Origin of the sequence: Clostridioides sp. ZZV15-6383, from assembly GCF_020657735.1 — a bacterium.
In the GTDB taxonomy this organism is placed as follows: domain Bacteria; phylum Bacillota; class Clostridia; order Peptostreptococcales; family Peptostreptococcaceae; genus Clostridioides; species Clostridioides difficile_D.
In genome coordinates, this window is record NZ_JAGWCV010000020.1 from 1 (window position 1) to 55748 (window position 55748).

At 28.5% G+C, this 55748-nt stretch carries 50 protein-coding genes, 1 pseudogene and 1 riboswitch; of the genes and pseudogenes, 14 read left to right on the top strand and 37 right to left on the bottom strand.

The window, feature by feature from the left end; genetic code table 11:
- From KGF42_RS09215 to KGF42_RS09250, 8 genes are all read right to left on the bottom strand, one after another.
- A partial coding sequence (locus tag KGF42_RS09215) for a cell wall-binding repeat-containing protein (RefSeq protein ID WP_227826176.1) occupies nt 1–2818 on the bottom strand: 2818 nt, incomplete at its 3' end.
- Between the two features lie 429 nt (nt 2819–3247).
- On the bottom strand, nt 3248–4642 hold the full coding sequence (locus KGF42_RS09220) for a sensor histidine kinase (protein ID WP_227826177.1): 1395 nt from the start codon (nt 4640–4642) through the stop codon (nt 3248–3250).
- Nucleotides 4635–5282, bottom strand: coding sequence for a response regulator transcription factor (locus tag KGF42_RS09225; protein WP_227820806.1), 648 nt, complete (start codon nt 5280–5282; stop codon nt 4635–4637). Before KGF42_RS09225 ends, KGF42_RS09220 begins: the two co-directional genes overlap by 8 nt.
- A gap of 417 nt (nt 5283–5699) precedes the next feature.
- Nucleotides 5700–6539, bottom strand: coding sequence for a PTS system mannose/fructose/sorbose family transporter subunit IID (locus KGF42_RS09230; RefSeq protein ID WP_227820805.1), 840 nt, complete (start codon nt 6537–6539; stop codon nt 5700–5702).
- A 23-nt stretch (nt 6540–6562) separates the two neighbouring features.
- A complete protein-coding gene (locus KGF42_RS09235) occupies nt 6563–7321 on the bottom strand; it encodes a PTS mannose/fructose/sorbose/N-acetylgalactosamine transporter subunit IIC (protein ID WP_054272448.1) in 759 nt (252 codons plus the stop codon).
- Nucleotides 7322–7364: 43 nt separating this feature from the next.
- Complete coding sequence (locus KGF42_RS09240) at nt 7365–7838, bottom strand: PTS sugar transporter subunit IIB (RefSeq protein WP_227820804.1); 474 nt, start codon at nt 7836–7838, stop codon at nt 7365–7367.
- A 28-nt stretch (nt 7839–7866) separates the two neighbouring features.
- Nucleotides 7867–8283 carry a PTS sugar transporter subunit IIA gene (locus KGF42_RS09245; RefSeq protein WP_054272446.1) on the bottom strand — a complete coding sequence of 139 codons (417 nt, stop codon included), beginning with the start codon at nt 8281–8283 and terminating at the stop codon, nt 7867–7869.
- A gap of 50 nt (nt 8284–8333) precedes the next feature.
- Complete coding sequence (locus KGF42_RS09250) at nt 8334–9386, bottom strand: galactitol-1-phosphate 5-dehydrogenase (RefSeq protein WP_227820803.1); 1053 nt, start codon at nt 9384–9386, stop codon at nt 8334–8336.
- 391 nt (nt 9387–9777) lie between these two features.
- On the opposite strand from KGF42_RS09250, the gene KGF42_RS09255 reads away from it, so the two are divergent.
- On the top strand, nt 9778–10458 hold the full coding sequence (locus tag KGF42_RS09255) for a phosphoribosylaminoimidazolesuccinocarboxamide synthase (protein WP_227826178.1): 681 nt from the start codon (nt 9778–9780) through the stop codon (nt 10456–10458).
- Between the two features lie 132 nt (nt 10459–10590).
- On the opposite strand, the gene sugE is transcribed toward KGF42_RS09255, so the two are convergent.
- On the bottom strand, nt 10591–10911 hold the full coding sequence (sugE, locus tag KGF42_RS09260) for a quaternary ammonium compound efflux SMR transporter SugE (protein ID WP_054272443.1): 321 nt from the start codon (nt 10909–10911) through the stop codon (nt 10591–10593).
- Nucleotides 10912–10980: 69 nt separating this feature from the next.
- A riboswitch (guanidine-I (ykkC/yxkD leader) is annotated at nt 10981–11087 on the bottom strand.
- Between the two features lie 203 nt (nt 11088–11290).
- On the opposite strand from sugE, the gene KGF42_RS09265 reads away from it, so the two are divergent.
- Nucleotides 11291–12118 (top strand): carbon-nitrogen hydrolase family protein, encoded by an 828-nt coding sequence (locus tag KGF42_RS09265; RefSeq protein ID WP_227826179.1) that lies wholly within the window; start codon nt 11291–11293, stop codon nt 12116–12118.
- A 52-nt stretch (nt 12119–12170) separates the two neighbouring features.
- Here KGF42_RS09265 and KGF42_RS09270 read toward each other — a convergent pair whose 3' ends face one another.
- Nucleotides 12171–12530, bottom strand: coding sequence for an EFR1 family ferrodoxin (locus KGF42_RS09270; protein ID WP_227820800.1), 360 nt, complete (start codon nt 12528–12530; stop codon nt 12171–12173).
- On the opposite strand from KGF42_RS09270, the pseudogene KGF42_RS09275 reads away from it, so the two are divergent.
- The 3 genes and pseudogenes from KGF42_RS09275 to KGF42_RS09285 all read left to right on the top strand — a co-directional run.
- A pseudogene (locus tag KGF42_RS09275) lies at nt 12436–12732 on the top strand (response regulator transcription factor); the annotation flags it as partial. The gene KGF42_RS09270 and the pseudogene KGF42_RS09275 sit on opposite strands and share 95 nt — an antisense overlap.
- Before the next feature lie 103 nt (nt 12733–12835).
- Nucleotides 12836–13504, top strand: coding sequence for a sensor histidine kinase (locus tag KGF42_RS09280; RefSeq protein ID WP_227820799.1), 669 nt, complete (start codon nt 12836–12838; stop codon nt 13502–13504).
- A 161-nt stretch (nt 13505–13665) separates the two neighbouring features.
- Nucleotides 13666–14292: a uracil-DNA glycosylase family protein gene (locus KGF42_RS09285; protein ID WP_227820798.1), complete on the top strand. Its 627-nt coding sequence runs from the start codon at nt 13666–13668 to the stop codon at nt 14290–14292.
- 253 nt (nt 14293–14545) lie between these two features.
- On the opposite strand, the gene KGF42_RS09290 is transcribed toward KGF42_RS09285, so the two are convergent.
- Complete coding sequence (locus KGF42_RS09290; RefSeq protein ID WP_227820797.1) at nt 14546–15325, bottom strand: EFR1 family ferrodoxin; 780 nt, start codon at nt 15323–15325, stop codon at nt 14546–14548.
- A gap of 59 nt (nt 15326–15384) precedes the next feature.
- Nucleotides 15385–15810, bottom strand: coding sequence for a MarR family transcriptional regulator (locus tag KGF42_RS09295; RefSeq protein WP_079739905.1), 426 nt, complete (start codon nt 15808–15810; stop codon nt 15385–15387).
- 229 nt (nt 15811–16039) lie between these two features.
- On the opposite strand from KGF42_RS09295, the gene KGF42_RS09300 reads away from it, so the two are divergent.
- From KGF42_RS09300 to KGF42_RS09320, 5 genes are all read left to right on the top strand, one after another.
- A complete protein-coding gene (locus KGF42_RS09300) occupies nt 16040–16426 on the top strand; it encodes a BlaI/MecI/CopY family transcriptional regulator (RefSeq protein ID WP_227826180.1) in 387 nt (128 codons plus the stop codon).
- A 2-nt stretch (nt 16427–16428) separates the two neighbouring features.
- A complete protein-coding gene (locus tag KGF42_RS09305; RefSeq protein WP_227826181.1) occupies nt 16429–18228 on the top strand; it encodes a BlaR1 family beta-lactam sensor/signal transducer in 1800 nt (599 codons plus the stop codon).
- Nucleotides 18229–18712: 484 nt separating this feature from the next.
- Complete coding sequence (locus KGF42_RS09310) at nt 18713–18976, top strand: hypothetical protein (protein WP_227826197.1); 264 nt, start codon at nt 18713–18715, stop codon at nt 18974–18976.
- On the top strand, nt 18969–19274 hold the full coding sequence (locus tag KGF42_RS09315; protein ID WP_227826182.1) for a CatA-like O-acetyltransferase: 306 nt from the start codon (nt 18969–18971) through the stop codon (nt 19272–19274). Before KGF42_RS09310 ends, KGF42_RS09315 begins: the two co-directional genes overlap by 8 nt.
- Before the next feature lie 7 nt (nt 19275–19281).
- A complete protein-coding gene (locus KGF42_RS09320; protein WP_227826183.1) occupies nt 19282–19440 on the top strand; it encodes a CatA-like O-acetyltransferase in 159 nt (52 codons plus the stop codon).
- A 183-nt stretch (nt 19441–19623) separates the two neighbouring features.
- Here KGF42_RS09320 and KGF42_RS09325 read toward each other — a convergent pair whose 3' ends face one another.
- The 7 genes from KGF42_RS09325 to KGF42_RS09355 form a co-directional block, all read right to left on the bottom strand.
- Nucleotides 19624–21057 carry a glycoside hydrolase family 32 protein gene (locus KGF42_RS09325; RefSeq protein WP_227820794.1) on the bottom strand — a complete coding sequence of 478 codons (1434 nt, stop codon included), beginning with the start codon at nt 21055–21057 and terminating at the stop codon, nt 19624–19626.
- Between the two features lie 13 nt (nt 21058–21070).
- On the bottom strand, nt 21071–22936 hold the full coding sequence (locus KGF42_RS09330; protein WP_227826184.1) for a PTS beta-glucoside transporter subunit IIBCA: 1866 nt from the start codon (nt 22934–22936) through the stop codon (nt 21071–21073).
- A gap of 4 nt (nt 22937–22940) precedes the next feature.
- On the bottom strand, nt 22941–24605 hold the full coding sequence (locus tag KGF42_RS09335; protein ID WP_227826185.1) for an alpha-glucosidase: 1665 nt from the start codon (nt 24603–24605) through the stop codon (nt 22941–22943).
- 13 nt (nt 24606–24618) lie between these two features.
- Entirely contained in the window at nt 24619–25440 is an 822-nt protein-coding gene (locus KGF42_RS09340; protein WP_227820791.1) for a Cof-type HAD-IIB family hydrolase, read from the bottom strand.
- Nucleotides 25441–25538: 98 nt separating this feature from the next.
- On the bottom strand, nt 25539–26303 hold the full coding sequence (locus tag KGF42_RS09345; protein ID WP_227820790.1) for a MurR/RpiR family transcriptional regulator: 765 nt from the start codon (nt 26301–26303) through the stop codon (nt 25539–25541).
- Nucleotides 26300–27049, bottom strand: coding sequence for a MurR/RpiR family transcriptional regulator (locus tag KGF42_RS09350; protein WP_227820789.1), 750 nt, complete (start codon nt 27047–27049; stop codon nt 26300–26302). Before KGF42_RS09350 ends, KGF42_RS09345 begins: the two co-directional genes overlap by 4 nt.
- 595 nt (nt 27050–27644) lie before the next feature.
- On the bottom strand, nt 27645–28208 hold the full coding sequence (locus tag KGF42_RS09355; protein ID WP_227826186.1) for an ABC transporter permease: 564 nt from the start codon (nt 28206–28208) through the stop codon (nt 27645–27647).
- Nucleotides 28209–28378: 170 nt separating this feature from the next.
- On the opposite strand from KGF42_RS09355, the gene KGF42_RS09360 reads away from it, so the two are divergent.
- The 3 genes from KGF42_RS09360 to KGF42_RS09370 all read left to right on the top strand — a co-directional run bounded on the left by KGF42_RS09360 (nt 28379) and on the right by KGF42_RS09370 (nt 30993).
- The gene (locus KGF42_RS09360) at nt 28379–29017 is read left to right on the top strand and encodes a TetR/AcrR family transcriptional regulator (RefSeq protein WP_227826187.1); all 639 of its coding nucleotides are present in this window, start codon (nt 28379–28381) and stop codon (nt 29015–29017) included.
- Between the two features lie 132 nt (nt 29018–29149).
- Nucleotides 29150–29812 (top strand): response regulator transcription factor, encoded by a 663-nt coding sequence (locus KGF42_RS09365; protein ID WP_054272412.1) that lies wholly within the window; start codon nt 29150–29152, stop codon nt 29810–29812.
- A complete protein-coding gene (locus KGF42_RS09370) occupies nt 29812–30993 on the top strand; it encodes a sensor histidine kinase (protein ID WP_227826188.1) in 1182 nt (393 codons plus the stop codon). Before KGF42_RS09365 ends, KGF42_RS09370 begins: the two co-directional genes overlap by 1 nt.
- Nucleotides 30994–31184: 191 nt before the next feature.
- On the opposite strand, the gene KGF42_RS09375 is transcribed toward KGF42_RS09370, so the two are convergent.
- The 4 genes from KGF42_RS09375 to KGF42_RS09390 all read right to left on the bottom strand — a co-directional run bounded on the left by KGF42_RS09375 (nt 31185) and on the right by KGF42_RS09390 (nt 36107).
- Nucleotides 31185–33845: an ABC transporter permease gene (locus tag KGF42_RS09375; RefSeq protein WP_227826189.1), complete on the bottom strand. Its 2661-nt coding sequence runs from the start codon at nt 33843–33845 to the stop codon at nt 31185–31187.
- The gene (locus KGF42_RS09380) at nt 33842–34525 is read right to left on the bottom strand and encodes an ABC transporter ATP-binding protein (protein ID WP_227820784.1); all 684 of its coding nucleotides are present in this window, start codon (nt 34523–34525) and stop codon (nt 33842–33844) included. The genes KGF42_RS09375 and KGF42_RS09380 overlap by 4 nt, the downstream gene beginning before the upstream one ends.
- Before the next feature lie 347 nt (nt 34526–34872).
- Entirely contained in the window at nt 34873–35808 is a 936-nt protein-coding gene (gene blaCDD, locus KGF42_RS09385) for a CDD family class D beta-lactamase (protein ID WP_227826190.1), read from the bottom strand.
- A gap of 143 nt (nt 35809–35951) precedes the next feature.
- Nucleotides 35952–36107 carry a hypothetical protein gene (locus KGF42_RS09390; protein ID WP_227820782.1) on the bottom strand — a complete coding sequence of 52 codons (156 nt, stop codon included), beginning with the start codon at nt 36105–36107 and terminating at the stop codon, nt 35952–35954.
- A 188-nt stretch (nt 36108–36295) separates the two neighbouring features.
- Here KGF42_RS09390 and KGF42_RS09395 point away from each other — a divergent pair, with 188 nt between their 5' ends.
- A complete protein-coding gene (locus KGF42_RS09395; protein ID WP_413927004.1) occupies nt 36296–36901 on the top strand; it encodes a hypothetical protein in 606 nt (201 codons plus the stop codon).
- Between the two features lie 192 nt (nt 36902–37093).
- On the opposite strand, the gene KGF42_RS09400 is transcribed toward KGF42_RS09395, so the two are convergent.
- The 14 genes from KGF42_RS09400 to KGF42_RS09465 all read right to left on the bottom strand — a co-directional run bounded on the left by KGF42_RS09400 (nt 37094) and on the right by KGF42_RS09465 (nt 54622).
- A complete protein-coding gene (locus tag KGF42_RS09400) occupies nt 37094–39208 on the bottom strand; it encodes a 3'-5' exonuclease (RefSeq protein WP_227823127.1) in 2115 nt (704 codons plus the stop codon).
- Between the two features lie 246 nt (nt 39209–39454).
- On the bottom strand, nt 39455–40315 hold the full coding sequence (locus KGF42_RS09405) for a helix-turn-helix domain-containing protein (protein WP_227823128.1): 861 nt from the start codon (nt 40313–40315) through the stop codon (nt 39455–39457).
- 346 nt (nt 40316–40661) lie between these two features.
- Entirely contained in the window at nt 40662–40901 is a 240-nt protein-coding gene (locus KGF42_RS09410; RefSeq protein ID WP_413927005.1) for a hypothetical protein, read from the bottom strand.
- A 316-nt stretch (nt 40902–41217) separates the two neighbouring features.
- Nucleotides 41218–41682, bottom strand: a complete 465-nt coding sequence (locus KGF42_RS09415; RefSeq protein ID WP_227826191.1) for a GyrI-like domain-containing protein — start codon at nt 41680–41682, stop codon at nt 41218–41220.
- Between the two features lie 303 nt (nt 41683–41985).
- Complete coding sequence (gene nhaC / locus KGF42_RS09420) at nt 41986–43407, bottom strand: Na+/H+ antiporter NhaC (protein ID WP_227826192.1); 1422 nt, start codon at nt 43405–43407, stop codon at nt 41986–41988.
- 29 nt (nt 43408–43436) lie between these two features.
- Nucleotides 43437–44501 (bottom strand): ornithine racemase Orr, encoded by a 1065-nt coding sequence (gene orr, locus KGF42_RS09425; RefSeq protein ID WP_227826193.1) that lies wholly within the window; start codon nt 44499–44501, stop codon nt 43437–43439.
- Nucleotides 44486–45895: a GlmL-related ornithine degradation protein gene (locus tag KGF42_RS09430; protein WP_227823131.1), complete on the bottom strand. Its 1410-nt coding sequence runs from the start codon at nt 45893–45895 to the stop codon at nt 44486–44488. The genes orr and KGF42_RS09430 overlap by 16 nt, the downstream gene beginning before the upstream one ends.
- Nucleotides 45895–48099 (bottom strand): D-ornithine 4,5-aminomutase subunit OraE, encoded by a 2205-nt coding sequence (oraE, locus tag KGF42_RS09435; RefSeq protein ID WP_227826194.1) that lies wholly within the window; start codon nt 48097–48099, stop codon nt 45895–45897. Before oraE ends, KGF42_RS09430 begins: the two co-directional genes overlap by 1 nt.
- Nucleotides 48093–48467 (bottom strand): ornithine aminomutase subunit alpha, encoded by a 375-nt coding sequence (locus tag KGF42_RS09440; protein ID WP_227823133.1) that lies wholly within the window; start codon nt 48465–48467, stop codon nt 48093–48095. Before KGF42_RS09440 ends, oraE begins: the two co-directional genes overlap by 7 nt.
- A 77-nt stretch (nt 48468–48544) precedes the next feature.
- Complete coding sequence (ortB, locus tag KGF42_RS09445; protein WP_227826195.1) at nt 48545–49975, bottom strand: 2-amino-4-oxopentanoate thiolase subunit OrtB; 1431 nt, start codon at nt 49973–49975, stop codon at nt 48545–48547.
- The gene (gene ortA, locus KGF42_RS09450) at nt 49968–50276 is read right to left on the bottom strand and encodes a 2-amino-4-oxopentanoate thiolase subunit OrtA (RefSeq protein WP_227823135.1); all 309 of its coding nucleotides are present in this window, start codon (nt 50274–50276) and stop codon (nt 49968–49970) included. The genes ortB and ortA overlap by 8 nt, the downstream gene beginning before the upstream one ends.
- An 80-nt stretch (nt 50277–50356) precedes the next feature.
- Nucleotides 50357–51424, bottom strand: a complete 1068-nt coding sequence (ord, locus tag KGF42_RS09455) for a 2,4-diaminopentanoate dehydrogenase (RefSeq protein WP_054272396.1) — start codon at nt 51422–51424, stop codon at nt 50357–50359.
- 265 nt (nt 51425–51689) lie between these two features.
- Nucleotides 51690–53090 (bottom strand): sigma 54-interacting transcriptional regulator, encoded by a 1401-nt coding sequence (locus KGF42_RS09460; RefSeq protein ID WP_285891575.1) that lies wholly within the window; start codon nt 53088–53090, stop codon nt 51690–51692.
- 347 nt (nt 53091–53437) lie between these two features.
- Nucleotides 53438–54622, bottom strand: a complete 1185-nt coding sequence (locus KGF42_RS09465) for a S41 family peptidase (protein ID WP_227826196.1) — start codon at nt 54620–54622, stop codon at nt 53438–53440.
- Nucleotides 54623–55748: the final 1126 nt, after the last annotated feature.

Genomic DNA, 55748 nt, shown 5'->3' on the forward strand with positions numbered 1-55748 from the left:
CGTTCACTACTGGTGCTATATATTCTTCTACCTTATATGTCTTTCCATTTACTAAACCTGTTATTGATGTTCCTGTTAGTGCTGCTTTCTCTCCCTCTTCTCCTAGTGTTCCATCAGCTTTAGTATATTTTTCAACTCCATCCATCGTTACTTTATATATCTTTCCTGATGTCAATCCTGTTATTTCTTTATCTCCTGCTGTTGCTCCTGATACTGAACCTTCTCCTATTATTACTTCGTTCACTACTGGTGCTATATATTCTTCTACCTTATATGTCTTTCCATTTACTAAACCTGTTATTGATGTTCCTGTTAGTGCTGCTTTCTCTCCCTCTTCTCCTAGTGTTCCATCAGCTTTAGTATACTTTTCAACTCCATCCATTGTTACTTTATATATCTTTCCTGATGTCAATCCTGTTATTTCTTTATCTCCTGCTGTTGCTCCTGATACTGAACCTTCCCCTATTATTACTTCGTTTACTACTGGTGCTATATATTCTTCTACCTTATATGTCTTTCCATTTACTAAACCTGTTATTGATGTTCCTGTTAATGCTGCTTTCTCTCCTTCTTCTCCTAGTGTTCCATCAGCTTTAGTATACTTTTCAACTCCATCCATTGTTACTTTATATATCTTTCCTGATATCAATCCTGTTATTTCTTTATCTCCTGCTGTTGCTCCTGATACTGAACCTTCCCCTATTATTACTTTTGTTGATTTTGCTGGTACTACTACATCTATTTCTCCTGTATCCGCTGTTTTACCACTTGATTCTTGTGTTACTGTAAATACTAATGTTACTTTTGTTTCTGCATCTGGTGGCACTATTGTTCCATCTTTCTTTATAACTCCTTCATCACTTGATGTTTTTATCACTATTTTATATCCATTTGATACTGTTGGCATAGTTAGTTTAGTAGCATCTTTTTCTGGTGTAGGAACACTTGTTATTTTTGCCACTTCATTATCTAATGCTGTTTGTAATTCTTCATCTGTTGATTTAGCTGGTACTGTTACAGATATTTCTTTTGTATCTGCTGTTTTTCCACTTGATGTATGTGTTACTGTAAATACTAGTTTTACTGTTGTTGCTGTATTTGGAGATACTATTGTTCCATCTTTTTTTATAACACTCTCATTACTTGATGATTTTATTGCTATAGTATATCCACTTGATACTGATGGCATAGTTAATTTAGTTGCATCTTTTGCTGGTGTAGTCACGCTTGTTATTTTTGCTGCTTCATTATTTACTGATGTTTGATTAGAAGAACTTCCTCCTGAAGATGAACCTCCTCCATGTGAAGAACTTCCTCCTGAAGAGTTAGAACTTGGACTATTTCCACTTATTGTTGGAGAATTATCTCCCTTAACACTACTTATTGTACCTTTGTTATCTATAGTAGTTCCTTTAGAATTATTTGTAACTGTAGTTATCTTACCACCATTATTCACTTTTACTTGACTTGCTCCAGATGCTACTGTTAAACTACCAATCTCACCTTTAGAATTATTCTCTATCTTAGCTCCATTTTTATCATTAACTTTTAAGTTAGTTATTTTTCCATAGTTAACAAAAGTTCCATCTTTTACATCATCTATAACTACATCATCCACTTTTGCATAGTTATTTACATCCCCATTAGGCATATTGATAGTTACAGTCTTTGTATATGTACCATTTAAGTTTACTGTTACTGCTTTATCAGTTTGTATTGTAAATGCTTCTTTAACCTCACTAGTTGGCTTAAAGTTTATAACATCATTAGCAGTAGCTTTATCTACAGCTGATTTTAACTCAGAAATTGTTTTAGCTTCAACTGTTCTTACTTCTTGTAATGACTTTATTTCATTAAATGCTGTCTCATTACCATTTCCACCAACTTTAGTTATCTTATCAAAACTCTTAGAATTAACTAGAGATTTTTGTGAAGCTGATAGATTTTTTCCAACTAAAACTACTGGTGATTGATTTTTTGCACCTAATACACCTACTGCTAATGCATCTATAAGTTGGTCTTGTTTATTCATACCATCTTTAGTTACATAAGCATTTTTTAAATCTGTTTTCTTATAGAATTCTTTTACTACTTTTGCATTTGTATCATTTCTATCTGTTCCACCCAATCTTGTACTATTTGGTAGTTTATTTTTAACAGCTTCAGAAACTGAACTATCTCCACCCACTACATAAGATTGAGTTATTCCAGCCTCTTTTATAAATTTGTCTGCAACTGCTGTTCCATTTTTAGAATCAGCAAGTATTACTGGCATGTTGTTTTGTGCAGCTGGTGCTCCTACACTTACTGCATATGCAAGCCCTTTTTCACCATTAACTACAGCTATTTTCTTAACATCACTTATAACACCTAATTTCTTTGCTAATTCTAAGGATGTTTGGTATCTTTCAGCTCCAGAGATTCTTTCAAAAGATATTTTTAAATCTTTTATTTCTTTTTCTATATTTGTACTTAATACAGAAGTTCCACCTATTAAGTATACTTTTTTAGCTTTTAATCTTTGTATTTCTGCTTTCGTCTTATCATTTAATTTATCTTTAGCTGTTAAAAGTATTGGAGCATTTTTTGCCTTTGCAAATGGTGTTGCAGATAGAGCATCTGCTATAGATGAGTCGTTTACTATTACTACCTCATCAGCATTTTTCCATCCATCTTGACTTATTTTAACAGCAGTTTCATATCTTTCTTGTCCTGTTAAATTTGTTGCTACAGTTTGTGCACTAGCTATGCCTGCTGTTGAGCTTCCAGCTATCATTGTCACTGTAAGTATTGCAGCAATCTTCTTTGGTATTTTCATTGTATTTTCTTCCCCCTTGTCCATTTGATATTACTTAATTTTTTAACTTTGTTCCCGTTCTAATTCTAATGGATACTTAATATCTAATTTTAAAGAGTTTTTTTAACTATAATGATTTCATAATTAATTTATAATTATTTTATTATTTTTTTATATTGTAGTCGTTATAAAGGAATAAGGAAATTTTCTTATTAATTGAAAAATTTGTAAATTTAGATTTTAAAGTAAGTTTGATTTTTATGTTAATGAATTGTAGTAAAAAAGAAGGTTTTTTATAAAAAAAGTAGCCTTTAGAATAAAGTGCTACTCTTTTTATAAATAAATTTTATTATTTATACTTGTAATTATATATTAAATAACCAATTTTATCCATATGAAAACAAATAATTGAGATATTTTTTTAATTATTCTTTATATTTACATTTTAATTCAAATTACTTTTATAAAGATAATATAAAACTCTATCATTCCATCACAAATTTCAACCCTGTATTTAAAATTATTTTCTTCAAGTATAGCTCTAACTATAGTAAGACCAAGACCAGTACCAGAAAGCTCTTTACTTCTCGACTTCTCTAAAACATAAAAAGGCTTCCATATATTCTCTATATCATCCTCCATATCATAATCTATACCGTTTTTTATTGATAATATAATTCTCTCATTCTCTTCAAAAAGATTAATCTCTATTTCATTATTACTAGTATACTTAATTGCATTACTAATCAAATTATTAAATACCATGTCTATACTATCTTCATCAGAATTTATTATAAGTTCTTTATCATCTATACTACACTTAACACTTATACCACTTCTATCTATCAACAACTCATAGTTTTTTAAGCTTTTATACAACCTTTCCTTTAAATCCACTTTACATAGATTTCTCTCCCTCTTCTCATACTTCGCCCAATATAAAAGGGCATTTATTGTATTGGTCATATTTTCTGCCTGCTCAATTATCGTATCTGTATAAGTCCCATCATCTAAACCATCTTTCATACCTATAGCATATGCTTTTATAAGTGCTATTGGAGTTTTCATTTCATGAGATGCATCTGATATAAAAGATTTTAGATTCTCATTTCTCTTATTCAATTCATTATGTGCTTTTTCAAGCTTTACACTCATTATATTTATGCTATAAGCTAACTCCTCTATTTCATCATTCGTTTTTATATCTTCAGTCCTAAAATTTAATTCAGAGATATCTTTAGATAAAAGCTTTAACTTTTCCATAGGTCTTATGATTCTATTTGACAATATAAATATAAGTATAGTCATTATGACTACTGAAAAGACTCCCATAATTATATTAAACCTATTTACGATACCAATAGTTTCTTCAGAATGTTCTATAGGTATAGATATAGCAAACAAGTAATTATCTTTCTTCATAAACTTTACAAGTAAACTATATTTCGTTTTACCTTGATTGTATATTTTATTTATACTTTTATTGTCAATATTTTTTAAGCTATTTTCTTCAATCCAAAACTTATTTAAACTTAGGCCTTTCTTCCAAAATTCACTTAATAAATCTTGATTTATTTTATCTATATTACCTTTATCTTTGTAATTTTTATCTAATTCTACATATACAATAGCTGTATTGTTTTTTTCCTCAGTTAAACCAATATCTGTTTTTAATTTATTTATATCTTTATGTTTAATTTCATCTGCAATATTATTCAATACATTTCTTTTCTCATGCAAATAATATCTATGAATAAACATACTATTTATAGTTATAGACATTACATAAACAACTACAACTACTATCGATATACTTATGGACAATTTTTTATTCAGTTTAGTCATTAAAAACCTCCAGACTATACCCTAATCCTCTATAAGTTTTTATTATATCCTCACCTATTTTTACCCTTAACCTTCTTATATGAGTATCTACTGTTCTAAAATCGCCCTCATAATCCAATCCCCATACTAAATCTAAAAGTTTTTCCCTAGACAAAACAATCCCTTTATTATCGATTAGACAACGCATTAATTCTAATTCTTTTTTAGTCAATAACAGCTCATTATCACCTTTAAAAACCTTATTTGACTCAAAATCTATTTTTAAATCTTTGATATTAATTGTGTCTTTATAATTTACTAGTTTTTTAGCCCTTATTATTAAAACTCTAGGGTCAAATGGTTTTTTTATATATTCATCTGCTCCTATACTAAGGGCTTCTATTTCATCTTCACTTTGACTTTTTGCTGTCAACATAAGTACCTTTGTATTACTACTTTCCTTTATTTCTTTGCATACTTCTATTCCATCAATTACTGGCATCATCCAATCCAATACTGCTAAATCTATTTTATTTTCATAAAAAATATCTAAAGCTTCTTCCCCATTTTTTGCAGTAAATACATTGAAGTTTTCCTTTTTAAAATATGCACAAAGTATCTTAAGCATACTAACCTCATCATCAGCAATTAATATGTTCATCTATTCACATCCCTAAAATTCTTATTATATTTCATATTATATCCATTGCTTCAATTATATAAAAGATATGTTACAGGAAGTTTACAACTATTCATAATATATTGGTTACATATTATAACATTTTGGTTATACATTATAATATTTTGATTACATGAATTTATATATTTTTGAAACTACTTAAGACTTTATATACAAATGAAAAAGTACCTCATCCTGATTAAAAATCCTTCTGAGATACTTTTTAAAAGACTATATACTCTATATAGCTTATACAATATTAAATTTTAATTTATTATAATTTTAATTCACCCTAAATATATCCTAATTACGAGACTTTTTACTATACATTTTACTACACGCTACAAATACAATCATTCAATTTAGAATCCTAATTTGCACAACAACATATATATTTATTTAAAATAATCCCAAAATACCTGTAATAGCCCCAACAACTATTAATATAAACATTATTTTTATTGGAGAAATACCTTTTTTTAAAGCAAAGAGTACTAATAAAGTAAGTACCAAAGGAATTAATCCTGGAAATATCTTATCAAGTAAATCCGTTTGAAGACTAAATTTAAAATCCCCACTAGTATAACTTATTGGTGTAGATAAATTGATAAATCTACCTACCAGTCCTCCCATAACTAAAGTCCCTAGTATAGAAGCCCCTTCTATAACCTTATTTACTATTCCACCTTGAAGTATACTCTCAACAGCTTTTTTCCCATATTTATATCCATTTGTCCACATTCCAAAAGAAATTGAAGTCATTATTATATATTGAGCTATTACAAATAATATAGGTCCTGCGATTGACGCTCCTCCTTCAGTTAAACCAATACAAACAGCTAATACTATAGGTGTTATAACCCCTTGAGTTAATGTATCACCAATTCCTGCTAGTGGACCCATCAAGCCTGTTTTGATAGCATTCATTCCATCCCCACTTATCTTATCCGCTCCATTAGCTTTTTCTTCTTCCATTGCTATTGTTATTCCATGTATAACACATCCACATATAGGCTCTGTATTAAAAAAGGCTAGATGAGTCTCCACTTCTTGCTTTAATTCTTCCTTATCTGGATATAATTTTTTAAGTACTGGTAACATTGAATGCGAAAAAGCTGTTGATTGTAATCTTTCATAATTGTAGTTAGATTGTGCAAAGAAAAACCATCTCAGCCATGATTTTATTACATCTTTCTTGCTTAACGTTTTCTTAATCACTTCATTTTTTATATCTGACATAATAAATTCCCCCTCACATGTATTTAAGATGTAGCACTATCTTTTCCATATTTGATTGAAGTAATTGTAAGAGCAAGTATTACTCCAATAACAGATATTACTATTATATCTACTTTAAAATAAACAGCCATTAATATTCCTAATATGAAAAAAGGCATAGTGAATTTGTTTCCAATCAACTTTAAATTCATAGCAATTCCAAGTGCTGGCAACATAGCCCCAATTACATTAAATACATGTAATACATTCTCATTCATTACTTCCAACATACCATCTATCGCATTTGGACCAAAATAAACAACTAATAATGCTGGTATAAAACTCATTGCAAATAACAGTATCTGTGGTGGTACTATATTTATAAATGCTACCCTATCAACATTCCCTTTTTGAACTTCTCTATCAGCCCAATGTGCAAAAAAAGAATTTACTGTCATCTTCCCAATCCAAAGTACAGTTGCAACAGTGCCTAATGGAACAGCTATTGCCATTGCAGTACTTACATCTAGTTTAGAGGCTATAGCTAAAGCAGTACCTACATATCCTGCAAAAGCTGGGTCTCCCATCTGAGCTCCTCCTGCTGATATAAAACCTAAATATATCATATTTATACCTGCTCCTATAATTGCTCCTTGAACAGGGTCTCCTAATATAATTCCCGTTACAAATCCAGCTAATAAAGGTCTATTCCATGTAAAAAATCCAACATAAGTCAACCATGGACTCCAAGAAAGATAATAAAAAATTGCTATTAATACTGCTTGAATTAGTGAAATTTGCATGTTCTTCCTCCTTATTTAATTTTAAAGATTTACAAGATAGTCTTTATAATAACGTTCCTACATCAATTTTCTTTGCATCTGGCACTATTTGTATAAAGCATTTAACACCTTTTGATATTAATTCTTTAAATATTTCTTTTTCTTCATCTGACACAGATATGTTTTTATAAAAACTTTTTCTACCAAGCCCAGCTCCCATACCCCCAACATTCAATTCCTTTAAATCTACACCATTATTTACTAGACCTAAAACAGTTTTAGGATATTTGACCAATACTATTAAATTTTCATCCCCATTATGTGATTTTAGTACTTCAGCACCTGATTCTACATCATGTACCTCAACCTTAACAGTTGATGGTGCTGCCATTTGTAAAACTTGAACTATAAATGGGTCCTTTACAACTAAATCATCTACTATTACTATCCTTTTTGCTGATGTAATCTTACACCAAGCAGTAATAACTTGACCATGTATTAATCTATCATCAATTCTTGTTAATGCTATATTGCTCATAATAATTCCTCCAGATTTTTAATTTATTTTATATATTTAAAGCTGTTTTCACATCTTTAATCCCTGACATTCCCACTTGTGTACATAAATTCTTTAAGTCTTTTAACTTCATAGTATCTCTGTTTAAAAATAACTCTAAAAGCATAGGTAAATTTACACCTGTTAAACATTCTAACTCACATTCCTTAGCAAACTTATTTATTACAACAGCAGATGTATTAAATGGAGTTCCACCATAAAAATCAAGCAAGATTAAAACACCTTCACCTTTATATTTTTCAATTCCTTCTTCTAATCTTCTACTAAACTCATCTATGCTGTCGCCATGGTTTAATCCTAAAGTTTCTACATTTTCCTGTTTGCCTACTATTAATTCAGCACTTTCTAACATCGCTTTAGCCATATTTCCATGTGCAGCTATAATTATTCCTGCCATATGAATCATACCTTTCTTAACTAAACTTTTTTGTATAGATTATTATTTGGTACTCTAATCTAATTAGCTATATTAATCATTATCTTACCAAAGAAAATATCCCTTTTGTATACCTTTTCAAAATAAGCTGGTACTTCTTCTAAATTTATTCTATGTGTTACTAATTTTTCAACATTCATATCACCCTTCTGCATATGATACAATCCAGTACTCCATTCTTTTCCTGGAAATGGAAAGGAATTTCCAAACCAAGTGCCCTTTACAGTTAGCTCATTTCTTACTATCTTTTCAAATTGTTCTCTAGTCAAAGCTACATCTCCATATGGTATACCTGCATACAATACTGTCCCTCCCTTTTTAGCTAGCAACAATACCTGACCACATGTCATTGGAGTACCAGCCGATTCAATAACAATATCTGCACCAGCTCCATCAGTTAAACTTTTTATTTCTTCTACAAGATTCTTTTCCTTTGCATTTATACAAATATCTGCCCCCAACTCTTTTGCCAAGTCTAGCTTTTCATCAAATACATCAACAGCTATTATTTTTGTAGAACCAAATATCTTTGCCCATTGTATTGAAAATAATCCTATTGGACCTGTACCAAGTACTACAACAGTATCTCCAACTTTAGCTTGTGACCTAAAAAGACCATGCCCTGCTATACACACTGGTTCCAGAGCAGCTGCTGTTTCATAGCTTATTTCATCTGGTATTTTTATTAAATTTCTCTCTTTTACCTTTGTATATTCTGCAAAACAACCTCCAAGTTCTTTATTTCCTATTATCGCTACATTATTACATCTTGAATAGAATCCTTTTTTACATTCATCACATTCAAAACATGGCATAGCTGGACAAACAGCAACTCTATCTCCTATTTTAAAACACTTTACTCCTGTACCAACCTGTGCTACTTCTCCAGAGAATTCATGCCCTAGAATTTCTCCAATCATATGTGGACCCGTCTTTGAATATTTTGATATATCAGAACCACATATTCCAGCTACCTTTACTTTAATTATTACATCATCTTTTTCTAATATTTTTGGTACATCCACATCCTCTACTCTTGTATCTCTTATACCATAGAATCTAACTGACTTCATTATTAACCACCCCTAATTTTTATTTGAATATATTTATCTTTTATATGTCAGATATATAAAGCAACTTTCATGCCAATATATGTAAGTACTGTCTTCATGCGTATTATAAAATTATCATTAAATGTGTGTTAAAGTGTGTCAAGACTTTTTTATATAAAAACTTATGTGTGTCAATATAAATGACACTCACATTCTATACTAGTTTTTTTATTATAACTTTTATAAAATGTACCTTTTTTGTTATTTTTACAAAATCGTTCGGAAATTTCCCTTCTATTTGTGATATAATATTAAATATAAGGTATCAATATAAATTTTCATGCGAATATCAGAACTTTTTTGACACTAATGCCTTATTCAATATAATAATTTAACTTTTTGGAGGTTGTTTATGAAAAAAGTGTATCAAGGAAAGACTAAAGATGTTTTTGAATTAGATAATGGAAATTACTTACTTAAATTTAAAGACGACGTAACTGGCAAAGATGGTGTATTTGACCCAGGCGAAAATAGTGTAGGTCTAAGTATAGATGGAATTGGTAGAGCTAATTTAGAGACATCTGTTAAGTTCTTTGAAATTCTAAACAATGCTGGAATTAAAACTCATTATGTAAGTGCTAATTTAGAAGAAGCAACTATGGAAGTTCTACCAGCAAAAGTTTTTGGTAATGGCTTAGAAGTTATTTGTCGTTATAGAGCTGTTGGTAGTTTCTTACGTCGTTATGGTTCATGTGTTGAAGAAGGAGCTAAACTAAATTGTTATGTAGAAGCAACTTTAAAAGATGATGACCGTTGTGACCCACTTATAACATCTGAAGGTTTAGAAGCTTTAAATATTATGACTCAAGCTCAATTTGATTCAATGAAGAGCATGACTCAAAAAATTTCTAACATAGTTCGTGACACTATAGCTGAAAAAGGTCTTGAGCTTTATGATATCAAATTTGAATTTGGATTCTACAATAATGAAGTAATCTTAATAGATGAAATAGCATCTGGAAATATGCGTGTTTATAAAGACGGTGTAATAGTTGACCCTATGGATTTAACTGCTATTTTATTAGCTAAATAATATATACATAGGGTCTTTAAAATACAATAAACTTATAAATAAGATAAGCTATGAAGTAAAGACTTTTTAAATGTTGATTATTTAAAACATTTTCTCGCCTTTAATTTCATAGCTTATTTAAATTAATACATTCTAATTAGTAGATAGTAACTTTAATCCTACAATCCCCACCACAATAAAGCCTATACACGTAATTCTAGCCATACTGATAGGCTCATTTAAGATAGCCATTCCTACAATAGCTGTACCAACTGTGCCAATTCCAGTCCATATTGCATACGAAGTTCCAAGTGGAAGATGTTTAAGTGCTAATGATAAAAAATAAAAACTTACAATCATTCCAACAATAGTAAGTATACTTGGAGTCAATTTAGAAAATCCATGTGAGTTTTTTAGTTGAAAAGCCCAAAATACTTCAAATAAACCTGCAATAAATAAAAATAACCATTTCATAAAATAATCCCTCTTTTCAAATATATTTCTTTTTTTACCAATAAAATAACCTGAGAAATATTATAAAATATCTCCCAGGTTTTTATCCTTCCGTGTTCACAACAAAAACTATGTTGTGGGTTTTATCTTGGACCAGACCAATCATTAATAATTGCGGAACCCTATAAAACTCTATTAATTATTCTATTTTATATATAATACTATCAATATATATAAAGAAAGTCAATATATGGATACATTCCATAGTCATAAGAATATTTATTTACTTTTTTAATATGTTTATCAGACTCTCTTCATACCTATTTAGGGAAATCTAACAATATCTAATTTTTATTTAATATGTTATAATAACATAAAAATATTGAAAGGAGTAATTTCTATGAATTCCTATAAAATTGCAGTTTGTCAGATGATGACTACAGAAAATAAAACTGAAAATATTAATCATGCTGTAGATATGGTAACAGAAGCTGCCACCAATGGAGCTAAAATTGTAGTTTTGCCAGAAATGTTTAACTGCCCATATGAAAATCAATATTTTCCTAAATTTGCTGAAGAATATCCAGGTGAAACAACAATAGTATTGAGTAAGTTAGCTGAGAAACATGGAATTTATCTAGTTTCTGGTAGTATTCCTGAGTTAGAAGATGGAAAAATCTATAATACTTGCTATGTATTTGATAAAAATGGAACTCTAATTGGAAAACACCGTAAAATGCACTTATTTGACATTGAAGTTACAGGAAAGGTTAGCTTTAAAGAATCAGATACTCTTACAGCTGGAAATGATGTCACTGTAATAGATACTGAATATGGAAAAGTTGGTATAGCTATTTGTTATGATATTCGTTTCCCTGAATTATCACGTTTAATGGCTCTTAAAGGCGCTGAAATCGTTATCTTACCTGCTGCATTTAATATGACTACTGGTCCTGCTCATTGGGAGTTATCTATAAGAATGCGTGCTTTAGATAATCAGATATTCTATGTTGGTGCTGCACCTGCTAGAAATACGGATGCTTCCTACATAGCTTTTGGCAATTCAAGAATCTCAGACCCTTGGGGAAAAATCATTGCTCAAGCTGATGAAAAAGAATGTATTATTTATGCTGATATTGATAGAGATTTGATTCCTGACATAAGACAACAGTTACCACTTCTTAAACACAGAAGAACAGATTTATATGAACTTAACACTTTGAAATAAAACATAACAAAACCCCATAAATTAAGTATTTAAGACATTTATGGGGTTTTTATTAAATACCCTTACTTTTTTTACTTATCATGTCTTCTAACTTTACATTGGGATTATGGTATCTCTTTCTATTTTTAGTCACATCTTTCCATTGAATTGCTTGTTTAGGACACCAATGCACACATGCCAGACAATGTTCGCAATTATGTAAAAATCTTGGTCTACCTTCTTCAATATTGATATTATCTACAGGACATACTTTTGAACAAATACCACATTCTATAAAGATATCATCAATAGAGAAGTGACTATCTTGGTTTGGGTAAAATGGAAAAAATGCATTAAAAAAAATATCTAAAAACCCAGATATTATTTTACTTGATATAAATATGCCGGAAATAGATGGAATTGAAGTTTGCAATAGAATTAGAGATTATGTATCATGCCCTATTCTATTTCTTACAGCTAGAATTGAAAATGCTGACAAGATAAATGGTTTTCGTGCTGGTGCTGATGATTACATTTTAAAACCTTTTGATTTAGACGAACTTGGAGCTAGAGTATCTGCCCATTTAAGACGCGAACAAAGAAAGTCAAATCAAACTAAAAACACCTATAGAAATACTCAATAAAGGTGCAACGGAAATATCCAACAACAATTTAGACTTTTGTTTAGAATATAAGAATAATGATGAATTAGGTAATCTATGTAATGCTTTTGAAAAAATGAGGTTTGAACTAAATAAAAACAACATAAAGATATGGACTATGATTAACGATAGAAAACAGCTTAATGCTGCTTTTTCTCATGATTTGAGAAATCCTCTAACAGTTCTAAAAGGTTACTCAAATTATTTGACAAAATACATACCAACAGGCAAACTCAGTGATGAAAAGATTTTATCAACCACACAACTTATGTCTGAACATATTGACAGAATTGAATACTATGTAGAAAATATGAGTAATGCTCAACGATTAGAAGATTTAGTTGTTTCAAAATCTATATCAAATATAAACAAGTTTATAGAAAACTTAGATAAAAATATATCTATCATTGCTAAACAAGAAGGAAAATCTTTTACACTTAAAAGCCAAATAAATAATATGAATCTACTATTTGATAAAAATATCATTCTTAGAGTCGTTGAAAATATAATATCGAATGCTTTTAGATATGCGAAACATAATGTATCCATACTTATATATCTTGAACAAGAACTCCTTACCTTTGTAATTGAAGATAATGGTATAGGATTTAGTAAAGAATCTCTAAAATCAGCTTTAAGACCCTTTTTTAATGAAATAATTCTTGGCAATTTAGGGCAAAAAGAAGATTTCTCTTATGAGTACTTTATGTTCATAAAGACGATTATGAATAGGCAGAAGCTTTAATAAATTCTAAATTGAAATAGATTATTAATAAAACATGACATTCTGTTGTCATGTTTTATATGTTATTATACTTTCAAATATATTATTATATTTTCAAAATTGTATGCTTTAGAATTACTTTTTTATAGTATTTAAATCTTAAAACTAAGGAGATTCGTTATATGAAAATAAATATAAAATCAACATTAAATGAATTTATTAAACAGAATAATATTTTTGATGACAACAAAATAATATCATATATTCCTAATATAACAATAGATACAGACAAAATAAAGACTATAATGATTAATGAAGTTGTACCAACTAACCCTAACGACGATTTTTATAGTGTAGATAAAGATGCTGACTATTTAAAAACTACTCTTCCATTATTCAACAATGCAGGTATAGAAGTATCTAATATAAATGATATCCTAGATATGGGTATCTATATAACTAACGCAGTAAAACTTCCTAAATTAGAATATACAATAACTCGCGACACAATTAAATTACATATGCCTATTTTAGAAGAAGAAATTAAATTATTTAGAAACCTAGAAGTAGTAATGTTAATGGGAGATGTTGCAAAGAAATCTTTTAATATGATTACTAAAAAGCACACAAAAAAGAATGCTATCCCTTCTATATCAACATATAAACTTCGTAACAGTGAACTTTATTATGATAATTTAAGAGTGTTTCCTTCATATATTATGACTGGCGGAAACATATTGATTGAAAAATCAAAATTTGAAATGGCATCAGAGGATATAAAAAAAATGATTGAGATTATAAATGGTTGAGATTACAAAATGATAAATATTAATTTAAACAAATAATAAGTGCCTCAAAACTTCTATTTATGAGGCACTTTTATTTTTATATTAATGTAACTATATATTATTAACATAACTATATATTTATATTGTTATTTTTAATATCTACTTCATTTAGTATAGGTAACATTACGGGTCTTTATAATATTACTTTATATTTCTTTTTTTAACTCCAAAGTTTTTATTTAATAAAACAATTATTAATATAATTTAAATATATCTATTTATCTAAAAATATATCTTTCACAGTAACATCTGGATGATGATACTTCTTTCTATCTGTTAGGAATGATTTTTTTACATTAATAGCCTCTTTTGGACACCAGTGAAAACAAGCTAGGCATCTTTCACACTCACTACCCCACTTTGGCTTTTTATCAACTATACTTATATTCTCTACAGGACAAACCCTTTTGCATGTCCCACATCCATTACATTTATTTTCTGCAAAAAATTTAGTAGTTGCAATTTGCATATTCTTGCCTACTAAGCGAAGTACAACACTTTCTATATGTGACTTTAAATTGTTTTTTCCCTCTATATTTCCAACCTCCAAGTTATTGATACATTTTGCAATCTCATCTACTCTATTAGTTTGATTTCTCAATCTTTCTTCTTCAACATCTGGAGGTGTTATCAAAGCATTTCCAGGCATATTAATTAAAAAACCAGCAGATAACTTTTTACCCTTTTTCTTAAGTAATTTATCTATAGTAAATAAACTATGTCCAGCCACCCCATTACAAGTGGCAATAGCATATATATTAGTCTTACTATTAAAATTTAATTTTTCTATAAAAGATTTTACTATATCAGGAGCATTAGCAAAATAAACGGGAAAAACAATTATCAATATATCTTCATTTATATCTATATTGTTTTCTTTTCTATGTATAGCTAAAGGTATAACTTCTTTACTTCCATTTAACATTTCTTTTAAAATCTTTGAAACTACTAGCGAATTCCCTGTTCCAGAAAAATAATAAATCTTAGAATTCATTCTTATCCCTCTTTCTGCATCATCAATAGTTAAAAAATCTCTTAAAATAGGATTTATATTTACTTTCCAATTCTATCTAAAATCTCAGTAAACAAAGGCAATTCTTCATCAGAGATAGATTTAAATGTCTCTGTTGCATATATACTTGCAATTTCATTTAATGGTTCTTCTAATTCTCTCCCTAAATCTGTTAAAAATATTTGAAACTTACGTCTATCTTTAACATCAACTTTACGCACAATCAATCCTTTATTTTTCATAACATCTAAGATTCTTGTCGTGTTAGATTTATCCTTACATGATTTTTCACATAAATCTATCTGAGAAATTCCATCTTGTTCCCATAGAAATCTTAATAACGCATAATGATCAGTTGTTATATCATATCCATTTTGTTTAAACATCTTTTTTAAGTCATCTTTTACTTTCAATGAAGTACTTACTAACTTAATTGTAGCTTCATATAGTTTCTCAAAATCTTTCATTTTACCTCCATTTTAGTTATTATATCAATAATCAGTATATCAACTATATTTCCTACTGTCAATATAAACCATATATTTGGTTTAAAGTATATACAACTTAATTAAAAATTCTATTTAACTAGATAAGATTATTTGAATAAGTACAAATGAACTATTTTTAAGAATTGACAAACTAAATTAATGATAATATACTTTATATATTACAAATGTAAGTATAAGGAGGTATAGTATGAAAAAACTACCACAAATTTCGGAAGCAGAATATCAAGTTATGAAGATTATTTGGCAATATGCTCCTATTAGCACTACTGAAGTAATTGAAAAACTAGCAAAAACAAGCACATGGAGTCCTAAAACAATTCAAACAATGTTGTTGAGATTAGTTAAAAAGGGAGCTTTAACGTATGAAAAAAATAGTAGGGTATTCGTTTATACTCCACTTGTTAAAGAGGAAGAATATGTAGCTACAGAAAGCCGTTCTTTTTTAAATCGTTTTTATAATGGTACTCTTAATTCTATGGTACTAAACTTTTTAGAAAATAATAAACTATCTGAAGATGATATTGAGGAGTTGAGAGAAATCTTAAATAAAAGGACGACTAAGAAGGATAAGTAAATATGTATGCCCCATTTTTTATCCGATTTTTACTCAGTACATTGACCTTATCATTATTAATTGTTGTAATTTTACTTACAAAAAAAGTATTTAAAAAACATATTTCTGCAAAATATCAATACAATATTGGATTTATATTGCTTATAATGTTAATAATTCCATTTATCCCCCTTAAATATATTAATCTTGGAAATGTATTTAACTATCTGTATGGTTTTAATCAAATTGGAAACAGTAATGCTAATACTTCTATAATAAAAAATAACTCAAATTCTATAATCAATAACTCAAATGCATTAAATGATTTTTCAGCATCTCTAAACCAATCTAACTTTGATAGTTTTAATATTTTATTACTAACATTATGGATAATTGGAATTTTAATTATGATAGTTATTACTACCCATTGCAATTTTAAAATAGTAAATATAAAAAAATCGTCACAACTTTTAAAAGATGAAGAGATAGTTTTAATATTTGAACAATGTAAAAAAGATATTTGCATAAATAAGGGTTTTATACTATGTAAATCACCCATTATAAATACACCTATTACATTTGGATACTTTAAGCCATACATTATATTACCAGATAAATCTATACCTAAATTATCTTTAAAGGATATAAAATATATTTTACTTCACGAATTGCAACATTTTAAAAATAGAGATATACTGGTGAATTATACAATGTGCTTTTTTCAAATATTATATTGGTTTAATCCTCTTGTGTGGCATGCACTTAACGAAATTCAAATAGACCGTGAAATTGCATGTGATATTTCAGTTTTAAAAAAACTTGATAAAGACAATTATATAGAATATGGACAAACGCTAATAAACTTTGTAGATAATATTTCAAGGCAATCTAATCTCACACTTACATCAGATATTGGTGGGTCAAAAAAACAAATAAAAAAACGATTATTAAAGATAATGGATTTTCATACTGAATCAAAAACTTTAAAATTCAAAAGTATTTTAATTTTTACATTGATAGCTTTAGTTGTATTTGGAAATAGCCCAGCACTATCTATTATGGCAGATATCAATGAAAAATATAGACCTACAAATAACCAAACTGTGTATGAAGACTTAAGTCAGTACTTTAAAGGTTTTGATGGAAGTTTTGTTATGTATGATTTAAAATCCAAGCAATATCATATTTACAATGAAGAAAAAAGTAAAACAAGAATTTCTCCAAATTCTACTTATAAAATTTATAGTGCTTTGTTGGGATTAGAAAATGGGATAATAACAAGAAATAATTCATATATTCCTTGGGATGGTAAACATCATTCTAATAGTTCTTGGAATGTAGGTCAAGACTTATTTTCTGCTATGGAAAACTCTGTAAACTGGTATTTTCAGGATATAGATAAAAAAACAGGTATAAAAAGCATACAAACTTACCTTAAAAAAATTGGATATGGTAATTATGATGTTTCAGGTGGTGTATCAAACTTTTGGCTAGAATCTTCACTAAAAATCTCACCCATGGAACAAGTAAAATTACTTGAAAGTTTTTATACAAATAAGTTTAAATTTGAAGATAAAAATATAGAAACTGTAAAAGATTCATTGTTAATATCAAAAAAGGATAGGGTATCACTTTCTGGTAAAACAGGCACTGCTAATATAAATGGAAAAGATGTAAATGGTTGGTTTATAGGTTATGTAGAAAAAAATGAAAATACTTACCTCTTTGCTACAAATATTCAGAGTAAAGATTATTCTAATGGTAGTTCAGCATCTAAGATAACATTATCTATATTAAATGACAAAAAAATCTATAACCCCTAATATATTTACTATATATTCTAAAAAATTCATATAATTTTCATATTAATTATCGATTAAATTCATATACAAGGTTTAATATATAAACATAGAAGATAGTAAAACTAGCTTAAAAACATAATATAATACCCTATACAAATAGTGGCAACTCTCCCTCACATCCTCAATTGTTGCCACTATTTAATTTTTTGTACAAAATAAAATATATTTTCATCACTTCAACAATGAAAAAGAGACTTCTCTGTATTGCACCTGTAACATCATCTTTTGATGCTTTAATTTCTGCTGTAACAGTTTTACCAGCAATACTAATTCCTTTAATCTTAGTACTATGACCTCTCCCATTAGGACTTTCAACAACCTGAAGTAAGTCATCATAAATAATTTTTACAGATTATTTAGAAAATATTGTCTAATCATTTTATAGTAGATAACTTTAACTTGACAAAACGACATAAATGGAAAATATTGTGGATTTGACTTTGTAATACACGAATTTGCTTTTGTAGAAAAAGACCAACATGATTATATGGATAAAAGATACAGTTCAGCTATCACAATGCTTTCAAATTTAATAGATTATGGACAATATAAAGATGAATTTAAAAAATGTGATTCTAAAGCAGTTGCAATACACATAATGTTCTTATTTGATAGCATGAAAACATCTGCTTCCGTTTTGAAACTTACAAATGAAGACATTGATAATCAAATAAATATTATAAAGGATATGGTGATTTTATATGAATAAACAAGAATTCCACAAAATTGATTTACAAAATTGGGAACGATATACACATTTTTACTATTTTTCAAAAATGACAAATGTAGGATTTGATTTGACTATAGAAATAGATATTACTAATTTGCTTAAGGAAACAAAAAAAAGAAATATTAAATTTTATCCAGCGTATTTATATGTAATAACGACTTGCTTAAATCGATATAAAGAGCTAAAAATCGCATATGATGAAGATGAACTTGGATATTGGAACACATTAACACCATTTTATGCGATTTTCCATGATGATAATAAAACTTTCTCCTGAACCTCCCATGACTAAAGTCACAAAACTTTCTCATCAAAAAGATGAAAAAATACTTCTTCCTCTTTCTATCACAGTGCATCATTCAACTACTGATGGATACCATGTAAGTTGCTTTATTGATGACATACAGAAAATGTGCTTTGATGCTAAGATATGGCTATACTAAAAATTTATGCAATATAAAAGGAGCTATCAAATTAAACTTATTCTGAGAGAACTCTTTTTTACTTATCTTAATAGATTGATAATTATAATCATAAACAGTCTAATCAATTTGTATAGTATTCTATTTTAGCATACAATTATTATACAAGAATCCCAAGCTCTTTTGAACTTGGGATTTATTTTTTTATATTATTTTATATCCATTTAGACTATAAAAAGATATCTTTCCTTTATGTTTTGTTATAAACTGTGGCTGTTGTTTTGTTAAGCTATATACACGTGTTGTCATGACTTCCTGACCTTCATTAATAAATATTTCTAATGAAGATGTATCACTATAAATAGTTAAAGATAAAATATAAGATATAGCAAGATGCCTTTTATTTCTTCCACATCCACTTGACCCTAATGATAATGTTAAAATTTGATTTTGATATTTTAAATGGACATCTTCTCTTAATTGAATATTAAAATCTTCTGAGTAGTCAAACTTAATATTCATTTCAAAACTTATTTCTTGTATATTTAATTTATTAAATTCATTGATTTGTATCTGATATTCTTTTTCCCTTAATAGTTTCATCTCTTCTATAGGCTGTTGAAAAAGTTGGTTATCTTTATAAATAATCACTTTTGGTATTGTTAATGCATGTTGCCAATCATAATTAAGTGTAGGTTGATTATGATAATCAGCATCAGGAATACCCATCCAGCCATACTGTATACGTCTTCCTTTTTCATCAACAAAACTTTGTGGTGCATAAATATCAAATCCATGGTCTAACTCCTTAAATTCACTCAATGTATAAGTATTTCTATAAAAATCATAGTTAACTTCAAAATATCCACATTGATAAATATTTTCATAATTGTACCCATTTTGTTCAAGTCCTTGAGGACATACAACTAAAAATAAGTGTCCATCTAATTCAAACAAATCTGGACATTCCCACATATATCCAAATTTCGTGGGTGTTTTTATAGTATTGTAATATTGAAAGTTCTTTAAATCTTGACTTTTATAAAGTAATACACATCCTTGGTCATCACTCGTTCTAGCACCTAAGACCATATAATAATCATTGTCTTTTTTAAATATTTTTGGATCTCTAACATGTTTTGACATATTTGTTGGGTATTGTTCATTTGACATGATGAGTTTCTTTTCACTTATAAAGAAGCCATCTTGACTTTTACAACAAATCGTATTTTGTTCTCTTCCTTCATGAATATAATCATAATCTTTTTTATCAATTAGTTTGACATTTCCTGTATAAAAATAATAGATTGTATTGTCCTCTACAAAAGCGGAGCCACTATATACCCCTTCTTTATCTATCATTGTATCAGGAAATAAAAAAGGTTCTTCCTCTTTAAATGTAATCATATCTTTGGAAGTATAATGTCCCCACAATTTAACTCCACCTTGACCATCAAATGGTGAATATTGATAATAAATATGATATATCCCATCTTTTTGACATAATCCATTGGGGTCATTTAACCATCCAATAGGAGGCATAAGATGATAATGCAAACGATTTTTATCTTTTTTTACATTATTTCTCATGCTTTGAAAAATATTGAATTGCTTTTTATAATCTTCTTTTGTCATCATTGCATGTCACCTACTACTCAATACATATTTTTTCACCTATTTCTACTTCCTTATTTATATCCAAAATATTTACCTTCTTACCATCTGTAAACAATACCATTGTAAAAGTAGACTTTCCTAATTCATGAATTCTCTTTAAATCAGCATTAACAAGAACATCTCCCTGTTTAACCATATCTCCTTGTTTAACAAAAACATCAAAACCATCTCCATTTAATGCAACTGTATCAATTCCAACATGAATTAATACTTCTTCATGAGTTCCTTTAATTCCAAATGCATGTCCACTTGGAAATACTGTTTCTAATTTACCTGAAATAGGTGCAACAATTTTTCCATCTATAATATCAATAGCAAAGCCATCACCTAATATTTTTTTAGAAAAAGTTTCATCTGGTACATTTTCTAATGCAACAATTTTCCCTTGAGCTGGAGACACAAAGTTTTCATCAAACACTAATTCTTTGTCTTCTTCTTCATCTATAGCTTCTTGAGGTACTCCAAACAAACATGTTGCAATAAAGCAGAATACAACTACAAATATTGATACTAACAAATATGTGATTAAATTATATCCATCATAGATATACATTAAATAAGAAGGTAAAACCGCTAATCCATATGAGTTAGATTGAATATGTAAAATTGATAATATTGCTGCTCCCAAACCTGAAGATGCACACATAATAATCAAAGGCTTTAAATTATATCGAAGCTGAATTCCGAATAAAACAGGCTCACTTATACCAAAAAGTTGAGATAACATTGCTCCAATTGCAGTTTGTTTAACTTGATTATTTCTAGATTTTTTCATAAATGCTAAACATGTACCAACATTCGCAAATCCATACATTGCACAAAGAGTAATAAGGGCATTAAATCCTGTATTTGCTAATAATGATGTTTCAATCATTACATAAGTATGATGTAAACCGGTAATAACAGCTAGTGGATATGTAAATCCAATAATAAATCCGCCAATTCCTAAAGGTAAACCAATCAATAAACTGATAATATCAACCATTTTTAATTCTATTGTATGCATGATAGGCCCTACACCTAACAAAATAACTAACATTGTTATTAGCATAACAAAAAATGGTGTAAAAATAAGGTCTAAGACATTAGGCATATGTTTACGGAACCATTTTTCAAGATTAGCTCCAATAAATGCTGTAACAATAGCTGTTAAAACACTTCCTTGACAACCTACAATAGGAATAAATCCAAATGCCATAATTGCTTCAACTTCATTTGATGGGTCAGCAACAGAATATGCATTAGGAAGTATTGGAGAAACTAACATAAGTCCAATAACAAGCCCAATAACAGGTGTTCCTCCAAATACTTTAAATGCCGACCATACAATAATTGCTGGTAAAAAGGCAAATGCTGTTTCTGTAAGAACCGAAACAAGTGTTTGAATATACACTGGAATATTTGCAGAAGACATTCCAAATAATCCAAGTACATTATCATTAAATAAACAACCCTTTAACCCTAAGAATAATCCTGTTGCTGCAATAACTGGAATAATAGGAACAAATATATCTGCTAGAGTTCTCATAACTTTCTTAAATCCAGTTTCATTATTTTTAACCGCTTCATCTTGTTCTTTTTTTGATAAGGTTTTTAATCCCATCTTTTCAACTTCTGCATAAACTTTATTGACAATTCCTGTTCCTAAAATAATTTGATACTGTCCAGAAGTAAAGAAAACGCCTTTAACTTCATCAATCTTTTCCACTTTCTTATCATTAATAATTTCCCTATCTTTAACCATCACTCTTAATCTTGTTGCACAATGTGTAATAGAAATAATATTATCTTCACCAATAATTTCAATAAGCTCATTTGCTATTTTATTATATTTATCCATTTTTCTACCTCACTTTCAATAATACTGCATGAAATGGTTTCAAACTCACTGTTTTATTTAATAGATTTATATCATCTAAGTTTTGGAATATAATATCATATTTTTCTTCTGTTTTTATTTCCACAGGTTTATCAGAAAAATTATAATAACAATCAATAACTACCGAATCTAATTTTCTTCTATATGCAATAACATTATCACTTTCTATCTCAATAGGTTCTATTAATCCATAAATCAAACAATCAGAATACCCACTATTTTGTCTCAACTTTATCATCTTTTTATAAAATTCTAAAATACTTTCTGGATTGTTAATTTGGCTCTGTGCATTAATGTCTTGATAATTTTCAATAACCTTTAACCATGGTGTTGTATCTGAAAAACCTGCATTTTCTTTATCAGTCCATGGGAACGGCGTTCTTGCATTATCTCGACTTCTTAAATTCACAAATTCTAACGCTTCTTCTTCTGAGTATCCTTCCTTTATTGAACGATAGTATTGGTCAATACTAGATAAATCATTAAAATCATTTATAGTATTTCTTTTAAAATTTGTCATTCCTAATTCTTGTCCCTGATAAATAAATGGTGTTCCTCGCAAAAAGAAATACATTGCTCCCAACATTTTTACTGCATCATTGTTTCTTTCATATCGCAAAAGATATTTTGTTGTAGCTCTTGGTTGGTCATGATTTTCAATAAAATTAGCTGCCCACCCATATTCCTGAACATACATTTGACTATCTAAAATATATTTTCTTAAATCTGCGATTGTCCATGGAATTCTTTTAAACCATTCACTACCAGAAGCAACATCTAAATCAGCATGTTTAAAGTCAAAGACCATTGAAAAGAAACCATCTTCTCCAATAAATTCATCTAGTTGGTCATAACTAATACCTGCTGCTTCAGCAACAGTCATACAATCATATTTTTTAAATGTATTTTCTTTTAATTCATAAAGCATTTTTTCTATTCCAGGCTGATTTCTAACTGTTTTTGTACATTTAACAAGACCATCAACACCATCACTTTCTAAGCTTTGGAAATTTAAATTCTTTTTGATGAACGTAATAGCATCAACTCTAAATCCTGCGACTCCCATTTGAGACCAAGTATTAATCATTTTGTAAAGTTCACTTCTTAATATTGGATTTTCCCAATTAAGGTCTGGTTGTTTTTTTCCAAAAGAATGAAAATAATATTCGTCTCTATTCTCTACTTTTTCCCAGACACTTCCTCCAAAGACAGACCTCCAGTTATTTGGTAAATCGTTTCCTTTTTTAAAAATATAATAATCATAATAAGGACTTTTTGGATTTTTTAATGCTTCTTGAAACCAAGGATGTTCATCACTTGTATGATTGAGAACTAAATCTAATATAATCTTAATTCCTCTATCTTTACTTTCTTTAATTAACTCTTTAAAATCTTCCATACTTCCAAATTCACTTGCAATATTCAAGTAATCGCTAATATCGTATCCATTATCATCCATAGGTGATTTAAAAATTGGACATAACCACAATGATGTAATGCCTAAATCTTTTAAATAATCTAAACGAGAAATAATTCCCTGTAAATCTCCAATTCCATCATTATTACTATCTTGAAAGCTTCTTGGATAAATTTGATAAACGATTTCTTTTTGCCACCATTTCTTTTCCATAAATTACTCCTTTTTATATTATATTTCTTCTTTTTAACTCTTTATAAATGCCATTATCGAATATATCTTCACATATGGATGTTGCTATATCTTTGAGTTGTTGATGACTATTTTGCATTGCAATTATAATATCCGATACTTGAAACATGACAACATCATTTTGACCATCGCCAAAACATATAGTTTCTTTTTGAGTTATTCCTAATCTTTCTTGTAACCTTTGAATTGCTTTTCCTTTATGAAAATCTTTTTGAATAATTTCATAGTATTGACTATAAATATCCATTTGTGCTAATTCCATTTTGTCTTGCAATATATCTTTTACTTCATCAAACACCTTTTCATTTGACCATAAACAAATTTTATGTATATCTTGTGATTCATACTCTTCAATGTTATTTTCATATGTTATCTTTTCTTGGATGTGCTGTTTATTTATACAAGAATTAGTTCCTTTCAACTGATTCATTGTTTCAAATATTTCCTTAGCTTTTTGATTCATGAAAACTTTTTCCTGACTCTCAATAGAAAAAGCAACTCCTCTCTTTTTTAACAAACAAACTACTTCCTTTATCAATTTTTGATTAAAAGATTGATTATAAAGTAATTCACCATGATATTGAATGTAATTACCTCCTCCTGTTATATATCCATCAACCCCTAATGATAGAACATCGTCTTGTATTGTACCCATACTTCTTCCAGTACAAATAACAACATTGCAATGATTCTTTTGACATAAGCGTATAGCATGCTTTGCAGATTCTGGAATTCCATATACCTCATCTCTAAGCGTACCATCTATATCAAGTATTAATAATTTATACAATTTCATCTTCCTTTCTTGCTATCAAAACCATAATATCATTCAAAAAAAAAGATATCAATATTTTGATATCCTTTAAAAAATATGTTCATTTTTAGCACAATTTTTCATTTCGTGGGAATATGTTCACTTTCTAAATACATCTTGTATTTAATATAAAGCAGTTCAATTAAAATAAAATAAGGTGTTGTTACATCGTACTCCAGTTGTTTATCTACAGAAATAGATATAGATTGAATATATAAATTTTCATCACATAATCTTGCCAAAGGATTACTTATCATTTTTGTAATGGAAACCATATAAATTCCTTTCATTCTCATTTCTTTAGCAAAATCAATAATTGTAGAAGCATCTCCATTTAATGAGATAAAGAAAATCATATCATCTGTTTTTATAAAATGATTAAGTGCCTGAATCATATCATAACCATAAACATCATACATAATCTTTCCTGTTGGTAAGAAAATTCTTTTCATCTCTTTAGCAACTCTTTCTTGAGAATAACCTTCTCCAAAAACGATTATACGATTTGCCTTTTTCATTCTTTCGAACATAATCGAACAATCCTTCTTTTCTATATCATCTATAACCTTATTATAACAATTCATTAATTGTTGTTTACTTTGATTTTTATATTCTGTTTCTGTTTCATTTAATCGTATAATAACTCTTAATTCACTATACCCAGGTAATTGTAGTTTTTGAGCAAAACGAGAAAGTGTACTTGTAGATATATGATATTTGTCTGCAAATTCATCTATAGAAAGTTTAATACAATCTTCTTTATGATTAATAATGCACTCACAAATATACTTATCATTTGCTGTAAATGAATTATAATATTTATTCAAAAGTTCTTCTATTTTCATACTTTTCTCCTTCTATACTCTATGTAATTCATATAAAGCAAATCTAATAGAGCATAAAATGCGCCTACGACTTCATAAGATATAGTTTGCAATGTATTGAGTTTTTGCGTTGCCACATACAGATTATATTCACAAAGTGTCGCAATTGTATTATTATCAAGCCTAGTTAAAGAAATCGTATGTATATGATTGTTGATAAATTTTACAATTTCAATTCCTGCTTTCGTTTCTCCAGATAAAGAAATGATAATAAACAAATCACTTTTTTGAAATGCTTCTCTCATAAACTCAATTTCACCTATATCAAACAAATCAATAACACATTTATTTACTGAAAGAAATATTCTTTTTATTTCTTGAGCTAAACTTTTCTGTTCGTTACCTGTCCCATAAATATAAATTGTTTCTGCATTGTATATTATTTTACAAATATCTTGAAATGATATTTTTTGTAATTCATTCATTAATAGTCGATAATTCTCACAAACATCATGAAAATTATTATCATTATTAACAAATTCTAGTTGATTATTTTTAAGTAAATATTTTAAATCAGAGAATGAGTTTAATCCAATTTTTCTACAAAGCCTTAATAAAGTTGCTCTAGAAACATTACATTCATTTGCAATTTTTTCACACGAAAAATTGCGATATTCTCTTTGAAAAATCAATATTTGTTTAATAATAATTTTATCATTTTCATTTAAATTATTATAATTTTGATTAACTAACGATTCTAATCTCATTTTTTCCACTCCCTACATATCATTTTAATATACATTAGTTGGTTTTTCTAGATAAGAGACTTAAATAATAATGATAAAATAAAAAAAGAATTCTCACAGCATTTTTTTACACTAGATAATTTTATCTCTTGATTTATTTTAATTACATCATCTATTTTCTATCTTATTTAATAATTACTATTTCTTGAATATCTACCTCTTTGAGTAAATTTCATAGCTAACAAGGCTAAAACTATTACTATAATACGATAAATGCAATTATTCTTTGTAAAACTCCTAAGGTATTTTCTTGTAATTTACTTATATCTATAGGAGTTGGCTCTTTTTTATATGTTTCTATTAAATACTTTAATGCATCATTCGTATTTTTATCTTTTATAGAATATAACTTAAGGTCATTCTTATTAAAATATATAACAGCTGAATACTTCCTGTTATAATATCAGTTTTAATTGTTTTGAGGTCTGCAATTTCTGTATTAATCCCCTGAGTATTTTCTAAAGCCATTATTGTATTTTCATTAGTTCTTTTTTCAGATTCCTTTAGAACTCGTTCATTTTTGTACTCATCTAAAATACCAATATTAAAAGATGGTTTACTTATATAATTTGCCAGTACTCCCAGAATTACTATAATTATAGGAAACAAAAGTGTAACCAAAAATAACTATTGGTATATTAATGATATTACGTAACATATCTAAATTTTTGCAAACAAGACCCAAAAACAAACCTATAGATACTACTGCAATAGATTCACACATTAAAAGAAAAATAACAGCTAAAAATTTTCCACCAAAACTCATATGAAAAATTCCTCTTAACACCACTAAAGTTATCAAATTGCATATCAAAAGTACTATTGTACAAGAGAAAAGTTTTGAAAGAACTAAATCTGCTATTGAAATAGGAGAAATCATATAACGATATGATGTGTTAGAAATTTTTTCATCTTGTGCCACATATGAGACACTAATGATTCCCATAAGAACACAAAATGGTATTGTAACAATAGTATAATAATTATATGATGTAAATTCTTCCCCATAGGACTTTGATGTCAAATATCCTAATAGCACTATGATTATTACTGGAAAAACAATAAAACAATTTGAGCCACGAGTACTATCTAACATTAATACATTTTCTTTTATTTTCATAAATAAATTCCCCCTATTTGGTATTTTGCCTATATAATTAATTAGTGAAGTTATAATACCTAATATTAATTTTATTTTTTATTAAAATATACTAATTGTATACAAATATATTATAATTACACAAGTATACCATCGGTATACTTTATTATTAATAGAAAGGAATAATTTATATGTCAGAATTATCAAAAAGAGATAAAGAAAAAATACAAAGAGAAAATGAGATTATTGATAAAGCAGAAAAATTATTTTGTCTTAATGGATTTGATAATACAGTTATGAATGAATTAGCAAAGGAAGTTGAATACACTAAACGTACCATATATAAGTATTTCTCATGTAAAGAAGATTTATTCTTTGCTGTCATTTTAAGAGGATATAAAAAACTTTGGCATAGTGTTAAAATAGAAAGTGCAAAAGGTAAAACAGGGTTTGAAAAAATAAAATTTTCATACTTTGCTTTTCATAAATTTTACTGTGTAGAACCCTCTCTACTGTCACTTATGGGAATGATTGGGGTTGTAAAATCTAAAAACTCATATACTGAGATACCATTTAAAGAAAAGTTTTTTTCTTTTAATAAATTTATGTTTGATGAAATACAAGAAATGTTTGAAATTGGAAAAAATGATGGAAGTATTAGGAATGATATTGACATACCTACTCTTATGTATTCATCAATATTTACACTTACAGGATTTTTTAATTTATTATCTGTAACAGGAAAATCATACCTAAACAATTTTAATATAGACGAGGAAAAATTTATTGAAACAATACTTGCTCTTTTTATAGATTCACTTAGGGCATAGACTTAAGTTTATAAATTAAAGTTTATATACTTAAATGATAATTTTTTCTATCTATAATATAAAAAATATTAAATATAAAATTAATAATTTAAATTAATGAAATAACTAAATTAACGAAAGGACTAAAAGTAAATGGCTAAAATACTTCTTCTAGAAGATGATGATACAATTACATTTGGGATAAAGACTTCCCTTGAAAAGAAAAATCACACAGTATGTTGTTATAATACGATTGCTGAGGCTAAAAAAAATTTTGATAAAACTATTGATTTAATTCTACTTGACTTAAATCTACCTGATGGTATTGGATATGACTTTTGCCAATACGTTAAAAGTATAGAAAACACTCCAGTGATATTTTTGACAGTCCGTGATGATGAAAAAGATATTATCCGTGGATTAGATATGGGTGCAGATGACTATGTGGTTAAACCATTTTTACTTTCAGTGCTTCAGTCTAGAATTAATGCAGTTCTTAGACGAACTCATTCTAATACTAACGATACTATTACATGTGGAAATATAAGCTTGAATAAAGTTGAAGTCAAAGCATATTTAGATAATGTTGAAGTACCTTTGACAGCAGGAGAATATAGGCTTCTTCTAAGTCTGATGGAAAATAAAAATAGAGCTATGACTCGTACAAAATTACTAGAAATGCTCTGGGACGTAGATGGTAATTTCGTAAATGACAACACTCTTACAGTTACAATAAAGCGTCTTAGAGAAAAATTAAAAAATCCACCTTGTATAAAGACATTAAGAGGCATAGGATATAGAATGGAGGATAGCTAGTGAAAACTCCAAGAAATATCAACAATACAGTTGTTTTTATAATATTCTGCTTAGCTGCAACTGTTTTATTAAGTGTAATTCTAACAACTGTAACTTCTTTTGATGAATACAAGATGATGTCTAAAGCTCTTGGTACATCATATGAGTACAATCCTAAATCTACAGAACGTATACTAAAATCCATGAAAAATTCTAGTGATAATGACTTTAATACAGGAAATGAAATTTTATTAAAGCATGGATATTCTAAAAGTACATTTTGGAGTAAAAACTTTTTTTACTTTCTAGTAGTATCGTTTAGTATAATTTCAACAATGGCTCTAGTTGTATATATAATCAAACATAGAGCAAATAGACAAAAACTGAGTAGAATAAACAAGCTTACTCAATACTTAGAAAAAGTAAATTCAGGAAAAGAGTCTGTGCTTTTACGATGTGAAGATGAATTTTCTCATCTTGAAGATGAGATATATAAGACAGTTGGGGAACTTCGTTGTTCAAAAGAATTTGCTTTAAAAGAAAGACAAACTCTTTCAGATAACCTTGCAGATATTGCGCATCAACTTAAGACTCCAATTACTTCTATGTCACTTATGGCACAATTACTTTCAGAAAATTGTCCAGATGAAGAAATAGATTATATTAACAGGCTTACAAATCAAATATCAAGACTTGAGAGACTAGTTTCATCTTTACTTACTTTATCAAAATTGGATGCAAGTACTTTAGTATTTGAAAGCAAACTTATAGATGTACATTCTCTTCTTACTTATGCAATTGAGCCTATAGAAGGTTCTTTAAGAGAAAAACATCAGACATTTGCTATTGAAGGTTCTCCTTCAGTAGAATTTGAGATTGATATTAATTGGACTTTAGAAGCTCTTTTAAATATTTTCAAAAATTGCAGTGAGCATATAGAAGATGGTGGGCATATCGTTGCTTATTACAGTCAAAATCCTTTATATGTTGATATTATTATAGAGGATAATGGTAAGGGATTTTCTCAAGAAGAACTCCCATATATTTTTAATAGATTTTATCGTGGTAAAAACGCTAATAAGGACAGTATTGGTATAGGACTTGCTCTGTCAAAGTCTATTATAGAACGTCAAAATGGTACTCTACATGCAGAAAATTGCCATAATGGTGGTGCAAGATTCATAATTAAGTTTTACACATAAAACACTGGATTATAGGTAAAATACCTATAATCCAGCCATATCTATATTCTATATTATCTATTATTTTAGTAATATACCTCTATTTATATTTAAGTTATATTTAAGATTTTATTAAATAAACAACTTAACTATCCCTGTACTTGTAAGTAATCTTGAATTAAAACCCTTAAATAAGTTCAGATAGTTTTTGTTTATATTGTTTCATTTTTTATAGATTCTACTATATTTTCATTCTTCAACTGCTTGTATCCTGTCATATATGATGCTATTACAATAAAAAGTATCAATATAGTAAAACCTATTATTGTAGATATAGGTGCAAATGGTAAGTACTCTATAAAATATATTTCATTTATACGTAGAAAAGTATACACTATTCCTATTTGCACAGGAATACTAAGTAATAATGGTGTGATTCCTAAGAATAAACCTTCCAAAACAAGCATCTTTTTTATACCATCTGGGGATAATCCAACAGAACGCAACATAGCAAACTCTTGTCGTCTACTTCTAATATTTCCTGACACTGTAGCAAGTACATTTGATAATCCAATCATAGCCAATAAACCTGTAATAAAGCCTACTATTAAATTCATGGTCTTTCTTCCACTAGCATTTTGTTTTTTACCTTCTAAAACATCCTCAATACTATAGTCTCCTGACCCATAATCTTTATTACAAATGGACTCTAATTTTTCTCTTACCCTAGGAATATCATCACGATTATCTACTTTAAATAATCCCATCAGCCTATTTGAACGTAACCTACCTACTTCATCATAATTTTTAGATATTTCCTGCACTACAGACATTGGTACTATTTGCATTAATGTATATCTTGAGCTAGTATCTATTATTTGAGGAAGTGTATTTGTAATAGCTCCCACTTTCATGTTGTAAGTATAATCACCTTTATCTTCATCATATACTTTTTCATTTAATTTAATATTATCTTCTATTGAAAGATTTAAATAATCTATATATACTTTATTTCTACGTGTGCTACGATTAACATCTTCTTCCTTATTGTATACAATTGAAGTTGGATTTTTTGTATCATAAAATAACTTTGGGTCTACAGAAATTTGTCTGCAATATTCTGTGAAACTCTCATCATCAAGCCCAATTATATTTGAAATTATACGAAACTTGCCATCACGTTCTATAGGAGAGTATTTTTTAGATGAAACTATACTTTTAAATCCTCCTTTTTCAGCAAGTTCTTTTGAAGCATCTTTTTCAGTCAGCCAAGTAGTAGCAGACATTTTCAGATAATATAGTGAGCTCTTTACACCTTCTGTGTTATCTAATTTTTCCATAAAAGCAGGTTCTACAGGTTCACTATTTTCTAAATAAACTGCTATATCTCTTTGGTCTTTATAATTGTCACTTCCATAAACAGCTTCTGCCCCTTTTTGATTTGCAATTATATGCAAAAAGCCTGTCAGTAATAAAAAAGATAGTGTTAAGGATATTGTTGCAGTACGATAAGATTTTTTACGAGCACGCAGTGCGTTTGATGCAAGTTCTCCTTCTATTCCAAATATCTTTCCTAATGAATATCTATGTGACTTTTTAATTTTAACACTATCTCCTTGTCGTATTGCTTCTATAGGAAATATTTTTGATACTTTTCGTGCTGGTATAAGTGCAGAAATCCATACTGTTACTATTGTAAGTAAAACTGCTGGCAGAAAAGCAGGAACACCATAAGTAAATACCACCTCTGGAGCATCAGTATGATAATTAACCGAATTAATATAGATTACAAGCCTATTACACAATAACCATCCTAAAAATAAACCTATTGGTAACGGTATAATAGTCAATAAAAAACCTTCAAACACTACAGACCTTTTAATCTGTTTTGGCGATGCCCCAACACTAGATAATATCCCTAATTGAGTAAGTCTAGCATTTGCAGATAGTGAAAATGCGTTGTAAATCACCATTACAAACACGGCTACTGTAAAAATTGCTATTGTGAGATACATAATAGGAGTTGAAAATTTTGATATACTACTCATAGATGCTTTCTGTTCTGGAGAAAAGACTAACATCTTTAAAAGATAATTACTATTGTATTTAAGATTGTATTTTCCATACTCATTGGTCTTCCACCCCAATGATTTAGCAAGTTTTGGAAGTTCCTTATATGTGTCTCTTATATTTTTAAATCGCAAGTACACAGTTATACTATCATTAGGTTTTATACTTGTTTTATCAAGATAACCAAGAGCCGTATATGCAGGTACTACTGATGAAGTAGTAACATCTATCTTTCCTACTACTGTCAACGTAGCCTCTGAAACCTTTTTAAAACTTTCACCTTTCGATTTTGGAGCTATGGGTTCAAGAGGATTTCCATTTAGGATTCTATCTCCTATTGGGAGAGTAATTTTATCACCAATTTTTACACTTGGATTATTCTCAAAATATTGTTTTGATAGTGCAATTTCATTAGCTTTATTTGGTCGACGACCCTCTATTATAGTGTCTTTTTCTGGCATAGAATTCCAATACTCTGATGTAGCATTTCTATAAACTATATAATCTCTTTTGTCATTATTAATTTTGCCTACATACCATTGTCCTTTTACCATTACATCATCAACTGAAGAAAAGTTTTCAATTAATGGTAAATCACTTCCATAAGTATCGTCAAACAATTCACCATGCCAGTTACCTTCTTTCTCAATTGAAAGTCTTATAAAATCAGTCCACATGGTATACAACAGTCCACACAAGGAAGACATCATTGTTGTAGTAAGTAATATAGCTAACATTATAGCTATACTACTACGTTTATTGCGTCGTACAAAGTCTAAGGTGTATTCTTGGAGAATATTCATCTCTTCACCACCTTTTCAGAGACAATCACTCCATCTTCCATAGTTACAATACGATTTGCCTCTAGTGCTATTTTCTCATCATGAGTAATAAGAAGTATTGTCTGATTAAATCGTTTATTTGATAAGTTTAACAAATCTACAATTTCTTCTGAATTTTTTCTATCGAGATTACCAGTTGGCTCATCTGCTAATAAAATAGCTGGTCTATAGATTAAACTTCTAGCTATAGATACCCTTTGTTGTTGTCCACCTGAAAGTTGACTTGGGAGATGATTTAATCTATCAGATAATCCCAGTATGGATACAATCTCAGAGAATCTATCCTCGTCCACCTTTCTTTTATCAAGTAACATGGGTAATAATATATTTTTTCTAACATCAAGAGTAGGTATAAGGTTATAAAATTGATAAATAAGACCCACTTTTCTGCGTCTAAAAACTGCAAGAGCTTCTTCTTTTAAGCTTGATATTTCTGTATCTTCAACATAAATCTTTCCAGATGTAGGTCTATCTACTCCCCCAAGCATATGTAGTAATGTAGATTTACCAGAACCAGATGCTCCTACAATGGACACAAAATCACCTTTTTGAACTGATAAATTTACATTATTAAGAGCTGTCACTCTGGTTTGACTTGAACCATATATTTTTGTGAGATTTTCACATTTTAATATTTCCATATATAATCATCTCCTTCATGGTTAAATTTTAGCAACCTAAAATGACATTATAGTGACATAAATATAAATATCGATTACTATTAAAATCTTGTTTAGTTTTTGCATATTATTTAAGATTATAATATAAAATAAAAACTATGCAATATATTTTATTTATACTTTTAATATATCGCATAGTCTTTAAAAGATATTAACTTTAATATCTATAAGTATTTAACTTAGTAATCAACAGCAAGTATTTTATGTACTACAGGAATTTTACTCTATATAAATTCAATTTATTAAAATTATTTAATAAATATTTCCAGACTCTAAGTAACTAATATTTGCAAATAAAATTAAGTTTATTATATTGTACTATAATATTTCTTAATTATATTAATTGCAATTTCCTTTATCTTTGGACCTGTAATTTCTTTATTGGAATCATCTGATTTAATAGCAAAATAATAAGTATCACCTTTTCTCTCTAGCATACCTACAAACCAGGCATCTACACGTTTATTTTTTCCATCAAATCCTGTTCCAGTTTTTCCATATACATTTATGTTTTTATCATTTACATCTATTTTCATAATATCCTTTAAAATATTAATATGCTCTTTTTTAAAGCTTGTATCTCCCTCAAATATTTTTGCCATTGTTTGCACTTGCTCTTTCGGAGATATTTGTAATGAAGATTCTAACCAAAACCCATTTAAATGTCCCTTTCCATTTTTTAAATCCCCTTCCCATTCACTAATATCGCAATTCCCATACTTTAAATCATCTAAAATACTTTGGACAGATTTAGAATCAACCTTATTTATCAATTTTTTATAGTACCAGACACAAGATTCTTTAAATGCCTCTTCTAAAGTAAGATTTTTATTCCAATTTTTATTTGGGTAATTTGTACCATCATACCCCATAACTGATTCTTTTGAGGTTATTACCCCCTTTTCTAGACCAATTAATGTTGAAATTATTTTGAAGGTAGAACAAGGTGAAGCTCTTGTTTCAATTAAATCTTTATTATATATATTATATTCTTGATTTTTGCTACTATAAAAAATAGCTCCTCCACTAATACCCTCAAAAGAATCACTATAGTTAACTATATTAACTCTTTCTTTTTTATTGTTATCATTATTTTTAATTTCAGATTTATTTAATTCAGATTTTGTATAATTCTTATCAGTTTTTTGATTTATATCATTATGTTTTTTTCCTACGTAATACATTACCATAACTATACCAACTAACAAGATAGCTATCCAAATAAAATTCTTTTTTCTTTTCATACTTTATATCATCTCCCATATGTAAATTTATAGTCCATCCTTAAAATAGAAGACATTATTTATAATATACTCCAATCTAGGAGCTTCAATATTTCTGTTGATAAAATCGACTTCTGGTTTCTCACCTTTTAAATCTTTAAAAATTACAATGACATCAACAGATTGTAACTCAGCTCTTTTTCATCATAAGCTTTCAAAATAGCTTTAACTACTGTATTATAGTCTTCTTTATAAAGTTTAAATCTAAGCTTTTCACTTGTACTAGAAATAAATATAGTACCTATACTTCCTCCTTTCAATTTGTTAGGTAATAATTGATTCCATTTTTAAAACTTACTATTGTAATATTTAAATATTACAATAGTAAGTTTTAAATGTCAAGCTAGTTAAGTTATTTTGATTGTATAATTGTTCTTACATTTATCAAATTATGAATATTTATTATATAATAATTTTATTTACGCTCATTAATGTTTATTGATATTTTATGAGGCTAATTGAACTTAGAAATACAAAGGATTTAACACTCATGTCAAATATTATAATAAAAGGGCTTACACACAATAATCTAAAAAATATATTGTTTAAAATTCTCAAAAATAAAATTGTTGTTTTTACTGGAGTTTCTAGTTCTGGAAAGTCTAGTATTGTATTTGATACAATTGCAGCAGAATCACAAATACAGATGAACGAAACATATTCTTCATTTATCAGAAACAGACTACCTAAATATAGAAAACCTAATGTAGAACTAATTGATAATTTAACTGCTTCTGTAATCGTAGACCAAGCTCCTCTTGGTGGCAATGCACGTTCCACAGTTAGTACTATAAGCGATTTGTACTCATCATTAAGATTATTATTTTCAAGAATTGGACAACCATATGTAGGAACAACTTCACATTTTTCTTTTAATGACCCTAATGGTATGTGTAAAAACTGTTCTGGTATTGGTAGAGTTAAGGTAATCAACAAAGAAGTTCTGTCAAAATTATATAAAGGTAAAAATATAGTTGATATACTGTCCATGACAGTAGCTGAGGCTCTTGAATTCTTTACAGAAAAGAAACAAGTTTTTCCTGTTTTATTCTAGTTTATAGATTTACATTTTAATTTTATTTTGATAGAAATTAATATTATAAAAGCTATAAATTATAAGATTTCTAATATAATTTATAGCTTTTATTTTTTACAAATATTGTTTTTCTATTGATTTATTAATGAATTTTACTGAAAGGTTATATTTATAATAAGTAAACACATATATAACGAATAAATCTACAATCTATATGCCTATAAGCTGAGTCAATTCACCAACATATGTCAACTTAAGTTTGTGCATAGCTCGTGTACAAGCAATGTACAGCAAACTACGGTCATAATCACTACAATATGTTTTTTTGTTTACTGAAGGAACAATAACTTCATCAAACTCTAGACCTTTTGACATTTTAATAGAAGTTATGGACACTCCTTTTGTAAAACTAGAACTTTCAGAAGATATTAAGTTAACATTATATTCTTGTTTTAAAGCATTATATATACCTTCTGCATCACTATCTGTCTTTAATATAATACCCAAAGTTGCATTATCACTTTTTCTAAACTCTTCAATTTCTATTTTTATCTTAGCTATCTCATCCTGTTCATTATTACATTTAACTAAAGCTGGTTCTTCGCCATGTCGTTCAATAGGTTCCAGTGAAGATACATCTTGAATCTTCTTTGCAAAATTAATAATCTCAAAAGTAGAACGATAACTCTTGTTCAATGTAACTAGTTCTCCTTCATTATATAGTTGTCTCATATCATCTAGTGTATGAGTATGATTAGGATTAACCAATTGCCCAAAATCTCCAAGAATAGTCTTTTTACACTTAAAAAGTAAGTTTATTACAGCATATTGAATAGGAGTATAATCCTGCATTTCATCAATAACAATATGTCTTATAATCTTATCTTCTTCTAATCCTTCATACGCAGCATGAATATATATAAATGGGTATACATCTGCCCATTCAAGTGTTTTCTTTGCTGCCATCACAAACATGTTTGATATATCCATTTGTTTAAAAAAATCCTTATACAATGTAAGAGTATTTTTTATTGTCAACATTCCATTCAAGCTCTTAAGTATACTTTTTACTCTTGGTAAATCATCTTCCATAATATTATCTGATTCAAATCTATAATGAATATCTTCAGCCACTTTATCTAACCTTCTCTTAACTGGATATCTATTATATGCCTCAAATCTACTCTGTATCCAATCACTTTTAGCTGTAAAGCCTCCAAAAGTGTAGTCTTCTGGAATAAAAATCTTATTTGGCATTTGTTTTATATAATCATCAATAAGTTTTACAAAATCAAGTGTAGACTTAAAACGCACTCTTTCAGCCCATTTAGCATCATTTATTTCTAATGGGTCTTTCTCACTTTCAAAATTAATAACTCCCTCTAATTGTACTTCTGCTATATTTTCAAAACTTAATTCACACAATGGTTCTTCTCCAAGTTCAGGAAGAACATTAGAAATATAGTCTCCAAAGACTTTATTGGGCGATAGGATAATTACATTATTTGCTGATATTTTATCTTTAAATCGATAAAGAAGAAAAGCAATTCTGTGTAATGCTATAGATGTTTTCCCAGAACCAGCCACCCCTTGAATAATTAGTGTATCAGCTTTATCATTTCTAATAATTTGATTTTGTTCCTTTTGTATTGTTGAAATAATTGACTTCATCTTTTCATCTGAAGTATGACTAAGCTCCTTTTGAAGAATATCATCTTGTATATTGATGGAACTTTCTAGTGCGTATTCCAATTTTCCATTTTTAATTTTAAATTGTCGTTTTCTTGTTATTTCTCCATCCACCCATCCTATTGGAGCATCATATCCTGCTTTTCCTATTTCATAATCATAAAACATACTGGCAATTGGAGAACGCCAATCAAGTATTATAAGCTCATCTTCATAATCAAATGCAAATCTACCAATATAATACTTAGATTCATCATCCATATCTTTCAGTCTAAAATCTATTCTAGCAAAGTACGGAGAATCTTTAATTTTATTAATCTTATCTCGAACTTTTACCATAAAAGCTCCATAGTTATCTATTTGTTTTAGTCCTTGTTCATTTTGAAACATTTCATGCGGGTCTATTTCACCACGATTTTTTACCATATACATTTTAGCATCCATATAATCCTTGTCAAGCTTGTCAACAAGGTTTTCAGCTTTCTTAAAAGCATCGTCTAGCTTGTTATTTATCTCTATTAGATGTACAATCTCATCTGGAAAAAAAGTTAATAACTCTGTATCATGTTCATACATATTATGTTTAGAGTTGGATGCAATAGTATTGCAATTTACTACTTGCTTATTTTCAGACATTTAAATCCTCCTTGTTAATTAAGTACTTATATTGAATCATTATACTTAATTGTGTTTTGGAGTTTTTAATCATTCTTGCTATTTAACTTAAATGTTAACTTTAAAGTTTCTTTTTTCAAAAACTAAATCTTTCTATATTTATGACCATAAGTAATCTTACAAGCAAAATACATTGAAAATAGGAATACTCTTATATAAATTAATTCAAACAAAAAATATGTGGTAAATTTTTCATCTAATCTACTATTAATTTTCCCTATTATCTGTTTCTTCTACACAAGGAAGGACAAATTTTTGAGTAGGATATCCAAATTCCACAAGCAATTCTGCTTCTGCAAAGCCCAACTTCTTTATCATATCTCTATGACCTGTATCAGCTTTATCACCCTCTCGAAAAGTAGTAATTGAAATATCAGTATCTATCAAGAAATCTTCAATAACTTTCTTCAAAAACACTTGTGCAATGTCTGAATTACGATACTGTGGATGTATTCCAAAAAAATCAATGCTCCTAGTTTCTCTATTAAACACCATATTTGCAATAGCAACATTATTAAGTTTTAATATTAAAGCTCTTTCTTCTAAAATATACTGTTCTAATTGATATATATATTCTTCCTCTTGCAAATTTGGAAATCCATCTATGACTAATCTCACTAAATTCATCCATAATGGTATGTCAGACATATTTGCAAGTTTAATTTCTTTTTCCAACTCTAGTACATTTTTTAAAAATAGGTTATCTTTTTTCAAAACAAATCTTAGCTGCAAAGGATAAAATTCTTGTTCTTTCCTATATTTATTTGGAGATTTTTTGTACATAGCTTTAAATATAGAAGTGAATGCCTGTTGACTTTCATATCCAGCTATCAACGCAATTTCGATGATTGGTTTCTTTGAAAATACCAATAATTTTGCTGCTTCTGTCAACTTTCTTCGCTTTATATAATCGTGCATTGTCAGACCAACAGAAGATGTGAAAGTTCTATGTAGGTGATATTTTGAATAATGAACAGCATTAGCAACTATATCTAAATCCAGCTTTTCTGATAAATGCTCCTCTATATAGTCAATAGCAGTTATGACATTAATTACTTTATAAGACATTGCAGCTTACCTCCTTTTATCCATGCAACATTATATCAATTGTCACTTAATTATATTTAATAAATCTTGCTATTTTATAAACAAATTTATTGTTTCTATGTACTTTATTTAATACTATAAACTTAATGATATTCTTATATGTTTTCCAATCCTAATAATAACTATTTTCTAAATAACATAACGCCTTAATCCCTTATATAAATTCTCAATTCAAAAGTTTAATATATCACTTTCTACTTTTTGATTAAATACTCTAACCCTTTAATCTTCAACAACCGTTCATTTAATTGCTTACCATTAGCAAAATCTATTTTTAACTAATCTTGTTTTGTATGTTGAACGTACTCTACAATTGTGCCATCGGATGTTTTACTGTCATATTATATCCTGTAGGAACTTTTTTCTTATCTCTTACCACAACTGCTCCATTCTTTAATAGATAACTTCTCCATTCATTAACAGAATCAACCATAAAAGTAGACTTAGTTTCTATAAATGATTTGAGAGAATCATCAGAACCAGATAATAGTAAGACATTTCCTATTTGTGCTAATTCTAATCCAACTTCTTTATAAGAGAAACGCAAATAATATTTTCCTTTTAAAAAATTCTCATAAAATGGTATTGCTTTTTCTATATCTTAAATATAAAAACGTGTTAATATATCATATATCTTCATACTTTCCCCCTATATCTATCTATATTATTTCTTCTAAATTATAACACTCTAAAAATTATATAACAATAAATTAAGTATCCTTGACTACCTTAAATACACTTTCACAATGTGTTTTAGCTATTATCAGAATATAAAAATTAAATATCTTTATTACCATTAGAATAAAATTTATACAGTAAATATTCTTTTTGTTATCACATAATAGACAATAATTTTTTAATCTCTATATAATAGGTAACATCATTTTCGTAAGATATTCACTAGGTGGACGATTGATATCATTCAAATACTGATAATATATATCGCCATGAAGTTTATATCCACTGTTCTTTGCCCATGAAAATAAGTCCTCTAAAGTAGGGTCTTGTAATTCATAAGGTCCTAAATCAATTGCAGTTATTATTTTCTGTGTAGGAACAATTCTTTGTAGAATTTCATTTTTCCCATCTATATAAGTAGATACAGGAAACCCTACTTCAACATCCAATTTGGCTAAATCCATGTTATGAAAACATACAATTGGTGCTCCTGAGGATAAGATTCCTCTCTCCTCCAGATATTTAGAAATTTTTTTTAAACTTTGCTTTGAAAACTCTGAAAACCCTACCATAAAGTCAATTGTTTTTCGTATTGCTAAAATACAGTACTCAGGCTGTTCAGCTATTGTTATATTAGATATTCTAGTCATTTTATCCCTCCATTACTTTATTTTCATTTCTAGTATTTTTTCCTGAAATTTACTGTTTATCTAATTATTTCCTATGAATATATAACAGAATCTCCTTTCATTTCTTATATTGAAAGTATAACAAAAACAATCTTATCATGCTTGTCACACAGTGCTCTTATAACCAGCACATACTTAAAAGACTTGCCTAATTTTAAGGCAAGTCTGAAAAGAAATCTTGTTTTTTTATAAAAAATTTATACAAACAATTCAAATATTAAAATAATAAACTAATATAAAACTATAAATTTAAACTTATTAACATCAAATATTAGAATTCAAACAAGTTTCAGGTTCATCTTCTATTTTTGCTATTTTAAACTTACATGCAATTAATACTAGAGATACTATTGGATTTATAATATTTAATAAAGCATATGGACCATATGTTAATGCAGATACACCTAATGTCGCTGTTATATACGCACCACACGTATTCCATGGTACTAGTGGGGAAGTTAAAGTTCCACTATCTTCTAAAGCCCTTGATAACATCTTAGGATGTATACCTCTCTTTTTATATTCCTTATTATACATTCTTCCTGGTATAACTATGGATAAGTATTGTTCACCTGCTATTATGTTAGTAACCGTACAAGTTACCATCGTACATAATACTGTTCCAAATACACCCTTTGCTAATCTTAATAAAGAAGATGCTACTACTTCAAGCATACCAGTTTTTTCTAAAATACCTCCAAGAGATAGAGCACATATTGTTAAAGATACAGTAGACATCATGTTCATAATGCCACCTTTAGATAATAAAGCATCTACCTCTTCTATTTGTGTTGATGAAACATATCCATTTTGTGCTGCGTCTAATATCGTATTCATAGATTCTCCTTGAAAAACTACTGCAAACAATATTCCCAATACAACACCCACTATAAGCCCAGGTATAGCAGGAACTTTAAATATAACTAGTCCAATTACTACTGCTGGAGCTAATAATAATACTGGCGATAAAGTATTAAATGTAGAATCTAGTGTAGACCTAATTAGTTCTATCTGTTTTATATCTAGTGCTTGACCTGAATACTTCATTCCGATTACACCATAAATTACTAAACAAATTAATAATGATGGTATAGTTGAATATAGCATATATTTTATATGTGTAAACAAATCTGTTCCTGCCATTGCTGGAGCTAAGTTAGTTGTTTCAGATAAAGGTGATAGTTTATCCCCAAAGTAAGCTCCAGATATTATAGAACCCACTATTAATCCAACTGGCATACCTAAACTTTGACCAATTCCTAAAAGAGCTACTCCTACTGTACCCATTGTACTCCAAGATGAACCTGTCGCAAGAGATACTATTGCACAGACTAGTGTTGATGCTACTAAAAAAATATTTGGTGATAAAATTTTTAGTCCCCAGTAAATCATACATGGAACTACTCCACTTACTATCCAAGTTCCTATAAGTACGCCTATTATAATTATGATTAAGATTGCTTGCATTGCCATCTTTATACTGTCAAACATACTTAATTCTAACTCTTTCCATTTAAATCCAAGCCTATATACAGCTACAAGTCCTGCTACTGCTGTGGCTCCTATTAGTGGTACATGGGGTGATGAGCCATATATTAATACTCCTAGACTTAAAAATAATATCAAACAAGTAATTGGTATCATTGCATCAAACAGACTTGCTTTTCTACATTCTCGCTCTTTCATAAAATAATTTCCTCCTAATTATTTGAACACTACACTATAATTTTTTTTGAAACATATTCACTTGTACTAGATGACATGACACCTCCATAGGTTAAAAAAAATTCCACATTATCACCTACTTTATAATTATGATTTGTGTTACTTACATCTAATATCATGTGGTCTGAACTTGCTCCTAATATTTTTATATAAGTGTCTATTGGAATTAAAGAGTCAATATTTATATCCTGTTTACCTATAGCTATGATTGCTCTTTTTAATATTCCCTTATCTTCATAAACAGGTTTATTTCTAAAAGCATCAACTCCTATTTCTCCAATAGGAACTGATGGCTTTTCTTTACATTCAACTACTTGGCATATTAATTTAAATACATCTTGATATGTCCCATGTATATTTTTACCGTATGCTGTTTCTCTACCAAGTAAAATAGATTCGCCTATTCTCAAATTAGTAATACCTTCTGGCATATTATCACTTGTCATTAGATGTATGGAACTTGAATTACCTCCAGATACTATTTCTAGATTTATTCCAAATTTCTCTTTCATCTTTTGTGCTATACTTACTAGTCTGCCTATATTTTCTCTAGATGGTATAATAGCTCCATAACAAGTTAAGTTTGTAGCTATACCAATTATTTTGATATTTTTTAATCTTACTATTTCTTTTACACTATCAAAGAGGTCTTCTTCATAAAAATATCCCTCTCGTAAATCTCCTAAGTCAAACATAAGAACTATCTTATGAATAATATTTTTACTCTCACATAATTCATTTAATTTCTTTATTATTCCTAACTCTGAATTAAAACTAATATCACAATAATTGATAACCTCTTCTAATTCACTTAGCATTGGAATTCTAATCAATATTTTAGGTAAGTTTATGTCTTGTAATTTTTTTAAGTTTTGTATTCTTGAATCTGCTATATGGTCTATTCCTTCACTACATACTGCTTCTACTATTTCTTTTTGTGCACAAAATGATTTAGTAACAAAAGATATCTTAATATTTCTTTCATGACACATCTGCGAAATTATTTTAGCATTATGCTTTAACTTTTCTATATCTATTTCTAACCTAGGGTACATAATCTTTCCTCCTCAAAATTCAAACTTTTTAATAGGAGCTTAAGAGATGCTTCTTCATATTTTTTAGATAAAACACCCATAGATGCCATAATATAGTCATTATCTATCAATATTTTTGTTTTTTCCTTTGGAAATAGTAATTCTTTATTTTTATTGTATTTAAGCATATCGTCTAATATTTTTATTCTACTAGGGAGCCTAGTAAGTGCTCCCCCTGTACCAACTATATATCTTACTTCTGTTAAATCTTTCCCTTCTGCAATTTTGATTTTTCCAGTTGTTCCATATATATTTCTTATTTTTCCTGAATGTCTTAACATAGCTTTAACAACAGCTTCTTGTGTCAATCTCTCAACAAATAATATTTCTTCTTTTGATTTTGGTATTGGTGGATAATTGTCTATTATTGTATCAATATCTATAAATAATTCACTTTGTAAATTTTCTTTGCCTATAACTTCTACTATATTTTTCATATTTACATATACACCTAAATCCCCCTCAACACTTCTCTTTGCTACAGGTTCAGGATTAACTAATATTTTATTAATATAGTCACTTCCATCTGTAACAGAATGTACATCAGTAGTTGCTCCACCTACATCTATAGTTAACAAATCTCCAATATTTTTATATAAGAGTTTAGAAGCTTCCATTACAGCTCCCGGAGTTGGAGTAATATTTTCATTAACCATTTCTTTAATGTACTTCATTCCTGGTGCTTTGGTTATGTGTTCTTCAAACACACCTTGAATGATTTTTCTTGTAGGTTCTATATTCAATAAATCTATTTTAGGATATACATTTTCGGTTATATAAAGCTTATAATTTGTATCATCAAATATTAACCTTACTTCCTCTTGATTTTCAACATTTCCAGCATATACAACTGGTATGCCTAAATTCATAGAAGCTATCATTTCTGCATTATAAATAGCTGTATCTCTTTCTCCATAATCAACTCCACCAGCTATTAAAATTATGTTTGGATTTATCTCTTTTATTTTATTTAAATCAGTTCTTTTAATTCTACCTGATGTTACTTGACGAATAACAGCTCCAGCTCCTAGAGCTGCCTCTTTAGCTGCTTTTACTGTCATATCATATACTAATCCATGAACAGTCATTTTTAATCCACCAGCTGCACTAGAAGTTGCAAACATATCATTATACTCTATATCATCTACAGATAATTTATTAGCTAAATCTTTAATAGCACCTGATAAGCCATTTCTTACATCGCCACCTTCAAACACTGTGGTTGGAGCTTGACCTTGACCCCAAAATACAGGATTATCAGTATCAATATTGTGGAAAGCGTTTACCACAGTAGTAGTACTTCCAATTTCAGCTACCAACACATCTATTTTTAAAGAAATTTTGTTATTTTCCATTATTTATTGTTCATTTCTCTTCTTTTTTCAACTAAGAAAGTGGCTACATGTATGCCTTTGCTGTTTCTTCCAAATCCAGCATCTATGCCTTGTTCAACGGCTATTTCAGGTGTCACTTGTGTTCCTCCACACGCAATTATTACTTTGTCTCTTATACCTTTCTCTACACAATAATCGTGTAATTTCTTCATGTTTTTATAGTGAATATCATCATGACTTATTATTGTAGATGCAAGTATTGCGTCTGCATTTAGTTCAATTGCTGCATCTACCAATTTTTCTACAGGTACAGAAGTCCCTAAGTAATGACATTCTATACCATATTTTTCAATACCACCATGTTTTATATCTATTATTTCCCTTAAACCAACTGAATGTTCGTCTTCCCCAACTGTAGCTGAAACTATTTTCATAGGTTTTTCTTCTATATCTGCTCTTATTTCTTCATCAGTTAGTACTTTAGGTTCTTCTGGTATTACTAAACTGTTTAAATCTATATCAAATGGAACTCTTCCCTTCACTTCTATCCTAGTCCCTTCAGATTCATGCATAACTTCTCTACTTATAACCTCAACTTCTTGTAAGTTCATTTTTTTGACAAATTCTAGAGCTGCAAATTCAGCTGTTCTTTTATCAGTAGGAAGCATCATTGTTATCATTACAATTCCATCTGCACACCATTCCATTTCAGGCTTAATTTTAGTTCCATTTCTGTATTCGTCTGATTCTTTTAGTCTATTTTCCACATTATCAAAATCGTCAAGCTCATCAATGTATATGATTTTGTCTGGATTTTCAAATGTACATCCATCTATTAAGAGTGATGGATTGTCTATAGCATTTTTATCGTATTGAACTACATTGTTGTATCCAAAGTGAGCAGTTACAGGTGCTAAATAATCTTCTTCTCTTTCATAAACAGTACCTTCACCAACTCCTCCTTTTATTTTTCTAGATATTCCATCACCATTTCTTTCTGGATAATTTCCTGAGTCAACGAAAAATCCTTGCTCTACAGATTCAAAATATCCCCCAACTTCACATATTTCTTCCATATATAATACAGCTCTTTCTTTGAGCTCTCTTGCTTTACATCTTAATTCACCAACATCTTTAAGTTCTATCATATCCATAAGACCATCCATACCAACTAAAGCTTGCTTTGCTGTATCACATGCTTCTATGTTGTATATATGCCAAGGTACATTTCTACCTTCATCAGGTGTTATAGTTGATTGTATGTCAGCTCTAGTTAAGACTGATGTCAATAGATTTAATACATGAGTAACTGTTGCTTCTCTAGTTGATGACTCCATATATTTAGTATTCATTTGAGCTCTCATCTTATAATCACTAAATAATTCTCTAAGTGCAACAGCGTAAGGTAAGTCTATTCTTAAACACGGTGCTGGAGGTGCTGTTGGCGGAACTGTTGATAAGCATATATTACTTTTATCTATTCCTATTTTTTCTGAGAATATAGAGTTTAAAGCATGTTGAACCATAAGTTCAGGCATTACCTTCCATGCTTCTCTAGCAGTAGCATTAGCATTATGTGCTCCGTCTATTTGAGCTATATTGGCAAAAGCCATTATTTTCTTAGCTTCACAAGCATCTACAAAAGACCTTACCATGTTTATATTTCTATATAGAACATTATATTGCGGGTCTTGATGTGCTCCATTGACTCCTTCCTCAGCAAACATTACTGCTACTTCAGGACCAGCAACACCACTTACATATGAATGGTAATTAATAGGTCTACCAACTTCTTCTTCTATAAAATCAAGAGCCTTTCTTTGAGCTCTCACTTGTTTTCTTGTTATTGGAACTCCACCTATACCTTGTGGAGTTCCTTCTATAAGACCATCAAAATGTGATTGTCCAGCAGTTCTAATAACCATTAGGTGGTCAGCTCCGTGATGAGCTGCCATTCTCATTCTTCTTATATCATCTTCAAATCTGCCAGAAGCTATTTCAGTAGTAATAACTGGGCTTGGTTGAGGGTCTATATTATTGAAATACTTAGATGATGGTAGCCCCACACTGTCTTTTAAAGGTTTTGTACAGTCTTTATATTCAAAAGGTCCCATTTCAAGATTTTCCAAATGCTCTCTCCAAACCCAACCTCTTCTCTTTGGTTTATATTTATCCAAATCTTTTAATATATAGTCTATATCTAACTTTTTATTTTCCTTTAACATGATTCTACCCCTTCTCTAAATAAACATGTAACTTCATCCCAATATTTACCATTAACTAATAATAAACCTGCTTCTCTAACAGTTATATTTTTAGATTTAGCCAACTTATAAACTACATGCCCTGCCCCTTTACCTATAAGACCTCTTTCCATAACACCTTCTAAAATAGGTTTTATTTCAAGAGAAGAAAATCCCATTCGTAACAAAACAGACCTTTCTATTGATGGTGTTGTATTCTTTTTACCAAGGTCTATCATTGGTTCTACTATCTGGGTAGCTAAACTCCAAAACCTTTCTTTTAACTCATCATCACTTAGTTCTTGAAGATGTTTTCTTCTAACTTCAAAATCATCCTCTCTTTTTTTCATGAACATTCCTCCATTCATATTAATTTAATCGAATTTTCCGAATATTTATTATATGTTAACTTAAAAAACAATAATTACTATAAATTATTTAATACATCAACAACAAAATCTCTTGAACTTTTTACTTCCTCCATCAAAAATTCTATATCTTGATTACTTAGATTATCAATATTATCAATGTGATTGTTAGATATACAATTTTTTATAAATGATTTTCTTATTTTATTCATATCTATATCAACACATTTTAATAATTCTGGCCTTTCTGGTAATATTAAGTTTACTCCTGGAATTTCTTCTCTTGGATTTCCAAATTTTATATCTATTCCATTTTCTCTTGCAAAAGTAAGTTGTGGACATATGTGTTTCCCTGCACCTGTGTACTCTGTTTCTTGTACTACTATAACTTTATCCTCATCTAATTCTTGAGCTAAAGAGAATGCTGCTGCTAAAGATGTATTTCCTGCTGGACCTCTTTCTATACCTTCTAACTGTGCCAATAATTCAGTTGTATAAAAAACCTCTCCTTGTTTTACTAAAACGTATCTGTCCATATATCTAAGTGGTCTAGCTGCAGACCTAGGTACATCTGACCTATCAGGCCACGTACAGAATGGTATACCAAAACCTGTATGCCCTGTTGTAAATGATTTTTTATTAAATTGATTATCACTAGCCATGTGTAATCCTTTTAAATCGACACTTGCTCCTACTACTTTAGTATTAAGAGAACCGGCTTTTATCAATCCCCTTGCAGTTCCAGTGAGATTACCACCACCTGCATTTGTACAAACAACTACATCTGGGTATTTTTTATATTTTTCTCTAAATTGAATAGCTAACTCATACCCTAAAGTTTCTACACCTGCAATCCCAAATGGTGAATATAGTGAAGCATTAAAATATCCTGTTTCTTCTAATAGTACTAAGAATGTATAAAACAATTCTGGTCCAACAGTTAATTGAACAACTTCTGCTCCATATGCCTCACATTTTCTTGCTTTTTCTATAATTTCAGGTTGACCTATACCATTAGAGTCATAACATTCTTGAACTATTATACATTTTAATCCTTGCATTGCTGCTTGAGATGCTACAGCTGCACCATAGTTACCGCTAGTAGCTGCTATTACACCTTTATAGCCCATTTTTTTTGCATGATATACTGCAGTAGCTGCTCTTCTTGCTTTAAAACTACCAGATGCATTCATTGCTTCATCTTTTACAAATATTCTAGCACCTTTACCTTCTTTAGCACATTTTCTAGCTAACTTAGTCAAATTTTTAAGTTCTATTATAGGGGTATTTCCAACAGCATATTGTGATTGAATCACCTCAATATCTTGTAATGTATATCCTGTTTCACTCATCATTTTTTCATAATCAAATCCTATTCCTTCTTGTTCAAAAGATGAGTAATCCAATCCAATTGCATTTTTCATTATTTCATTATTTCTTCCCATAACAGCTTGATAGCTCATGTCTTTCATTGATGCTGTATTATTCATTATATACACCTCCAAATAATATTTCTTTAGCTTGTATTCCTATTTGGAGTAACTCTGGTATACATTTACCATAGTCATGAGTATAGTATGGATTTACTTTAAGTAAATTACCTTTTACAATTCTACCTGTAATTGTTTTAACTTCTACTAAATCACCTATAGAAGCATCACTTTGTATAAATCCTTTAACCCACATTTCTAAGGATACTTTTTTAGTATCCTCTGGAACTTGTGGAGCTCTTTCTTCTGGAGTCAATACTATATTGTGTATAATAACCCAATCATTAATTTTAGCATCCATTTTTTCATCCCCTTATTAATTGACTATTATTTTACTAATTAGTTTACTGCTATTTTATTAATTAACTAACTGTTATTTTACTAATTAGCCTTTGATTCTTCCTCTAATTCAACTTCTATCTGATTTCTTATATCTCCCATTATTGCTCTAGGTACTGGTATATCCAACATAGTTTTAAGACCTGGTCTAGCATTTATTATTAATGGAATAGAGTTTACTATCATTGCATAAGTACCTACTCCTCCAGGTATTTCAGGATTTATTTGTAAATCAATGTTTGGTATACCTTTTATTGATACATAGTCTCCTGTTTTAATACCTTCTGCTTCTGGTATTATCTGTTGTGGATGCTCCATTTCAATTAAAACTTCTCCGTTTACATATCCATATCCACACTGTCTACAACCAGCAACATTTCCAGCCAAAGCCTCTCCGTACTTAGATTTTCTATCTACTGTAGTCATTATTGGTTCTTTTGTTTGTTCTATCTTATCTAGTCTCCAGCCTAATCCATCAGCTATCATATTTATTGATTCTACAAAACCAACATGACCTGCTATAGTATTATTTTCTACACCTTTTACAAATACTTCTTTTGTTACTCCAACACCTTGTTCCACCATAACAGACTTTCCAAATGGAGATAAGTCATTTACTCTCTTAGCTTTTATACTAGTAACTTCCTCGCAAGTCCCTGAAAGTGCTAATACTAGTAAATCTAATACAAATCCTGGATTTATTCCTGTTCCAAGTATGCTTACTCCATTCTCTTTTGCAACTTCATCCATTTTCTTAGCTAAATCTGCATCATCAGCTTGTGGATATGCCATTTGTTCTGCTGTTGATATAACATTTATTTTTCTATTTAACAAGAACATTATTTTATCAAAAGCCTTTTTAGTGAATGAATCAGTTGCTAACAAAACAACATCTACACTTTTTTCTTTAAAAACTTCTTCATAATTTCCATTGATAATGACCTCTGGTCTTTCTCCTCTTTCAATTCCTAAGATGTCATACATACTTTTCCCTGAAGTGCTTCTACTACAAACAGATACTATTTCTATACCTTCTTTCTTTAGAATCATATTAGCCATACCTATTCCCATAGCTCCAAATCCCCAAATTCCAACTCTTACTTTTCTCATATATACAACCTCCTAAAAATTTATATATTCTTAATAATTAGTTAAAGCATAAATCATGCCAACTTTAGAATTAAAGTAAATATTTATTGGAACGTTGAAACTATAATTATTTTGTTATGTATTTTCATAATTAAAAAATAATATTTCTTCTGAGAAATAAAAAAAGAGCAAAATATTTTGCTCTTTTATAATAATTTTGCTCCTTTATTTTGCTTTTTTATTTTACTTTGATTTTGCTTATATTTTACTTTTTTATTTTGCTTCTTTATAATATTTTGATATTATATTTTTTTATTTTATATTGTAAATTTTGCCTATTCATACCTAAAATTGATGCAGCCTTAGTTATGTTGTACGATGTCTTTTCTAACGATTCATATATATACTTTTCTTCTATCTCACTGATAATCTTATTAAGTGTTTTATCCTCCAAATCGTTTAAAGAATAATTATTACTCTCTTTATTCTCTTTAAGATTATAATAGTCATTTAGATTAATCATACTTGTTTCTATTTGCACCTCATCTTCCATCATACTCATAGTACAATAAATTATGTTTTCTAACTCTCTTATGTTACCTTGCCAGTTGTAATTTTTTAAAATTCTGATAGCTTCATCTGAAATTCCTACCACTTTTTTATTTAACTTTTTATTATACTTTGAAATAAATTTTTTGCACAATAAAGGTATGTCCTCTTTTCTATCTCTAAGAGGAGGAATTTTTATATGAATTATATTAAGCCTATAATATAAATCTTTTCTCATTTTATGCTCATTTAAAATAACCCTCGGACTTTCATTTGTTGTTGCAATAATTCTTACATCTATAGGTATATCCTTAGTTCCTCCAACTCTTCTTACATAACCTTCTTGTAAAACCCTTAGTAATTTAGCCTGTAACATAATAGGCATGGAATTTATTTCATCTAATAATAAAGTTCCTTTATTAGCTTGTTCAAATAAGCCTGGCCTATCTATTGCCCCTGTAAATCCTCCCTTGCTAGTCCCAAAAAGTATACCTTCGAATAATGATTCTGGCAAAGCTGCACAATTTTGTGCTATAAACGGATAATTTCTTCTATTACTTCCATAGTGAATGGACTGGCTAAATAACTCTTTACCCGTTCCAGTTTCACCATATATAAATACTGAAGCATCAGACTTGCAAGCTTTCTTAGATTTTGCTATTGCTTCTTTAATCAAATTACTCTCCCCTAAAATATCATCAAATTCATAGCCTTTTTTTTGCTTGTTATTAACTTTATTGATTAAATTTTTTTTATAATTTCTGTTTAGTAAATTTTCTATAGTTGTCATATTCTTTGATATTTCAAGTGCTCCTACAAATTCTCCTTTAATGTCAATTGGTATTGTAGTATTAATTGCTGTTATTTCTTTTCCATTTTTATCTAGATATTTTTGAATATTGTCTTTAATAATTTCTCTTTTTTCCAAAACTTCTACTAGTGTACTTCTATTTATTTTCATTTTGCTGACTATATCAAAAAATGAATTGGTTAAAATATCATGTCTATTCATTTTTTCCATTTTTTGTACAGAACTATTGTAGATTATAGTTTTCCCTTCTTTATTAACAAAATGTACCCCTTCATCAATATTTTCCAATATTTCATTCATTACTTTAAAAAATATCTCTTGGTTCAACTATATCACCCCAGTACCTAAATATATAAAAACCCAAAAAATTAATAAAATGTTGCTATTGTATTTATCTTATCATATATTTATGATATTTTTTATGTACATTATATTAATATGTTTTTAAGTATATTTAAAATTTTATTTATATATCTTTCATTATGGTTATATACAATATTTGAATTGTCATTAAATGTACCAATGATTTTATATATTATTGATTTTATTAAAAAAAGAGATATACAAACTAATAATTTGCAATCTCTCAAATATAAAAAACCAATAAATTAGCTCATTGGATTTTTTAGTCCATAATATAATTATAGATTATTCAACAAACAATCTATAGAAATCTAAGAATAGTTAATTTTTTCAAGCTCTAACACTTTATTAATACAATCATCAAGCTTTGGTATATTATTCTTTATAGGATATTCAACATATATATCAGGTGTGACTTTATCCTCTTCATCACATATTCCACTATCAGTTAAATACATTGATGATGACATTCTAGCAATAAGGCCACTATTCTCTAGTTTAAATAATACAGGGTCATAAACATACCCATCACCACTAGTTTTACAACCAATTATAGTTGCAAAATTTTGTTCTTTACAAAATATAGCAAATGATTCTGCTGCTGAAAATACCATATCATCAACCAATAAATATATTTTTCCCTTAAATGGTGTCTTTGATTTTCCTTCTACAACTACTTGGTTATATTCAAAATCTGTAAACATACTTTCTACTTCTTTCGGTGCATTCTTAATCAATTCTTTAGGCAATTTACTAATATCATTAAGATTTATATTTCTTTTTTTAGTGTAGTTATTAATTACATCTGAATTATTTCTAAATAAACGATATCCCTTACACTTATAATCTTTATCTGTAAGCAAAGATACTAAATCCACCCAATATTCATCAGTACCACCAGTATTACCTCTTATATCAATAATAAGTGATTGATAATCTTGTACTTTCTTTAAATATAAATTAATTCTTTTCATATCATTTTTAATTGATTTGTTAGCAGAATTCATTTGAGGAATATACACATATCCAATTTTATCTTGGACTAAATCTTTTAACTCTATATCTTCATAACTTTCACTTCCAGATCCTTGACCGTTTTCTAAAATGTTATACATATCATTTACATCTCTATCATCAAAAAAATCATACCATCCAAGAGGTTCATAAAGTTCTTTAATCGTATCAAAATATTCTTTATTATTAATCAGCTCAGTATGATTATTGTTTAATTCTTGCAATATAGCATCTAATTCATTAGCAAAATCTTGGTCAGACATGGTACTAGTAATTCGTTTTTTAAAACTATCTTTTTTTGCAATCCAGTCTTTTTTATTTTGTCTCTTATTAACTTCTAAAAATGGATATCCTTTTTTAATCTCATTATATAGTTGTTCAAAATCCTCTACTTTCTCTTCTATTGTTAAAGTATCAGGTTTTGAACATCCAACATTAATTAAGAATATTAACAAAACTATTATTAAAATCTTATACTTCATAAAATGTCCTCCTATTTACACATCTTACCTAAATCATATAGTAAATAAATAAGAAATGTTGTCAAAATCCAAAGCTATATACTTTTATTTAAATAAATGCTTGTCAGAACTATGAATAACATTCTCATGTTATTAGCAAAATAATAAACCAAAAAAGTAATCATTCTTGAAAATATTGCAAGGTAAATTTGCCACTGAAAAATAATTACAGTAGAAAACTGGTGGCAAAACCACCTTTATAACATAATGTAAAAGGCTGAAACTCCGTTATTCTCTAATAAGTTTAACTAAAGTCTCACAATGTTGTGTTTCTTTAAGTGCTAAAACTATCACATTTTTTGAAACTTTCTAACTTGTTTTACGTTTACAGTAATTGAAACTACTGTACTATATAATACTATATTAAACTTTGTAATCTTTTTAATACAGTAAATGTAGTTGTATCTTTCCATTCATATCTTTGCTCCATAGCATAAACAATTTCTCTTGACATTAATATTATATCTGATACCCAAAGATATTGCTCTTTTTGTTTTTATGGAAGTTTTTTAGGGAAATAATAATATATATGTTTGGAGATAAAATGGAATAAGTGTACACACATATTGACTACTTATATTGGTAGTTCATATGATTATTGTAATTTTTTAGATACATAGTTAGATGATTTTATACTATAGTACGGATAAAATGTAGTAGAGTCTGTTTGCACCAAGTTATGGTATTGGTAAGTATAATTAGATAGATTTTGTTTTCTAGATAAGCCTTTTTAATTTTATCTACATTTAAAGATTATTATTAAAAAATTAATTAAAATATATTTCTAATATTCACAGTTTTATTTTTTCTTAAAATGCGATATAATAAAGATGTAAATTCGTATTAAAAGAGATAAGAGAACTGGAATTCTCCTATCTCTTTGGAAATAAGGAACTATAGTCTATTGTCGAGAGTGTAGTTTCCGAAAAAATCTAGTACTTTTTATATTTAATTTTTACTATGAACTGGAACCCTATTTTTGGACAAATTTTTAAACCACTCCAAAAATAGGTTTTTTTATTCTCTTTTTTCAAATATAATAAAATTAAAAACGAGGAAAATATATGAAAAAATATTATTCAGAAGA

Coding starts and splice junctions, on each gene's coding strand:
- KGF42_RS09230 (WP_227820805.1), bottom strand. CDS start 6,539: ATGTCAGATATAAAAAATGAAGTGATTAAGAAAACGTTAAGCAAGAAA.
- KGF42_RS09220 (WP_227826177.1), bottom strand. CDS start 4,642: ATGACTAAACTGAATAAAAAATTGTCCATAAGTATATCGATAGTAGTT.
- KGF42_RS09300 (WP_227826180.1), top strand. CDS start 16,040: ATGAAAAAACTACCACAAATTTCGGAAGCAGAATATCAAGTTATGAAG.
- KGF42_RS09250 (WP_227820803.1), bottom strand. CDS start 9,386: ATGAAGTCAGTTAGATTCTATGGTATAAGAGATACAAGAGTAGAGGAT.
- KGF42_RS09415 (WP_227826191.1), bottom strand. CDS start 41,682: ATGACTAGAATATCTAATATAACAATAGCTGAACAGCCTGAGTACTGT.
- KGF42_RS09240 (WP_227820804.1), bottom strand. CDS start 7,838: ATGAGCAATATAGCATTAACAAGAATTGATGATAGATTAATACATGGT.
- KGF42_RS09340 (WP_227820791.1), bottom strand. CDS start 25,440: ATGAAATTGTATAAATTATTAATACTTGATATAGATGGTACGCTTAGA.
- KGF42_RS09225 (WP_227820806.1), bottom strand. CDS start 5,282: ATGAACATATTAATTGCTGATGATGAGGTTAGTATGCTTAAGATACTT.
- KGF42_RS09265 (WP_227826179.1), top strand. CDS start 11,291: ATGAATTCCTATAAAATTGCAGTTTGTCAGATGATGACTACAGAAAAT.
- KGF42_RS09330 (WP_227826184.1), bottom strand. CDS start 22,936: ATGGATAAATATAATAAAATAGCAAATGAGCTTATTGAAATTATTGGT.
- KGF42_RS09295 (WP_079739905.1), bottom strand. CDS start 15,810: ATGAAAGATTTTGAGAAACTATATGAAGCTACAATTAAGTTAGTAAGT.
- ortA (WP_227823135.1), bottom strand. CDS start 50,276: ATGGATGCTAAAATTAATGATTGGGTTATTATACACAATATAGTATTG.
- KGF42_RS09285 (WP_227820798.1), top strand. CDS start 13,666: ATGAAAATAAATATAAAATCAACATTAAATGAATTTATTAAACAGAAT.
- KGF42_RS09355 (WP_227826186.1), bottom strand. CDS start 28,208: ATGAAAATAAAAGAAAATGTATTAATGTTAGATAGTACTCGTGGCTCA.
- KGF42_RS09440 (WP_227823133.1), bottom strand. CDS start 48,467: ATGAAAAAAAGAGAGGATGATTTTGAAGTTAGAAGAAAACATCTTCAA.
- orr (WP_227826193.1), bottom strand. CDS start 44,501: ATGTACCCTAGGTTAGAAATAGATATAGAAAAGTTAAAGCATAATGCT.
- KGF42_RS09365 (WP_054272412.1), top strand. CDS start 29,150: ATGGCTAAAATACTTCTTCTAGAAGATGATGATACAATTACATTTGGG.
- KGF42_RS09360 (WP_227826187.1), top strand. CDS start 28,379: ATGTCAGAATTATCAAAAAGAGATAAAGAAAAAATACAAAGAGAAAAT.
- KGF42_RS09380 (WP_227820784.1), bottom strand. CDS start 34,525: ATGGAAATATTAAAATGTGAAAATCTCACAAAAATATATGGTTCAAGT.
- KGF42_RS09315 (WP_227826182.1), top strand. CDS start 18,969: ATGAATAAACAAGAATTCCACAAAATTGATTTACAAAATTGGGAACGA.
- KGF42_RS09255 (WP_227826178.1), top strand. CDS start 9,778: ATGAAAAAAGTGTATCAAGGAAAGACTAAAGATGTTTTTGAATTAGAT.
- KGF42_RS09280 (WP_227820799.1), top strand. CDS start 12,836: ATGAGGTTTGAACTAAATAAAAACAACATAAAGATATGGACTATGATT.
- KGF42_RS09235 (WP_054272448.1), bottom strand. CDS start 7,321: ATGCAAATTTCACTAATTCAAGCAGTATTAATAGCAATTTTTTATTAT.
- KGF42_RS09405 (WP_227823128.1), bottom strand. CDS start 40,315: ATGTCTTATAAAGTAATTAATGTCATAACTGCTATTGACTATATAGAG.
- KGF42_RS09320 (WP_227826183.1), top strand. CDS start 19,282: ATGACTAAAGTCACAAAACTTTCTCATCAAAAAGATGAAAAAATACTT.
- sugE (WP_054272443.1), bottom strand. CDS start 10,911: ATGAAATGGTTATTTTTATTTATTGCAGGTTTATTTGAAGTATTTTGG.
- KGF42_RS09345 (WP_227820790.1), bottom strand. CDS start 26,303: ATGAAAATAGAAGAACTTTTGAATAAATATTATAATTCATTTACAGCA.
- KGF42_RS09375 (WP_227826189.1), bottom strand. CDS start 33,845: ATGAATATTCTCCAAGAATACACCTTAGACTTTGTACGACGCAATAAA.
- KGF42_RS09290 (WP_227820797.1), bottom strand. CDS start 15,325: ATGAATTCTAAGATTTATTATTTTTCTGGAACAGGGAATTCGCTAGTA.
- KGF42_RS09245 (WP_054272446.1), bottom strand. CDS start 8,283: ATGATTCATATGGCAGGAATAATTATAGCTGCACATGGAAATATGGCT.
- KGF42_RS09395 (WP_413927004.1), top strand. CDS start 36,296: ATGAGGCTAATTGAACTTAGAAATACAAAGGATTTAACACTCATGTCA.
- KGF42_RS09400 (WP_227823127.1), bottom strand. CDS start 39,208: ATGTCTGAAAATAAGCAAGTAGTAAATTGCAATACTATTGCATCCAAC.
- KGF42_RS09335 (WP_227826185.1), bottom strand. CDS start 24,605: ATGGAAAAGAAATGGTGGCAAAAAGAAATCGTTTATCAAATTTATCCA.
- nhaC (WP_227826192.1), bottom strand. CDS start 43,407: ATGAAAGAGCGAGAATGTAGAAAAGCAAGTCTGTTTGATGCAATGATA.
- oraE (WP_227826194.1), bottom strand. CDS start 48,099: ATGTTAAAGGAAAATAAAAAGTTAGATATAGACTATATATTAAAAGAT.
- ortB (WP_227826195.1), bottom strand. CDS start 49,975: ATGAATAATACAGCATCAATGAAAGACATGAGCTATCAAGCTGTTATG.
- blaCDD (WP_227826190.1), bottom strand. CDS start 35,808: ATGAAAAGAAAAAAGAATTTTATTTGGATAGCTATCTTGTTAGTTGGT.
- KGF42_RS09325 (WP_227820794.1), bottom strand. CDS start 21,057: ATGATGACAAAAGAAGATTATAAAAAGCAATTCAATATTTTTCAAAGC.
- KGF42_RS09350 (WP_227820789.1), bottom strand. CDS start 27,049: ATGAGATTAGAATCGTTAGTTAATCAAAATTATAATAATTTAAATGAA.
- ord (WP_054272396.1), bottom strand. CDS start 51,424: ATGAGAAAAGTAAGAGTTGGAATTTGGGGATTTGGAGCTATGGGAATA.
- KGF42_RS09430 (WP_227823131.1), bottom strand. CDS start 45,895: ATGGAAAATAACAAAATTTCTTTAAAAATAGATGTGTTGGTAGCTGAA.
- KGF42_RS09305 (WP_227826181.1), top strand. CDS start 16,429: ATGTATGCCCCATTTTTTATCCGATTTTTACTCAGTACATTGACCTTA.
- KGF42_RS09465 (WP_227826196.1), bottom strand. CDS start 54,622: ATGAAGTATAAGATTTTAATAATAGTTTTGTTAATATTCTTAATTAAT.